Origin of the sequence: Thiomicrorhabdus sp. Milos-T2, from assembly GCF_000702325.1 — a bacterium.
Taxonomy (GTDB): Bacteria; Pseudomonadota; Gammaproteobacteria; order Thiomicrospirales; family Thiomicrospiraceae; genus Thiomicrorhabdus.
Genome location: NZ_KL370891.1, coordinates 345,329 through 402,999, shown reverse-complemented (window position 1 = coordinate 402,999; position 57,671 = coordinate 345,329). Strand labels below are relative to the sequence as shown.

Annotated in this window: 50 protein-coding genes (2 of these 50 running past the window's edge); 24 read left to right on the top strand and 26 right to left on the bottom strand. The window is 38.2% G+C overall.

Going from position 1 to position 57,671, the window contains the following annotated elements; genetic code table 11:
- A protein-coding gene (locus BS34_RS0101750; RefSeq protein ID WP_029406837.1) for a tetratricopeptide repeat protein crosses the window boundary here: on the bottom strand, positions 1–946 show its 5' portion. The gene continues 899 nt to the left of window position 1, outside the view; 946 of the gene's 1,845 nt are visible here — the first part of the coding sequence; it begins with the start codon at positions 944–946; its stop codon lies beyond the left edge, outside the window.
- Positions 947–1,326: 380 nt separating this feature from the next.
- Here BS34_RS0101750 and hemA point away from each other — a divergent pair, with 380 nt between their 5' ends.
- The 4 genes from hemA (at position 1,327) to BS34_RS0101730 (ending at position 5,755) form a co-directional block, all read left to right on the top strand.
- Positions 1,327–2,610, top strand: a complete 1,284-nt coding sequence (hemA, locus tag BS34_RS0101745; RefSeq protein ID WP_029406836.1) for a glutamyl-tRNA reductase — start codon at positions 1,327–1,329, stop codon at positions 2,608–2,610.
- Between the two features lie 78 nt (positions 2,611–2,688).
- Positions 2,689–3,777 (top strand): peptide chain release factor 1, encoded by a 1,089-nt coding sequence (gene prfA, locus BS34_RS0101740; protein ID WP_029406835.1) that lies wholly within the window; start codon positions 2,689–2,691, stop codon positions 3,775–3,777.
- 260 nt (positions 3,778–4,037) lie between these two features.
- Positions 4,038–4,892 (top strand): peptide chain release factor N(5)-glutamine methyltransferase, encoded by an 855-nt coding sequence (gene prmC / locus BS34_RS0101735; RefSeq protein ID WP_029406834.1) that lies wholly within the window; start codon positions 4,038–4,040, stop codon positions 4,890–4,892.
- Positions 4,893–5,002: 110 nt separating this feature from the next.
- The gene (locus BS34_RS0101730; protein WP_029406833.1) at positions 5,003–5,755 is read left to right on the top strand and encodes a HesA/MoeB/ThiF family protein; all 753 of its coding nucleotides are present in this window, start codon (positions 5,003–5,005) and stop codon (positions 5,753–5,755) included.
- A 75-nt stretch (positions 5,756–5,830) separates the two neighbouring features.
- Here BS34_RS0101730 and BS34_RS0101725 read toward each other — a convergent pair whose 3' ends face one another.
- The 4 genes from BS34_RS0101725 to BS34_RS0101710 all read right to left on the bottom strand — a co-directional run bounded on the left by BS34_RS0101725 (position 5,831) and on the right by BS34_RS0101710 (position 10,375).
- A complete protein-coding gene (locus tag BS34_RS0101725; protein WP_029406832.1) occupies positions 5,831–6,535 on the bottom strand; it encodes an OmpA/MotB family protein in 705 nt (234 codons plus the stop codon).
- A 57-nt stretch (positions 6,536–6,592) separates the two neighbouring features.
- Entirely contained in the window at positions 6,593–7,432 is an 840-nt protein-coding gene (locus tag BS34_RS0101720) for a motility-associated protein (RefSeq protein ID WP_029406831.1), read from the bottom strand.
- 301 nt (positions 7,433–7,733) lie between these two features.
- A complete protein-coding gene (parC, locus tag BS34_RS0101715) occupies positions 7,734–9,947 on the bottom strand; it encodes a DNA topoisomerase IV subunit A (RefSeq protein WP_106379971.1) in 2,214 nt (737 codons plus the stop codon).
- A 119-nt stretch (positions 9,948–10,066) separates the two neighbouring features.
- The gene (locus BS34_RS0101710) at positions 10,067–10,375 is read right to left on the bottom strand and encodes a heavy-metal-associated domain-containing protein (RefSeq protein ID WP_029406829.1); all 309 of its coding nucleotides are present in this window, start codon (positions 10,373–10,375) and stop codon (positions 10,067–10,069) included.
- A 234-nt stretch (positions 10,376–10,609) separates the two neighbouring features.
- Here BS34_RS0101710 and BS34_RS0101705 point away from each other — a divergent pair, with 234 nt between their 5' ends.
- From BS34_RS0101705 to BS34_RS12100, 7 genes are all read left to right on the top strand, one after another.
- Positions 10,610–12,076: a protein adenylyltransferase SelO gene (locus tag BS34_RS0101705; RefSeq protein WP_029406828.1), complete on the top strand. Its 1,467-nt coding sequence runs from the start codon at positions 10,610–10,612 to the stop codon at positions 12,074–12,076.
- A 135-nt stretch (positions 12,077–12,211) separates the two neighbouring features.
- Entirely contained in the window at positions 12,212–14,608 is a 2,397-nt protein-coding gene (locus BS34_RS0101700) for a sensor domain-containing protein (RefSeq protein WP_029406827.1), read from the top strand.
- Positions 14,609–14,764: 156 nt separating this feature from the next.
- Positions 14,765–17,128, top strand: coding sequence for a sensor domain-containing protein (locus BS34_RS0101695; protein WP_029406826.1), 2,364 nt, complete (start codon positions 14,765–14,767; stop codon positions 17,126–17,128).
- Positions 17,129–17,182: 54 nt separating this feature from the next.
- Positions 17,183–17,536, top strand: a complete 354-nt coding sequence (locus BS34_RS0101690; RefSeq protein ID WP_029406825.1) for a PilZ domain-containing protein — start codon at positions 17,183–17,185, stop codon at positions 17,534–17,536.
- Between the two features lie 73 nt (positions 17,537–17,609).
- Complete coding sequence (locus tag BS34_RS0101685) at positions 17,610–17,957, top strand: PilZ domain-containing protein (RefSeq protein WP_029406824.1); 348 nt, start codon at positions 17,610–17,612, stop codon at positions 17,955–17,957.
- A 512-nt stretch (positions 17,958–18,469) separates the two neighbouring features.
- Positions 18,470–18,712, top strand: a complete 243-nt coding sequence (locus BS34_RS13070; protein WP_051640630.1) for a PAS domain-containing protein — start codon at positions 18,470–18,472, stop codon at positions 18,710–18,712.
- Positions 18,713–18,802: 90 nt separating this feature from the next.
- Positions 18,803–21,175: a methyl-accepting chemotaxis protein gene (locus BS34_RS12100; protein WP_051640629.1), complete on the top strand. Its 2,373-nt coding sequence runs from the start codon at positions 18,803–18,805 to the stop codon at positions 21,173–21,175.
- Positions 21,176–21,238: 63 nt separating this feature from the next.
- Here BS34_RS12100 and BS34_RS0101675 read toward each other — a convergent pair whose 3' ends face one another.
- The 5 genes from BS34_RS0101675 to BS34_RS0101655 all read right to left on the bottom strand — a co-directional run bounded on the left by BS34_RS0101675 (position 21,239) and on the right by BS34_RS0101655 (position 25,368).
- The gene (locus tag BS34_RS0101675) at positions 21,239–21,835 is read right to left on the bottom strand and encodes a hypothetical protein (RefSeq protein ID WP_029406823.1); all 597 of its coding nucleotides are present in this window, start codon (positions 21,833–21,835) and stop codon (positions 21,239–21,241) included.
- A gap of 247 nt (positions 21,836–22,082) precedes the next feature.
- Complete coding sequence (locus BS34_RS0101670; RefSeq protein ID WP_029406822.1) at positions 22,083–22,430, bottom strand: diacylglycerol kinase; 348 nt, start codon at positions 22,428–22,430, stop codon at positions 22,083–22,085.
- Complete coding sequence (locus BS34_RS12095; RefSeq protein WP_029406821.1) at positions 22,431–23,240, bottom strand: phosphatase PAP2 family protein; 810 nt, start codon at positions 23,238–23,240, stop codon at positions 22,431–22,433.
- 13 nt (positions 23,241–23,253) lie between these two features.
- Positions 23,254–24,669, bottom strand: coding sequence for a sensor histidine kinase (locus BS34_RS0101660; protein ID WP_038126226.1), 1,416 nt, complete (start codon positions 24,667–24,669; stop codon positions 23,254–23,256).
- A gap of 3 nt (positions 24,670–24,672) precedes the next feature.
- On the bottom strand, positions 24,673–25,368 hold the full coding sequence (locus tag BS34_RS0101655; RefSeq protein WP_029406819.1) for a response regulator transcription factor: 696 nt from the start codon (positions 25,366–25,368) through the stop codon (positions 24,673–24,675).
- 150 nt (positions 25,369–25,518) lie between these two features.
- Here BS34_RS0101655 and BS34_RS0101650 point away from each other — a divergent pair, with 150 nt between their 5' ends.
- The 5 genes from BS34_RS0101650 (at position 25,519) to BS34_RS0101630 (ending at position 32,432) form a co-directional block, all read left to right on the top strand.
- Complete coding sequence (locus BS34_RS0101650; RefSeq protein ID WP_029406818.1) at positions 25,519–26,040, top strand: PepSY domain-containing protein; 522 nt, start codon at positions 25,519–25,521, stop codon at positions 26,038–26,040.
- Positions 26,041–26,145: 105 nt separating this feature from the next.
- Positions 26,146–27,498, top strand: coding sequence for a TolC family protein (locus BS34_RS0101645; RefSeq protein WP_029406817.1), 1,353 nt, complete (start codon positions 26,146–26,148; stop codon positions 27,496–27,498).
- Positions 27,495–28,541 (top strand): efflux RND transporter periplasmic adaptor subunit, encoded by a 1,047-nt coding sequence (locus BS34_RS0101640; protein ID WP_029406816.1) that lies wholly within the window; start codon positions 27,495–27,497, stop codon positions 28,539–28,541. The genes BS34_RS0101645 and BS34_RS0101640 overlap by 4 nt, the downstream gene beginning before the upstream one ends.
- A complete protein-coding gene (locus tag BS34_RS0101635; RefSeq protein WP_029406815.1) occupies positions 28,541–31,600 on the top strand; it encodes an efflux RND transporter permease subunit in 3,060 nt (1,019 codons plus the stop codon). Before BS34_RS0101640 ends, BS34_RS0101635 begins: the two co-directional genes overlap by 1 nt.
- Positions 31,601–31,658: 58 nt before the next feature.
- Positions 31,659–32,432, top strand: a complete 774-nt coding sequence (locus BS34_RS0101630; RefSeq protein ID WP_029406814.1) for a COG4705 family protein — start codon at positions 31,659–31,661, stop codon at positions 32,430–32,432.
- Positions 32,433–32,577: 145 nt separating this feature from the next.
- Here BS34_RS0101630 and parE read toward each other — a convergent pair whose 3' ends face one another.
- Positions 32,578–34,464, bottom strand: coding sequence for a DNA topoisomerase IV subunit B (parE, locus tag BS34_RS0101625; RefSeq protein WP_029406813.1), 1,887 nt, complete (start codon positions 34,462–34,464; stop codon positions 32,578–32,580).
- A gap of 250 nt (positions 34,465–34,714) precedes the next feature.
- Here parE and pdxH point away from each other — a divergent pair, with 250 nt between their 5' ends.
- The 4 genes from pdxH to BS34_RS0101605 all read left to right on the top strand — a co-directional run bounded on the left by pdxH (position 34,715) and on the right by BS34_RS0101605 (position 37,403).
- Positions 34,715–35,371, top strand: a complete 657-nt coding sequence (pdxH, locus tag BS34_RS0101620; RefSeq protein ID WP_029406812.1) for a pyridoxamine 5'-phosphate oxidase — start codon at positions 34,715–34,717, stop codon at positions 35,369–35,371.
- A gap of 39 nt (positions 35,372–35,410) precedes the next feature.
- Entirely contained in the window at positions 35,411–36,100 is a 690-nt protein-coding gene (ung, locus tag BS34_RS0101615; protein WP_051640627.1) for a uracil-DNA glycosylase, read from the top strand.
- A 137-nt stretch (positions 36,101–36,237) separates the two neighbouring features.
- A complete protein-coding gene (locus BS34_RS0101610) occupies positions 36,238–36,855 on the top strand; it encodes an SCO family protein (protein ID WP_038126225.1) in 618 nt (205 codons plus the stop codon).
- 101 nt (positions 36,856–36,956) lie between these two features.
- Positions 36,957–37,403: a hypothetical protein gene (locus BS34_RS0101605; RefSeq protein ID WP_029406809.1), complete on the top strand. Its 447-nt coding sequence runs from the start codon at positions 36,957–36,959 to the stop codon at positions 37,401–37,403.
- On the opposite strand, the gene BS34_RS0101600 is transcribed toward BS34_RS0101605, so the two are convergent.
- Complete coding sequence (locus tag BS34_RS0101600) at positions 37,383–38,540, bottom strand: IS4 family transposase (RefSeq protein ID WP_029406808.1); 1,158 nt, start codon at positions 38,538–38,540, stop codon at positions 37,383–37,385. The genes BS34_RS0101605 and BS34_RS0101600 overlap by 21 nt on opposite strands.
- Between BS34_RS0101600 and BS34_RS0101595 the strand changes: the two genes are divergently transcribed.
- Positions 38,529–40,193, top strand: coding sequence for a methyl-accepting chemotaxis protein (locus BS34_RS0101595; RefSeq protein WP_051640626.1), 1,665 nt, complete (start codon positions 38,529–38,531; stop codon positions 40,191–40,193). The genes BS34_RS0101600 and BS34_RS0101595 overlap by 12 nt on opposite strands.
- 686 nt (positions 40,194–40,879) lie before the next feature.
- Here the strand turns inward: BS34_RS0101595 and BS34_RS12450 are convergent.
- From BS34_RS12450 to glyQ, 7 genes are all read right to left on the bottom strand, one after another.
- Positions 40,880–41,560 carry an OmpA/MotB family protein gene (locus BS34_RS12450; protein ID WP_029406806.1) on the bottom strand — a complete coding sequence of 227 codons (681 nt, stop codon included), beginning with the start codon at positions 41,558–41,560 and terminating at the stop codon, positions 40,880–40,882.
- On the bottom strand, positions 41,557–42,366 hold the full coding sequence (locus BS34_RS0101585; protein WP_084151538.1) for an OmpA/MotB family protein: 810 nt from the start codon (positions 42,364–42,366) through the stop codon (positions 41,557–41,559). Before BS34_RS0101585 ends, BS34_RS12450 begins: the two co-directional genes overlap by 4 nt.
- A gap of 10 nt (positions 42,367–42,376) precedes the next feature.
- Positions 42,377–43,201, bottom strand: coding sequence for a motility protein A (locus tag BS34_RS0101580; RefSeq protein WP_029406804.1), 825 nt, complete (start codon positions 43,199–43,201; stop codon positions 42,377–42,379).
- On the bottom strand, positions 43,202–43,951 hold the full coding sequence (locus tag BS34_RS0101575) for a lysophospholipid acyltransferase family protein (RefSeq protein ID WP_051640625.1): 750 nt from the start codon (positions 43,949–43,951) through the stop codon (positions 43,202–43,204).
- Positions 43,948–44,481, bottom strand: a complete 534-nt coding sequence (gene gmhB / locus BS34_RS0101570; RefSeq protein ID WP_029406802.1) for a D-glycero-beta-D-manno-heptose 1,7-bisphosphate 7-phosphatase — start codon at positions 44,479–44,481, stop codon at positions 43,948–43,950. Before gmhB ends, BS34_RS0101575 begins: the two co-directional genes overlap by 4 nt.
- A gap of 121 nt (positions 44,482–44,602) precedes the next feature.
- The gene (gene glyS, locus BS34_RS0101565) at positions 44,603–46,675 is read right to left on the bottom strand and encodes a glycine--tRNA ligase subunit beta (RefSeq protein ID WP_029406801.1); all 2,073 of its coding nucleotides are present in this window, start codon (positions 46,673–46,675) and stop codon (positions 44,603–44,605) included.
- Entirely contained in the window at positions 46,675–47,601 is a 927-nt protein-coding gene (gene glyQ / locus BS34_RS0101560) for a glycine--tRNA ligase subunit alpha (RefSeq protein ID WP_029406800.1), read from the bottom strand. Before glyQ ends, glyS begins: the two co-directional genes overlap by 1 nt.
- A gap of 308 nt (positions 47,602–47,909) precedes the next feature.
- Here glyQ and BS34_RS0101555 point away from each other — a divergent pair, with 308 nt between their 5' ends.
- From BS34_RS0101555 to BS34_RS0101545, 3 genes are all read left to right on the top strand, one after another.
- The gene (locus BS34_RS0101555) at positions 47,910–48,176 is read left to right on the top strand and encodes a sulfurtransferase TusA family protein (protein WP_051640624.1); all 267 of its coding nucleotides are present in this window, start codon (positions 47,910–47,912) and stop codon (positions 48,174–48,176) included.
- 238 nt (positions 48,177–48,414) lie between these two features.
- Positions 48,415–49,665 carry a peptidoglycan DD-metalloendopeptidase family protein gene (locus BS34_RS0101550; RefSeq protein ID WP_106379957.1) on the top strand — a complete coding sequence of 417 codons (1,251 nt, stop codon included), beginning with the start codon at positions 48,415–48,417 and terminating at the stop codon, positions 49,663–49,665.
- Positions 49,666–50,802: an anhydro-N-acetylmuramic acid kinase gene (locus BS34_RS0101545; protein WP_029406797.1), complete on the top strand. Its 1,137-nt coding sequence runs from the start codon at positions 49,666–49,668 to the stop codon at positions 50,800–50,802.
- A gap of 159 nt (positions 50,803–50,961) precedes the next feature.
- Here the strand turns inward: BS34_RS0101545 and BS34_RS0101540 are convergent, their stop codons facing one another.
- From BS34_RS0101540 to BS34_RS12085, 7 genes are all read right to left on the bottom strand, one after another.
- Positions 50,962–52,140 carry a citrate synthase gene (locus BS34_RS0101540; RefSeq protein WP_029406796.1) on the bottom strand — a complete coding sequence of 393 codons (1,179 nt, stop codon included), beginning with the start codon at positions 52,138–52,140 and terminating at the stop codon, positions 50,962–50,964.
- A gap of 207 nt (positions 52,141–52,347) precedes the next feature.
- Positions 52,348–52,689, bottom strand: a complete 342-nt coding sequence (gene erpA / locus BS34_RS0101535; RefSeq protein ID WP_029406795.1) for an iron-sulfur cluster insertion protein ErpA — start codon at positions 52,687–52,689, stop codon at positions 52,348–52,350.
- A 144-nt stretch (positions 52,690–52,833) separates the two neighbouring features.
- Positions 52,834–53,877 carry an N-acetyl-gamma-glutamyl-phosphate reductase gene (gene argC / locus BS34_RS0101530; RefSeq protein ID WP_029406794.1) on the bottom strand — a complete coding sequence of 348 codons (1,044 nt, stop codon included), beginning with the start codon at positions 53,875–53,877 and terminating at the stop codon, positions 52,834–52,836.
- Positions 53,878–54,531: 654 nt separating this feature from the next.
- The gene (locus BS34_RS0101525; protein ID WP_029406793.1) at positions 54,532–55,425 is read right to left on the bottom strand and encodes a cation diffusion facilitator family transporter; all 894 of its coding nucleotides are present in this window, start codon (positions 55,423–55,425) and stop codon (positions 54,532–54,534) included.
- A 92-nt stretch (positions 55,426–55,517) separates the two neighbouring features.
- Positions 55,518–56,510 carry a GGDEF domain-containing protein gene (locus tag BS34_RS0101520; protein WP_029406792.1) on the bottom strand — a complete coding sequence of 331 codons (993 nt, stop codon included), beginning with the start codon at positions 56,508–56,510 and terminating at the stop codon, positions 55,518–55,520.
- A 235-nt stretch (positions 56,511–56,745) separates the two neighbouring features.
- Positions 56,746–57,027, bottom strand: coding sequence for a hypothetical protein (locus tag BS34_RS0101515; RefSeq protein ID WP_029406791.1), 282 nt, complete (start codon positions 57,025–57,027; stop codon positions 56,746–56,748).
- A gap of 99 nt (positions 57,028–57,126) precedes the next feature.
- On the bottom strand, positions 57,127–57,671 hold the 3' portion of the coding sequence (locus BS34_RS12085) for a glutathione S-transferase (protein ID WP_255327155.1). Its footprint extends 88 nt past the window's final position; 545 of the gene's 633 nt are visible here — the last part of the coding sequence; its start codon lies off the right edge, out of view; it ends in the stop codon at positions 57,127–57,129.

The following is a 57,671-nucleotide window of genomic DNA, read 5'->3' as shown; positions in this document are numbered from 1 at the left end:
AACGAGAGACCGCCTCGTCGTAATGTTTAGCCTGAACTTGTAACCTAGCAAAACGCTCTTGTAACAATAAATCTTGAGGATTTTTATTGACATAATCTTCTAAAGCGTTGATTCCTTTAGCAGGCTCTCCGTTGATAAGATAAAGCTTAGACATCAACATATAAATCAACGCTTCTGCATCCCTAGGTTCTGAATTATCACTAGGTTTTAAATCATCCTTAGGTTCTAGATTATCTTTATGCTCTGAACTATCTTTAAGTTGATTCGCTTTGTCTAAGGCTAACAAACCTAAATTAGGTTCTTTATAAACACTTGCTGCTAAAGCAAAAGCATAATGAGATGACCAGGCCTGGTTGTATTTTTTAGTCAGCGCTTCAAAAAAAGCCATTCCCGCTTCTTTTGGCACGGTCGCAACCACTTTATTAACTGAAACAGTCAGGTCTTCAAATAAATCGGCTTTGGACAATGCATGAAACTTTTCCCACTGATCAACCGCTAACGGAACTTGTTTATCTCTAAGAGATAAAATAAAAGAGGCTCGCCAAGCCGTGGCAGATTCAGGTGAAACTTTTCTCCAAAGCTTCGTTGCTTTTTCAATATTTTCTAAACGATAGGTTGCCATTGAAATTTGAAAAGTTCTTTCCGCCAACGCCTTATCTTGGGTTTTGACTGCTAAAGGGTAAAGCACTTTAAAAGCCGGTTCCATCTGGCGTTTTTGCACCATCATCTCTGCGGCTAAAATCTCAAACATGGTTGCAGAATCAAGTTTGGTATATTTTTTTGGAACTGCTTCAGAACTCTGCTGAGGTTCGCTTGCTAGAATGGATTGAGCGCTGTTCGCTTTAGGATTATTCTCTTTTGTCTGAGCATTCAAGGCACAACCTGACAAAAGGCTTATTGAGGTAACCGTAATTAACCCGCTAATCAGAACTGCATGTAACTTCATAAATGCTCACCATTTTAAACCGTTTTTTTACACAGTCATTTTCTTAAAAAAACCTATTAAGAGTCACATTCTAGGACATTTCACAGCTAATTTGCCAGAATATCCTCGCTTAATTATTAATAGATAAGACTCAACATTTATAACAAATAATTAAAAGTGTTGCATAATTTCTCATTCAAAACTATGTTACCCTTCACCATATTCTTTGTATTTGACTTCTTCTAAATCTCGAACAGAGACCTAAAATAAAATTATAAACCTTAATCCAAGCTGACTATTTACCCTAAAAACTTGCAATTAGCATGATTTTTTAGCAAAATTACGCCTCTTTGTCTAAAGATAAACTTTGCATAATAATTTAATGGTAAAGCCTTAACTCTATGAAACTATGTACTCTTGGCGTAAATCACGAAACGGCACCTGTCGACATCCGTGAAACAGTTTCATTTTCGGCTGAATCTGCAAGCCTAGCCATAGAAGAATTAAAGTCGCTTTCATTAATTTCTGAATGCATTATTCTTTCTACCTGTAACCGCACTGAAATTTACTGCATTCTCAGAGAAAAAGAGCTCGAAGAAAAAGTACATAATTGGTTACATGAATTTTTTAAGCTCGAACCAAACGCCTTAACACCCTATTTATATGTGCATAATGATTTAGACGCCGTAAAACATATTATGCGTGTTGCCAGCGGCTTGAACTCTTTGGTATTAGGTGAGCCGCAAATTTTTGGGCAAATCAAAGACGCTTACAATGCCGCGCACAAATCTTCCAGTATTCACCAAATACTAGAGAACCTGTTTCAACATATATTTAAAACCGTTAAACAAGTTCGCACAGACACGGCCATTGGAAATAGTCCCATTTCTGTGGCGTTTTCTGCCGTTTCTTTGTCTAAGCAATTTTTTGGTGATTTATCAAAACAAACTGCTTTACTACTTGGTGCAGGTGAAACCATTGAATTGGTGGCTCGACACCTTAAAGAAAGTAATATTGGAAACTTAATCATTGCTAACCGTACTTTTGAGCGCGGGCATAAATTAGCTGAACAAGTTGGTGGCTACGCCATTCAATTAGACGAAATTGATAAACACCTACATGAAGCGGATATTGTTATTGGCTCAACCGGAAGCCCAACAGCAATCCTAAAACAACCGACTGTTAAATCGGCTCTTAAAAAACGTAAAAACAGCCCCATGTTTATGATTGATATTGCCGTTCCGCGTGATATTGAACCTAGCATTGGAGAGCTCAATAATGTCTACCTTTATACCGTAGATGATTTACAAGAAATTATTGAAACCAGTAAACAATCACGCCAAAGTGCGGCTTTGGAAGCAGAAGAAATCATTGATTTACAAGCCCAAGCTTTTATTACTCAAATGGAAGCGACTCAGCAAATCAAACCGGTTATTCAAGCTTATCGTCAGCAATCTATGCAAATCAAAGAAGCGGCTCTCGATTATGCCTTACACCAATTAGATCAAGGCGTTAACTCTGAAGAGATAATTAAACGATTAGCCAACCAATTAACTAACCGTCTAATTCATACCCCAACCAAACAACTTAACCTAGCTGGCATACATGGCGACACCGCTATGATTGAAGCTGCTGAAACCCTATTAATCTGTGAAGACGACGATTCCAAAACGTCTCATAGTTAGCCTAATTTAACTTTTTATTGCTGCTAGTCTAGTCAAATCTAGACTGGATCAATTTAATACAATACTGAGAAATGCCCTGTGAAAGATTCGATTCGCTCAAAACTAGAACTTTTGGTTGAACGCCTAGATGAAGTTAACGCTTTAATTTCAGACCCTGATGTCATTAATGACCAAAAAAAGTTCACTGCTTTAACCAAAGAGTACGCCCAAATTACACCAATTGTGGATACCTTTAATGCTTTTATTGGCACAGAAGCAGATATTGATGAAGCAAAAGAGATGATGCAGTCTAGCGACTCTGAGCTTAAAGAAATGGCACAAGAAGAACTACCTGAGCTCGAAAAACAAATCGAAACCTACGAAACTCAACTGCAAACAATGATGTTACCTAAAGATCCGCGTGATGAGGCTAACACCTTCTTAGAGATTCGTGCTGGAACAGGTGGCGATGAAGCCGCAATTTTTGCAGGCGACTTATTTAAAATGTACAGCCGCTTTGCCGAAAAAATGAAATGGCAAGTAGAAGTTATTAACACTAACGAGGGTGAGCATGGTGGTTACAAAGAGATTGTCGCTCGCATTATTGGTAACGCGACCTATTCAAAATTAAAATTTGAATCTGGAGCACACCGAGTTCAACGTGTACCGGCAACAGAAACCCAAGGTCGAGTGCATACTTCAGCAGCAACCGTGGTCATTATGGCCGAAGCGCCTGATGTTGAGCAAATTGAACTCAATCCAGCAGATCTAAAAACAGATACCTTTAGAGCGTCTGGTGCCGGTGGACAGCACGTTAACAAAACAGATTCAGCTATTCGAATCACTCACCTGCCAACCGGTACGGTCGTTGAGTGTCAAGATGAGCGTTCACAGCACAAAAACCGTGCTCGAGCGATGTCTTTGTTAGCGGCGCGCATTATGGATGCACGTCAACAAAAACACGATGCTGAAATTGCTGAAGAACGTAAAAGTCTGGTTGGTACAGGAGACCGTTCTGACCGTATTCGTACCTACAACTATCCACAAGGTCGAGTAACAGACCATCGCATCAACCTAACGCTATACAAGCTAGATGAAGTAATGAATGGCGGCTTAGATCAAGTGGTTAATCCATTAATACAAGAACACCAGGCTGAACAGTTAGCAAGCTTAAGTAACGACGGTTAATTTATAAAGCTTGAGACCTTTGCACGAGATAGGTGCGAAAGAAAAATAGGCGTGAGTACCCCTTGGGGGTAAAAAATTTGCCTGATTCTCGACTTACCCCTTCGGGCGTCGAGTTCTTCGTTTGCGGCGGAAAACGCAGGGAATAGCTAGCTATTCACAAGTTTTTCAACAAAAATCAGGTGAATTTTAACCATTTTTACTCGTGCATACTCTTGTGCAAAGGTCTCAGCTTATATTAATATTCATTGGCAGACACGTTTATGGCAACGATTGAAGCAACTCTAAAAAGCGCTCAAGAACAGCTAAAACAAGCAGGCCTGGTTGATTCCCCACAAATTGATGCGGAACTCTTGCTTTGTTATACCCTACAAGTCAATCGTAGTTACTTCTTTACCTGGCCTGAAAAAGAATTGTCTGCTGGACAAGAGCAGATTTTTCAAACACTTCTACAAAAACGCTTACAAGGCCACCCTATTGCTCACATTATTGAACAACGTGAGTTTTGGGGGTTAGATCTTAAAGTCAGCAAAGATACATTAATCCCTCGCCCAGATACTGAAACTTTAATTGAAGCCGTTTTAGACTTAAATTGCTTTAATCGCTTAGACTCTAACTGTGCCATTCTAGATTTAGGTACAGGCAGTGGAGCGATTGCCTTAGCTTTAAAATCAGAGTTAACAGATTGCCAAATAACTGCGGTAGACCAAAGTCTTGCCGCATTAGAAATTGCAAAACAAAATGCCATCAAAAATCAATTGAACGTCACCTTTTTAGAGAGTGACTGGTTTTCAGCCGTCAAAAATCAACACTATCATTGCATTGTCTCCAACCCCCCATATATAGAAGATAATGACCCTCATTTAAAGCAGGGAGATGTTCGTTTTGAACCCATAAGTGCGCTAACATCAGGCAAAGATGGCCTAGATGATATTCGCTTAATTATTCACCAGGCCTGGTCACATCTGCATGCACAAGGTTGGTTATTGATTGAACATGGTTACAATCAAGCCGATAATATTAATAAACTGTTTGAAAAACAGGGCTATAAAAATATAAGACTCTGCAAGGACTTGGGTGGAAACCCTAGAATTACACTTGGCCAAAAACCTCAATAAATATATAGAGAGCTTTGCAAGAGTCGATGAATGGTTAATATTGATTTAACATTACCAAGCGCTCATAAAGAAGCTATTGATAATAGAAAATAATAATAGAAGATAATGACATGAATAAATCTGAATTAAATGATGCTGAACTTTCACGCTACAGCCGTCAAATTCTTATGCCAGAAATCGACTACAGTGGTCAACTCACCCTATCTCAATCTCATGCCGTTATTTTTGGCTTAGGAGGCTTAGGCTCACCAGCTTCTCTATATTTGGCGGCTGCAGGAATAGGTAAACTTACCTTAGTTGATTTTGATGAGGTCGACGATTCGAACTTACAGCGCCAAATTGTTCATCGTGAAACTAATATTGGACAAGCCAAAGTTGAATCTGCCAAACACAATCTTGCGGCATTAAACCATCATATTGAAATAGAAACGATTGCTCATAAACTAGAAGAAAGTGAAGTATTAGCGCTCGTCAAACAAGCCAATGTGGTTTTAGATTGTACCGATAACTTTACTTCACGATTTGCGCTTAACCGAACTTGCTTTAAAGCTAAGGTGCCTCTAATATCTGGAGCCGCAATTCGCTGGGAAGGCCAACTCTCTACTTATGATTTTCGGAATGAAGAGAGCCCGTGTTACCAGTGTCTCTATCCAGAGGATTCTGGACAGGAGCTGACTTGCAGTCAAAATGGCGTACTTTCACCGGTGGTAGGCATGATTGGTTCAATGCAAGCCATTGAAGCCGTAAAAGCCTTATTGAACCTTCCTACTTTAACAGGAAAACTCATGATTATTGATGCTTATACGATGATGATTAGAACATTGAATTTAAAGAAAGATAAAAACTGTAAACACTGTAGCTAATGCTTTAAAATTTAACTACTCAAAAACTCACTACTCATATGAGCTTTACTCAAAAGCGCACTAAGTTAACAAAACCTAATTGAGTTTTACAGCCGATTCTGGACGTTTATCAACCAAAATAATGACTCTACGATTTAAAGAACGACCATAAGCGGTAGAATTTGAAGCTACTTCATCATTATCAGCCTTGCCTTCAATAGTTAATACTTTTTGATTCATCCCCATATCGATAAATACACGCGCCACCATCGCGGCACGTGCTGCAGACAACTCCCAGTTAGAAGGAAACTGAAAGTTATTAATTGGAACACTGTCGGTATAACCGGTAACCGTAATCGGTTGTTCACGACCTTTTAAGGTTTCCCCTAAAGTTTCTAAATTCTCACGTGTTTTATCACTAATGGTTGCCCGCCCACTTTCAAAAAAACTATCTGAACGTAATGTAATTTTGGTAAATTCTGGAGTTTCTTCAATTTTAATATCTTTTGGATCCACATCCTTCATGGCTTCTTCAATATCGGCTTGTGAAGCCGGCGGCTTCATATCTAACTGAACGAGACTTTCTTGAGGGGGAAGTAATTTTTCATCTTGAACTTCAGCACCAATGGGCGGCTCACCAACCAAACTATTTACAAAAGATTGACGCTCAACCGGGTCAACCACAGAGATTAACCACATCACTAAAAAGAAAACCATTAGCACGGTCATTAAATCGGCAAGCGCAATCTTCCATGAACCACCATGAGCTCCGCCTTCATCATGCCCTCTTCGACGAGACATTAGAGTAAACCCTTGTAAGTTATAACCGCATTCATAAACATCAAGACCACACTGAGATTAGTCGGCTTCACGTGGAACTTCAAATTCCGGAGGAACTCGCTGTCGTCCAATCTCAACCGCTAAGTTTGGAGAAACCCCATTTGCATAAGCCTCTAAAAAAGAGGCTGTCATTTCCAATAGCGATTTATCTTGACGAATCATCACCTCAACAGCATGCACAAATGGAGCAAGCACCGCAAAGGCAAAAAACACACCGGTTAATGTTCCGACCAATGCGGCACCAATTGCCGTACCAATCTTTGCAACATCCATATCCCCACCTAATAACTCCATTGTGAGTATTACGCCTAAAACAGCAGCAACAATACCAAAGCCAGGCAACCAATCGGCAACCTTACCTACAGACTTTGGTACTTCACTCATAGAGTCGTAAATATCATAAATCTGGTTTTCTAAATGATTGGCAAAGCTTTGGCTTTTTGGCGGGTTAAGTAATAAATAACTAAAATTATCAACAATAAACTTTTTTAAATCAGAGTGTTTTAACACACTGGGATAATTTGCAAAGATAGGGCTGTTTTCAGGAGCAATAATATGTTTTTCTAACGCTAAAACACCAGAAGAACGCGACAGCCTTGCCAAATCCTCCAATAAACCTAGAGTTTCACTATAAAGTTTCTTAGTCACCCTATCCCCCATATAGTAGCGACCTAGAAATCCCATCGTTCTTTTCCAGACATAAACAGGCGTAGACGCTAAAAAAGTTCCAGTCGCAATACCCAGGATCACAACCAGTTCCGAAGGATGCCACAAAGAGGACAAGCTGCCCCCCATAAGCAAAAAACCTCCAAAGAAGCTTAACGTTATGACGAGAATGGCAAAGGGTTTTGCAAACATAGTGCCTACTTAACTTAACGAAAGTTTACGCATAATAACTTTACGTAAAAAACTTTCTTATAAAGGATGAAGAGCAAAGTTCTATGACTTTGCAACATAAATATTAAAACTCAAAATATACAACTCATAAACCTAATCAATTAAGGGGGTTAGGATTAATGAGTGCAATAAAGTTAAAAACTATTGTCAGATTTTATGACAAAACTTTAGCAAAGAATGATTAAGCAACACTTATACCAAAACAAGTATTGCCTAAATAATTGATAAAACAAGATGAAAGTTGCTGTTTTAAGAAATCTAGCTAGTCAGCAATCAAGATTTGTGTGGTTTGCTTTAGGGTTCTTGGCAAAACAATGCCTTTTTTAGCTCGGCTAGCAAAAGCTTCTTCAATTGCAGTTGGACCAAATACTTTTTCATATTTACCGGCTTTAACCGCTATTTTTTGGCCTGGCGAAAAGGCATAAATAGCTTTAACAGTTTCACCTTTAGGCAATTGAATTAGCTTATTACCTTTTCCTTTTGCTAATTCTGGCAACTCTTCAACCTTAAAAACAAGCATACGAGGCTCACTGGTGACTACCATAACCCATTGTTCGGCAGCCACCGCAACGGGAGTGAGAACTGAACTGCCTGCAGGCAAGGTAATTGAAGTTTTACCCGCTTTATTCTTTGAGTAAAGGTTTTCTAATTGCGTGATAAACCCAAAACCTGCACTCGAAGCTAAGATAATTTTATCGCTAGGCTGCCCCATTAATACTTGAGTAAATGAGCTACCCGCTGGCGGATTCAAGCGACCGGTCAAAGGCTCTCCATGAGAACGTGCGGATGGTAAACTGTGCGCAGGTAAAGCATAAGCTCGCCCAGTAGAGTCTAAAAAGACCGTCATTTGTCTGCTCTGACCAGAAGCCTGTGCACAGAAATCATCTCCCGCTTTATAGCCTAAAGCCTTGCCGTCAATATCATGACCCTTAGCGGCTCTAACCCAACCATTTTCAGACAATACAACGGTTACCGCTTCAGAAGGCAGTAAATCTTGTTCACTCATCGCTTGAGCAGAACGTCCCTCAATAAGAGGCGATTTACGGTCATCACCATATAACTCAGCATCTTGCAGCAACTCTTTTTTAACCAATGTTTTTAAGCGCGCTTCACTGCCTAATAATTTTTCTAGCTTTTGACGCTCCGCTTCTAATTCCGCTTGTTCAGTACGAATTTTCATCTCTTCAAGGCGAGCTAAATGTCTTAATTTAAGTTCTAAGACCGCTTCTGCTTGAATATCGGTTAAGCCAAAACGCTCCATTAAAGCCGGCTTAGGTTTATCCTCTTCACGAATAATGGCAATGACTTCATCAATATTCAAAAAGGCAATTAACATACCATCCAAAATATGCAAACGAGCCAAGACTTTATCTAAACGATACTGTAAACGGCGACGCACTGTTTCAACGCGATAAACCAACCACTCAACCAACATCATTTTAAGATTCTTAACTTGAGGTCGGCCATTTAAACCAATAACATTAAAATTTGCACGGTAGCTTTTTTCTAAATCTGTCGTCGCGAACAGATGTAGCATTGCGGTTTCAACATCCACTCGTTTAGAGCGTAACTCAACCACAAAACGCACTGGATTTTGGTGATCAGACTCGTCTCGCAAATCAACCACCATCGGTAATTTTTTGGCGCGCATTTGTGAAGCGATTTGCTCCATTAATTTTGAGCCTGAAACCTGATAAGGCAAGGCATCAATAACAACATTCACCCCCTCTTCAACTCGGTAACTGGCTCGTTGACGAATTGAGCCATGACCGGTTTGATATAGCTTTAATAACTCAGCTTTTGGTGTAATGACTTGTGCAGAGTTTGGGTAGTCTGGCGCAGGGATAATATCTACCAGCTCTTCAATCGAAAGCTTAGGGTTGGTCAGCAAGGCAACACAACCATTAACCACTTCTCTTAAGTTATGCGGAGGAATATCGGTTGCCATACCAACCGCAATGCCAGAGGTTCCATTCAATAATACATGCGGGACTCTGGCCGGTAAAACTAGCGGTTCGTCTATTGAACCATCAAAGTTAGGGGTCCAATCAACCGTACCTTGGCCGACTTCTTCTAAAAGTAACTGGCTAAATTTAGAAAGCTTGGCTTCGGTATAACGCATTGCCGCAAAAGACTTAGGGTCATCCATCGAACCCCAGTTACCTTGACCATCCACCAGAGGGTAACGAAAAGAGAAATCTTGCGCCATCAATACCATTGCTTCGTAACAAGCGCTATCTCCGTGAGGATGAAACTTACCTAAAACATCCCCTACTGTACGAGCAGATTTTTTATATTTTGAAGAGGCTTTTAAGCCCAGTTCAGACATGGCATAGATAATACGTCGCTGCACAGGCTTAAGACCGTCACCGATATGCGGAAGCGCTCTATCTAAAATAACGTACATGGCATAATCCAGATATGCCTTTTCAGTAAATTCAGCAACGCTTTTTTGCTCTATACCTTCATAGTTCATGGTCTGCTGGCTCACTCATCCTCTCCTGACTTTTAAGTCTTTTAAACATTCTAGAGGCCTTTTCACAAGCAATACTCTTGTAAAGGTCCCTCTCAGCCTATCAGCTGGTAAATTCTACTTCATTTGTTTGAGTCTGATGAAGAATCAGACATTTTTCCAACCGCACAAGAAACAAAGGATTTTGCTTTGGCTCCTGCCGCTTTAAGCCCTTCTAGACTTCCTACTTCTGGGTATCCCATAGAAGCTAATTGTGCTTTTACTTTACTTAATAGACTCTCTTCATCATGAGCATCGTCAAATTCAACTTCTACCAGGCCTGCTTCAATCTCAACACTAACTTGTTTAACACCTTCAATTTTAATGAGCTTTTGCTTAATGCCATTGGCGCAACCACCACATTTAATATTTTCAACCGCAACTGAAACCATAATAAAACCCACCTTTTTCACAATGATGATAATTTACCATAAGTTGCCTAACTTTTAATTAACACTTTACTCATTATCTCAATGACTAAATTAAAGCAAAAATCACTAGACTTACCAGGCCTGGTAAGATTAATATAAATAACCTAGTAAAATAGTAAGTTATTATAACCCTTATAAATTATCCCCTTAAATTAACGTAAAAATTAACCCAAGAAATTAAATACAAAAATAACTATGCCTAATTCTGAAAAAAAGATGTTTCAACAAAGCTTTACTGAGCTTCCCAATCACTTTTATAGTCTGGTAACGCCCGAAGCGATGCAAAATGCAAACTTACTGCATTTTAATCAAAATTTATGCGATGAATTAGGTATTAAACTAACAGAATCCAACTTATTCGAAATGACTTCAGGGCAAGCTTTTCCAGATGGATTCACCCCTCTTGCTCAAAAATATACGGGCCATCAATTTGGTTACTACAATCCCGACTTAGGTGATGGGCGCGGTGCTTTACTTGGACAGATTAAAGATAAAAATCATCAATACTGGGATCTGCACCTTAAAGGTTGTGGCCGAACGCCATACTCTCGTCGTGGAGATGGTCGTTCAGTACTGCGTTCAGCCGTTAGAGAATATTTAATCGGTGAAGCCTTAGATGCACTTGGCATACCAACCACCCGTTGTTTAAGTATTTGCTCCAGTACAGAAGGAGTGCAGAGAGAAACTATTGAACCTAGAGCGACTTATATTAGGATTGCTAAAACACATATTCGTTTTGGGCATTTTGAATGGTTGGCACAACAAGGTGATATTGAACAACAAAAACAACTCGCAGACTACGTCATTAAAACGGTTTACCCTGAGTTAAGCGATATTCATGATGAAAAATTACGTTATGCCGAGCTCTTAAAAACCATTATGCAAAACACCGCAAAAATGATTGCGGGCTGGCAAAGTGTCGGTTTTTGCCACGGAGTAATGAATACAGATAACATGTCTGTGGCGGGTGAAACTTTTGACTTTGGCCCCTACGCCTTTTTAGATGACTGCAAAATTCATCATATCTGCAATCACTCCGATACCGAAGGTCGTTATGCCTATAGCCAGCAACCCAATATAGGTTTATGGAACTGCCAAGTGTTAGGGCAAGCATTTTCAAACTTAATTGATAGCTCAAAGATTGAAAATGCGGTAAATCATTACATAGAAACTTTTAACCAAGAATATCTCACTAAGATGGGACATAAATTTGGTTTGACTCTTCCAGTTTCGGAAGATAAACATTTTATTGCGGACACGCTAATTTTACTGGATGAATCGCAGCTTGATTTTCATTACTTTTTTACCCTATTGACCCACTTTGGCAATGAAAAACATCACCTCTTTACTGACTATATTTTAGACTCTAATGCGTGGAATAGTTGGCAAGAAAAATACCGAGAACGAATCGCCAATCAAAGCGAACCACAACGCCAACAATGCTTAAAAGACAATGTGCCTCTATTGACCTTACGAAATTATATTGCCCAAGAAATTATTGAAGCCACCACACAAGGAAATGTTAAGCCATTAGAAAACTGGATGAACTGGCTAAGGCAACCTTACACATCTAATAAAATTTTTATAGAGCCAAATTATCGCCATTATTTAATGCCACCAGAACATAAAAATAAAGGTCTGGCGTTAAGCTGCTCTTCATAAAGCCTTTGCACGTTAGGAGCACTAACAAATGTATTAATATAAGTATAAATAATTATTTTTGATTCTTTATCAATTTAAGGATAGAATCAAAGTATTAAAATTAACTAAATTTAGACATTCTCTAGATATTTTCATATGCCGAATAAACAATCACCTAAACTTAAGTTTAGCCCAATATTTTTTACTCTAATAATTGCCATCACGATCGTGGTTGCTGCGACTTTATGGCCTATTCTTGATCAGCAAAAAACCAATAATATCTTACAGTTACAAAACCTTGCAAACGACCAATCAAACGAATTAAAAGCACTGCTTAAACCTGTTGTTAAAACCAAAAACGTAACCAGACAAACGGCTGAGTTTAATAAAGCCTTAAAAGCCATTACCCCCCTTTGGGAAAAAGAGATTCAACTGGGCAGTAATAAGCGACTATTCCTTATCAAAAAAGACTTAAAAACAAATCTACCTAAAATCGTCTTGGATAAGGGTGTAAACAACATCGATATTGATGAAAAGCAGTTACAGTCACTACTCTCTAAAGCATTAAATGAGTCCAAAATCATGGACATTCCTCAGCAATATTTCATCAGCATAAGCCCCATTATTGATGATCAATTTGGGTTATTAGTCCTTCAAAAACAGCCTACTTTTATTCAACAACTCCGAAAAATTGCACCTTATACAGGTTTTGCCAGCCTAATTGCTATTCTATTTGCTTGGCTAGCGATTAAGTTCTGGAAAAGCAATACACTCAATAAAGTCATTAACTCTCAAGCTCGCTATAAGCAACTAGTAGAAAGCACTACCGATTGGATTTGGGAAACCGATCAATACGGTAATCTGACCTACTCTAGTCACCAATCACTCGAAATGCTGGGTTACCAACCTCAGGAGATTATTGGTAAACCTATATTCAAATTCTTACTTCCCGAAAATGCAGAAAAAAATGAAAAAATCCTGCATGACAAGATGGGGCAAAGATCTGATTTACAAAACCTTGAAATGCACTTCAAAACCAAATCAAAGAACCCTGTTATGGTCTTAGTAAATGGTAAGGCTTTTAAAGATGATTCCGGTAAATTAAAAGGCTATAGAGGGATTAATCGTAATATTACCGAACAGAAAAAACGCCAGGACAACATTATAAACATGGCATTTTTTGATAGCTTAACCCAGCTGCCAAATCGTGCAAATCTAATTGACCAACTTAATCATCATTTAGCAGAAGTCATACAGCGTAAAGAGCTGCTATTGTCGGCGCTGTTGTTTATAGACTTAGATGGTTTTAAAGAGGTAAATGATTATCAAGGGCATGATATTGGCGACCAACTACTAAAAGAAATTTCTAACCGTATGCAAAATTTTACCCGACAACACGATACGGTATTTCGACTAGGAGGCGATGAATTTGTTGTATTAATTCGCTGCACCCATAAAATTTTAATGCCTGAATTTAAGGCTTTATTAAACCAGTACACTAAAAAACTGTTAGAAGTCATAAATCAGCCACTGGTCATTGACAGTCATAATATTATGGTAAGTGGCAGTATAGGAGTCGCCCTGATTCCTCAAGATGGGAGAACTCCCTCAGAAATTTTAAGCCACGCCGATAGTGCAATGTATTTGGCTAAACACGATGGTAAAAACTGCTCTCGCTATTTTGATGCTAGCATGCAAGAACTAGAAGACCAACGTAAGCAAATTGCCAATGATATTAAACGCGCTCTTGAAAACAACGAATTTGAACTTCACTACCAACTTCAAATCGACTCAAAAACCCAAAAAATCTATGGCATGGAAGCCTTAATCCGTTGGCGACACCCTACACAAAACAGACTCATTTCACCCATTGAATTTTTAGACATCGCCATGGAAGCCAATCATATACAAGCTATTGATGAATGGGTCATTAAGCAGGCAGCCACTGATTTGCATAGGCTGCAAAAAGTGACTCACCGATCTATTCCAGTATCCATCAATTTATCTGCAAAAATACTTGATAAACCAGATTTAACTAAAACTATTTTAAATACCTTAGAAGACAACTACCTTGCCCCTAGCGATTTTAGAATTGAGATAACAGAGACAAGTCTTCTACAAAATATGAATAGCACGGTAAAAATGCTTGAAGATTTACGAGATAAAGGCGTTAAAACTTCTATTGATGATTTTGGTACCGGTTATTCAAGTCTCTCATACTTACAAGCATTACCGATAGACACTTTAAAAATTGATAAATCATTTATCGATAAAATAACAACCAGTAATCAAGACTTTCAAATATGTCGTTCCATCATTCAGCTGGCTCAAACTTTAGATAAAACAATCATTGCAGAAGGCGTATCAATTGAAGAACAAGAGTCGCTACTAGCGGATGAAGGTTGTTTTATTATTCAAGGTTATTTGCATGCAAAACCGCAATCCATCTCCACAATAATTCAACAACTCAGCACGCCGATAAATTCTAATGGTGAGTCTGATTCACCAACTCAAACAGAGCCCTCTTTAAAACTAATCAATAATATAAATTGAGACTTTTGCAGCAGATAGTTACAAAATCTCAAATTATAAGTAAACAAATAGTGCTTTGAATTTAATAAACAATTTATCAAAAACATTATTTAAAAAACCTTACAAAATATTACAGAATGTAATATTAATTAATACGTTATCGTTAGGACTCGTGATATGAAAAGATTAAAAACATATCAAATCAGTATAAATCTCATCTTGTTTTTGATGATTTTTGCGATTACGTTTGCCAGCATTTTCACTTATATCCCCGTCTACAACTATGTCGTTGAGCAAAAAAAAATAAAAATACAAGATGAGGCTGAATTGCAAGCGATTGTTTTAAAAAAGCTTCTTACCCCCTCAACTGAAACCGATTCAAAATGGCGCCAACAACAAAATGCTGAAGCGGCCATCAACCAAATCAAATCTTTATGGGCTCAATTTAATCAAAACCAACCTGAACACGAATATTTTTTAATACATAAAAATCCAATTACTGATAAAACAGAAGCTTTATTCTCCTCCAAAACAGAAAAACCAGACCAGCAAACCCTTGAGTCAATTGGCCACCCTTTGTATATGGTTATGTCAGGTAAAGCCGGAATACAAAACAACAGTCAATCTTTAGAAGACGTTAAATTAATTGCCTATACTCCCGTTATTCCAAAAGAGTGGGGTTTAGTGATTAAATACAACAGCCAAAGCCTCAAACCGGTTTTGATAGAAACCGTAAGCTATACGGCTTTTGCTGCACTGCTGATAACACTAATCAGTTGGTTAATATTTAGCCTTACAATTAGAAAACTAAACTCAAAAAGCTTGTCCTCGCTAGAGCGCTATCAGCAGTTACTAGCAAACTCTCAAGACTGGGTTTGGGAAATAGATAAAAAAGGATTTATTCACTATTCCAGTAATCAAGTCTTACCCATTTTAGGATATAAACCAGACGATGTTTTAGGCAAATCTCTTAGTACGTTTTTTGAACCCCGCAATGCAGAAACAACAGGATTAGTTTTTCAGCAAAAATTAATGCTGGGTAAAACCTTTACTAACCTAGAAGTTGAATTCATCAATAACTCAGGCCAAGAAGTTTATATGTTATTGAGTGGTCACCCTATTCTCAATAAAAAAAATCAAATCACTGGCTACCAAGGTACCGCAAGAGATGTGTCTGACCTAAAAAAACGTGAAAGCAAAATGCTTGATTTAGCCAATCACGACTCTTTAACACAGTTAGCCAATCGTTCTTATTTTTTAGAACAACTTCGCAAACACCTTAAGCTACAAACGCCAGCAAATAGTCTTAAACTCTCCGCTCTACTTTTTATTGACCTTGATGGTATTAAAGAAATTAACAGTTTAGCCGGACATGAGGTTGGCGACCAAGTTTTAACCATTATTGCTAAACGCATGCAAAACAATGCTCGTAAAGGAGATTTAGTTGCCCGCTTTGGTGGAGATGAGTTTGTGATATTAGTCGAGCAGAAGAACAAGCTACTACCCAAAGAACTATATATTAAAATGGATAGTTATCTAAAACGCTTATTGGATGCCATTCATGAACCTATTCATGTTCAAGACCATCAAATACAGATATCAGCAAACATAGGAATTGCGTTTATTCCTCGCGATGGTAAAACCACCTCTGAAATACTCAACCATTCTGATAAAGCCATGTACCAAGCCAAAGCGTTAGGCAAAAACAACTACTACTTTTACAACCAAGATTCACAGGCCGCTATTGATGAAAAGCTGAAAAGTTCAGCAGAATTAAAACAAGCCATAGAAAATAATGAGTTTGAACTTTACTATCAATTTCAATATGAAATGTACGGTGAAAAAATCGTAGGAATGGAAGCATTATTGCGCTGGCACCACCCGGTTAGTCATAAAATTTTACCGGCAACCGACTTTATAAAATCCGCTCAAAACACCAAAAATATTATGGCTATTGATCATTGGGTCATTAATACGGTTGCCGAACATATTGCCAAGTTAAATAAGTTAGGCATAAAAGCCCCCCCTATCTCCGTTAATTTGTCCACCGAAAAACTAGAAGAAAACACCTTGGCACAAATGGTAGAACAAACGATAAAACGTAACTTTATTTCATCTGGAGCGATACAAATTGAAATAACCGAAAGTAGCCTGATTCATGACTTAGAAAAATCGAGTAACACCCTAAAACAATTACGCAATCTAGGAATTAAAGTCTGTATAGATGACTTTGGTACAGGTTATTCAAACTTATCTTACCTGCAAGCTTTACCGATACAAACCATCAAGATTGACAAGTCATTAATTAATAAAATTGCCACTAGCCATAGTGATTTGCAAGTATGCAAAACCATTATTCAATTAGCCAAATCATTACAACTTGAAGTCATTGCAGAAGGTGTTCAATCCGAAGTACAAAAAGACATTTTACTTAAAGCAGGTTGCCTTATTGCCCAAGGATACCTTTATTCTCATCCAGAGCCTTTAGATAAAATAACGACATTGTTAACTGACAACCCATTAGCGATAAAAACCAACTAACCAGCGAGCTAACCTCCTAACTAACATATCATGGCGTAACGAGATAAAAATAAGATGATTAAATTCTCTAATAAAAACGAGCAACGTTGTTCAGAACGTATCTCAATAAATCGCAAAGTAAACTTAGATATCCAAGCAGAAACCTACCCGGTGAAAATGGTTGATATATCACATTGCGGTATTGGAATTGTTAGCCCAAAAGTCTTGCAGGATAACACTCTATTAGAAATAGAATTTGATTTACCGGGTTACGAGCAAAACTCAAACATAAAAACTCAAGCACAAGTCATCCATTCCACCCCAATAAACCACAACTACTTAATAGGCCTAGCATTTATCAATTTAAATTTACACAGTCAGCTTGTGATTAAAGAATTTTCTAACTTTCATAACCGCTTTAATGCATAATTAGAGAGCTTTGTACCAGAGATGCCCGTGCAAAGCTCTCTAAAAAAAATTAAACTTTACTTAGCCACCTTAAATGAAAACCCCTATTTACAAAACAGAACGCAAAGCTTTACTGATTGGTAAAAATGCGACCGCAGAAGCGACGCTAGTCGATTTATCTATACATGAAGCCGGGGTCATTACCCCAAGGGGAGCAAAAGAAGGAACTGAACTTAAGTTACAATTTGAAATTCCCACCCAAGAAGAATTTACCACCTTAACGCTCAACACCATTGTGACTGACCGCCATAATGCAGAAGATAAAATTTATCTTAAACTAGAATTTGAACCCCTTAACTCAGCTGATAAAAACGCTTTAAAACAGTTCTTTGACTACAAGCAACGATTAATTAACATGGGTAAACGTCAATCAATAGATTAACGCTTAGATAGTTTTGCACCTGCACACAATTGCATAAGCATAGGCATAAGCAACAAATCAAAACTCTTCACTTTTAACGAGCGCCTTACTTCATCATTTTATTTAAATACCATTTGTTTAAATAGCATTTGTTTAATTAGTAGTGAATAAATAAAAAACCAATACTCTTTTTTCTTAGTATTGGCATACAACTCGCTTAGAATTTTACAATCAATTTTATAGCGACCTTTGCGGGTATTTAAAGCAAGGGAAAAGCCGGTAAATATTGTCTGTATAAGGCAAACATTGCATTTAAGCAGTTGCAATTAAGCAGTTAATATCTAGTTATTAGCAATTTGTTGCCAAACGAAAGTGCCCTTTGGGTAAAACGACAATCAGATGATGACTCGATTTAGCTAAACTTACTAAACTTTTTACTTGAAAACACGAAATAACAACCGGAAACACTAGTTTATAAAGATTCAACCTTCTGATATATGTGAATCATTAATTCACAAAAAAAGGAACTTACTATGCGCGACAACGGACACATTACTCAAAAAGAGTACGCTTTACCTCAAGATACGACCATTGTGTCTCGTACTGATTTACACGGCAATATTATCAGTGCTAATGAAGCGTTTATAAAGGCGAGTGGTTTTGAGTGGAGCGAATTAGTAGGTCAACCGCATAATGTTTTAAGACACCCAGATGTTCCTCCTGCGGTTTTTGAAGATTTTTGGAAAACACTAAAAGAAGGTAAACCTTGGTCTTAAACGGTAAAAAACCGTCGTAAAAATGGTGACCATTACTGGGTCATTGCCAATGCGACCCCCATTTTTGAGCATGGCGAAATCACCGGTTATATGTCGGTTAGAACGCCCGCAACACCCAACCAAATAACCGAAGCAGAGCAAGCTTATCGCTTAATTTCTGATGGCAAAATAAAACTCAAAAATGGTGTTCCTGAGTCTGTTGCAGACAAATTAAATCCTATTCTGCAAATAAACCAATTAAGCATTAATCTATTCCTATCCTCTCTACTACTTTTAAGCATTATCACTCTACAAGAATTTCCATCAATAACAGACTTAATTCCTAACGTTTTATTTTTATTAGTCAATATCGTATTTATAGCCCTCATTATCTTAAATAGCTGGTTAAACGAAAAACGATTAAACCTTATCTATAGAAGAATAACCGATATATCTGAAGGAAATTTTTGTGGTGAGGTGGATACTAGAGGAAAAAACCGAATCTCAAGAATATTTGCCCGAATAAAATCCATGCAAATAAAACTAGGTGCAGATTTAGATGATGTAAAAGCTTCGCTAGCTAACTCTCAACGTATAGAAAGCGCCTTAAAAGCAGCCTCATCAAACATTATGGTAGCCGACCGTTTCCGAAGCATTATTTTTATGAATGATTCGGTTACTGATATGCTAAAAAGCATTGAACCTGAACTCAAGAAAAACTTACCTAATTTTGATAGTGACAACCTTATACGTCAAAGCATTGATGTATTTAATATCTATCCAGAGCAGCAAGCAACAAGATTAGATGAGCTAACAGAGACATTCAACACCCGCATCGAATATGGAAACGCCACTGTCGATTTAATTATTGACCCTATTTTTGACGAAAATAACAATCGCATCGGTACGGTGGCCGAATGGAAAAACATGACTGAACAATTAGCGATTGAGGCCAATATTGAAGACATTATAACCAATGCATCAACGGGAGAATTATCAGGTCGTATTGATGATAGCCTCTTAACAGGGTTTGAAAAGAATATTTCAGTCTCAATTAACAACTTGCTTGACAGCATTACAAATATTTTTACACAAATTAATAACGTACTTTCAACCATGGCTGCTGGAGACTTAACGAAACGACTTGAGGGAAGCTATCGAGCAGAAGTTTTAGCGATGCAAACGGCAACCAATAACGCGGTTGGCAATTTGAGTTTAACGCTGAGTCAGGTAAATAACGGTGCGCAAGCAATTGATGGTATGGCTAGAGAAGTTGCCGTGGCAAGTGAAGATTTATCTCAAAGAACGCAAGAGCAAGCCGCATCACTAGAACAAACCGCCGCAAGTATGGAAGAACTCACCGCGACGCTTCAGCACTCAACTGATAATTCGGGTACAGCCTATAAAATCGCTAATTCAACGGCATCAGAAGCGGAAAGCGGTATTGTGGTTATGACCAAAACCTTAGATGCTATGAATGGTATCTCTGAACTAAGTAAAAAAATCGGAGAAATTACCTCTGTAATAGATAGCATTGCCTTTCAAACCAATCTATTAGCGCTTAATGCCGCTGTTGAAGCGGCAAGAGCGGGTGAACATGGAAGAGGCTTTGCGGTTGTTGCCGGTGAAGTCCGAAATCTAGCCGGTAAATCGGCTGAAGCAGCTAAAGATATTTCAGACTTAATCAGTTCAACAATTAACCAAATTAACAACGGAACGGAACTGGTTGAGCAAACTAACAGTGTTTTTGAACACATGGTCACCAGCATTAAAGAGGTAGAAACGCTGGTATCCCAAGTATCAACAACCGCACATGAACAGTCAGAGGGGATTAAACAGGTAAATATTGCCGTAGGTCAATTAGACGAACTGACCCAACAGAATGCCGCCTTGGTTGAAGAACTCTCTGCAACCTCAGGCAATATGAGTGAGGAGTCCGCAAACCAAGCAGAGTTTATTAGCCACTTTAAATTCAATGAAAATACAAGCGGCCTCTCATTAAACGTGGATTTTACAGATGCAAAACTTAAACACAACGCTTGGAATGCAATACTAGAACAATTTTTATCAGGTCAAGCAACCGACCTTAATAGTCAAACGGCAAGAAAGCCAGACGCTTGTGGATTAGGTATTTGGATTTATGGAGAAGGTCAAAAATTCATGAACTTAAACGGCATGCAAAAGCTGGAACAATTACACTCAGAGTTCCATAACACCATAGGTCGTGTCATAGATGCCAAAGACGTGGGAGATATGAACTTAGCCAAGCAAGAAAAAGACAAAGTTCAAACTTTATCTCAACAAATCATGAGTCAAATTGATGTCGTAAATGAAGAATTGGCTAGCCAAAAAAACCAAAAAAAAGCAGCACATACCGCTAAACCAGCGGCTATGACTCATAAAAAAGCACCAACATTGGCGGCGCCTCAAAAACCAGTAACCACTCAAAGCAACTCAACTAGCGATGAATGGGCTGAATTTTAACAACCTACCCAACCTACCAGGCCTGGTTGTTTAAACTTAAACAACCAAAAGCTTTGCGCTAAATCAAAAACAGATATTTTGATTTGGTACAAGCAAATTACCTAAACCTTTCAATGAAAAATTGACCTTTTTAGTTGCTAGGTTTCTATGCTCTAACTGAACGGTGACGGCCTTACCTTGCTGTAACTGCTTTAACAAAACTCTGTAACTGTTTTGTAAATCTTTAAAAGAACTTCCCTTTTGAGTCACAAGCTCTAAACGAATTTTATTTGAAAACTCATCGGCATTATCAACAACCTTAATAATCCCTTGTAACTTCTGTTTAAGTATTACACCGTCAATAGCAAGAGTAACAGTTAATAATTTAGGCGTTTCACTCATAATTTCATCGTCAAATAAAATGACCTGTATTAAAGGCATTGGCGATTGCATTGAACAGGTAATACCAAAAAACTCACGCTTGTCTGGCGCTTTAGTAAATAGCTCTAATGCATCGACCGAACCTTGAACATCCTTATATAAACTTAGATGATAATCTTGATTCACTTTACTTTCTGCAGAAGCTACCAGGCCTGGTAAGAATAAAAGCACACTGAATACAAATACATAAAATCGACTAATTAATCGGTTTGAACAAATTGAAACAGGGGAATGAAACATTAAGAAAGACCTTTGCACCCAAGGGCATAAAAACAAGTTTGGCACGAGTTTGGGATGTAAGAAAAAAGTGAAAAAATTGTTTAGATTTAGCTTAAAAATAGAGAATTATAGCCTTTTTTAACCCTTCATCGACTCTTGCTGACAATATCACCATATAAATATAAAATTATCACATAAACCATAATTTTACTTTTACTTTTATTAAAGCGAGATATTCTCTATTTGTCCACTTGCAAAGAATTCCTAATCAAGAATTTACGGTAGCCAAAACAGCAAACAATAATCCTAATAAACTTAAAATAAAGACGGCGCCAGCGGAAATATCCTTGACTCGTTTGATTTCAGGATGCAACCCTGGGTGTAGGTGATCTATCAGTATTTCTATCGCCGTGTTGAAAAGTTCTGCGGCCAGAACCAATGCAATAATAATGATTAGCAGAACCCACCAAATGACAGTCACATCAAGCCAACTGAAATAAGCGATTGCAAGTATTCCCAAAAGGATTTGAGTTCTGAAGCTAGATTCACTTTTGAATGCTTCTTTAATCCCATTCAGTGCAAACCCAAATCTTTTAATCAAATTTTGATTTTTCATCTAACTTCTCATATGTTTTAGTTGATCTTGATACAGGCTGTATTCGCCAAAAGCCTCATATCCAAGCCATGCTAAGCAAAACAAGATGCCCAAAATAATGATCTTCCAACCCTGTTGCTGAGTAACCATTGCGGTATTTTTATCTCGCATTTTTTGCCATAAATAAACGCCAAATCCAAGGGTGACAGAAAGTCCTCCCACAAGAAGACCACCGATAACATCACTCAAATAATGAACGCCTAAATACATCCTACTCAACAGAATTAAGCTAACGATGACAATCGTTGCAACAAAAAATATTACCCGATTGAATTTCTTTTTAGATTCCAATATAAACATCAATCCGACAAAACCATAAAGTGAAACGGCAATCGTTGAGTGCCCAGATGGAAAGCTGAACGAGTGCATCGGGAATAGAGATTCTTCAGGTCTAGGTCTGGCAATGAAATCTTTACCCACATAAACAAGAAGTAGACTGGTCGCTACCGACACAATCAAAGGTGATACCCATATCGTAAACCTGGTCCAAAACAAACCTATAACAGTCAAAATAAAGCCCCAGGCGACCATTAAGGCCTGCCCTAGAAAAGTAAACACTAAGAAAAATTCGACTAAGGTATGGGTTCTTCTTATTTCAAAATAATTAGCAATACGGTAATCTAAATTTACAATCCAATCGGTTGTTACAACATCTTCAGTTAATCCTGCAAGATTTAATGAAATATAACCACAAATCAATAACAAAATGGAAAGCGGTAAACCACTAAATTGATCTTTTCTGACGCGGTTTTTTAGCCATGCGGAAAACATATTTCTCTTTAGATTAATCATGACTGTCAAAAATCGCTTCTGCCATAAACTTATTATTGGTCACGGTTAGCTGCAACTCGGAACCGTGCACATTAAATATCGCTTTTACCAATGAAAGCCCTAGACCATTTCCTTCACTGGAACGCGCATTATCTAAGCGAACAAAAGGTTTGGTAATTTCTTTAAGTTGTTCTTTTGTCAATGCAATGCCAGTATTCTCAATTGCTAGAGAAGTCCGTCCTCTATTTTTCATAACCGAGAAATAAATACTCTCACCTGAATGAGTGTATTGGAGAGCATTTTCAAATAAGTTAATCATCGCTTGTGCAAGTAGCTGCCTATCTCCATCCAAAAAAATGCCATCTTGAATTTGGCTTTGCCATTGAATGTTTTTATCACCTGCCATTTCTGAATAAACAAAGCTTAAATCATTACTTAAGGCAGATAAATCGACCTTAGAGAAGTTCTTTTTTGGATTGGATGCTTCTAAACGTCCCAGCTGAAGGAGTGCATTAAATGTTTTGTTAAGATTTTCTAGCTCTTTTAAAGAAGATTCCAAATCTTCAGAAGAGATTGTTTCCTGAGCCTGAAGCCCTTCAAGCTGAGCTTGAACACGAGTCAAAGGTTTTCTTAAATCATGAGCTATATTTTGGCTGACTTGCTTATTATCATTCATAAGGCGTTCAATCGTCTCTAGCATCCTGTTCAAATGGATACCAAGTTCATCAAACTCATCTGTGTTAGCGTGTGTATCCAACTCAACTCTTTGGTGAAGTTCTCCACTCTCAACACTTCTCGCAGTATTATTGATACGCTCAATTTTCTTTAGAATCGTTCGACCTTGCATCCAACCAAGAAATAATGAAATTAATGTGACAGCTGTCACCAAAAAAATCATCATAAACATGGTGAAATCATTTAATTGCTCTGTAGAATCAATACTTTGCGTTATCAGGAGTTTTGAACCATCAGAATATTCAGTCGCAATTGTAGGCCACAGACCTTCGTCCATATCAATCCAGTCTTCTGGCAAGTCTTTTTCTTCAAATAAAATATTGCTCACCTTGTCATTAGTTTTAGCTTCATCTGGCCAATGACGCAAGGTGCCTGCTAGAATGTTGTTGTCTTTTGACTGGTAGAGATAGTATCGATGACTGTGCCCTCTGGATTCATTCTCGATAGCCAAACGATCAAGAGTCTGAATTAACCCTTTTTCCCCTTGCTGGCTTTCAACACGGTTCAGCTGTTGTAAGCTGTACTTCAAATCTGAACTAATTTGCACTAATACAAAGTGACTGACCAACCAATACAAAACCAGCATCGCAACCATTGTTAACAGGCTCAACAAAATCGATTGACGAATAGCCAAGCGCATTGCCAGCGTTCTCATTGAGTCCGGCAAGTATTTAGAAATAAAGTTTATCAACACAATTTACTCTATTGATGATAAGTCTTCAGCAAAGACATAGCCTTTACCTCTTATCGTATGAATTAAAGCCTTAGAAAAGGGTTTGTCTAGCTTGGTTCTTAATCTGGAGATTTGCGTGTCAATTAAGTTTGAGTCGGTTTCAAAATGAAAATCCCATACTTTTTCAAGTAACATCTTACGGGTCATCACTTGGTTTGGATGCCTTAAAAAGTATTCAAGCAGTTTTCTTTCTTGCGGTTGGAGCTGCACTCTAACATCATCTCTGAAAACTTTACCATTAATAGTGTTTAACTTCACTCCGAACGCAACCATCCATTCTTTATCACTTTTTTGAACACTATGGTTACGTTTGTAAAGAGCATTTAAGCGGGCTATCAGTTCGCTTAAAGCATAAGGCTTGACCAAATAATCATCACCACCCGCTTCAAGTCCTTCAACGCGTTCATCGACTTCGCCTAGCGCACTCAAAATCAAAACGGGAGTCGCAATCCCTTGATTGCGGATTTTTCCGAGCGCTTCAATGCCATCCATTTTCGGCATCATTCTATCCATGATAATAACTTCAAAATTATTTTCTGAAATTGCCGCAAGTGCCTTTTCGCCATCGCGGGCAATTTGAGTTGTCATGCCATGCGCCTGTAAGGATTTTGATAGTGTTGTCGCTGCTGTCGGGTCATCTTCGACAATGAGTATTTTCATTTTTATGCTCCAGATTTAACTCTCTCTAAAAGTAGAGGATTTTTCATAAATATCAAGCAAATCCAGATAATTCTTTCCAAATGGTAATAAACCACCTTAATCTTTCTAAATGGTAATTATGTCAAATTTGCATCTTTTATAGAATATCAAGTGTCAAAACAACAACCCGGAATTATGGGTTACAAGTTACAAAGCATTCATAAAAAAGAGGTAATCATTATGAAACGTTCAAATAAAAAATATTCTTTATTATTAGGTTTAGTTTTATCTAGTGGATTGGCATTTAGCAATATGAGTTATGCAGACGACAATCAAGTGTTTAATGGTATCCCAATTCAAGGCGCATTAAGCAGTTTACAAATGACGCAATTGACGGCTCAAAGTGATGAAGAAAACGATGATGAGTTGCAAGGCCAAATCAAACTCAGTTGGTTACAATCTTTTCAAGATAATACGCAATTAGCACAGATTACGCTCGAACAAGCGGTTACGCTGGGGAATAAAACAGGGTTAGGAAAAGTCATTGAAGCCAAACTTGACGAAGATGAAGATTTCTTAGTCTGGGAGATGAAGCTAATCGGCAATCATGGAAATTTAATGGAATTGACATTAGATGCCGGCAATGGCAATGCATTAAAGCTTGACGTTGAAGACCAAGACGACGAAGATTAATTTTTAACACTACCTTAACAGCTAGTTTTGCACAAGTTGTGTTTTGACAAGTAAACCTTGTTAACATTAGATTTATCTTGTGCAAACACTTCTATGAGTATTGCCATGAAAATAAATAGACCATTTGCCAAAAAACACGGATTGCCAATCGTATTTTTGGTTTCATTGCTAAGTGGGTGTACAACCTATCAGGCAAAGCCCCTTAATGATGATATTACTTTACCCCAAGTCGTTACACTGCTAAAGGGAAGTGATGATAAAAATGTCTCTTCATCCTTAAACTTGGATGCATATCAAGTGGCTACAATCGTTCTGTTAAACAATAGAGATTTAAAACTCAAGCGGACTCAACTTTATGTTAGTGAAGCTCAGCTTATTAACGCTAAATTATTTGCTGATCCTCAACTGTCTGCAAATTTCGATCAACCCACCTCTAGTGGATCAGGCCTGGTCAACGCATGGGGTGTCGGGCTAAGCTATGATGTCATGTCTTTGCTAACTCATAATACTCAAGTGAAAAGTGCAAAATACCAAGTTAAGCAAGCCAAACTAGAGTTGGAGTGGCAAGAATGGCAGGCAGTCCAACAATCCAGAATATTATTTCTGAAGAGTTTTTCAGAGCTACAAAAGCTAAATTTACTTGCCGATAGTTTGAAGCTTTATCAACAACGTTATCAGCGTTCAGAAAAAGCGATGAACCAAGGCAATGCAACATTAGAAACGGTAAGCACCGATTTAACCAGTTTAGTTGATTTAACCAGTCAAATTAACCAGATCTCACAAATTCACACTCAGACTCAACAAGCATTGTCTGAATTGATGGGCTTAGATTCGCGCATCATCGTTAACTTAACACCACCAAACTCATCAAAACCTATAGATTTGCAGGCTCTTGAGGTTGCATTGAAAAAATTACCATCAAAAAGACCTGATTTGTTGGCCCTTAAAGCGGGTTATCAGTCTCAAGAAATGAAAGTCTCGCAAGCTGTTTTAAATCAATTTCCTTCCATCAATATCGGTTTTAATCATGCCAGTGATACAGGCAGTGTCCTGACTAATGGGTTGAGCATGAGTATTAATTTGCCCATATTTAATGGAAATAAGGGTGTGATTGCGCAACAACGGGCAACACGAGAACAATTAAGAATGGCTTATGACAATCGTCTTAAACAGTCTGCCAATCAAGTACATAATCTGATGAAAAAACGAGGTCTATTAAATAAGCGTTTAACCAGCTTGAACTTATATTTGCCAAAATTACAAACTTTAGTCAATCAGGCAAAACCTGCATACAATGACGGGAATTTGGATGCTCTTGTTTACATCAACTTAGAAAATAGTTGGATACAAAAGCAACTGGAAAGACTGAATATTCAAGAGCAAATTTCACTCAATGAGATTGCATTAGACACTTTGCTAGCAATTCCTTTTAAAAACACATCGGGAGAAAACAAATGAATAAATGGTTAGGTTCTCAACTGGTTATATTAATGGCACTAACGAACACATGTTTTGCCGATGCAGCAGTACCTGAAATACAGGTAGTTGCAACAGTTAAAACCACACCGGTCGTGCAAAAGGTGATTCAACAAAATGTTATAGCTTATGGCACTATTCTCCCAGATGCTGATCAGATAAACACCTTGTCTATGCCGCATGCAGGTATGGTTGAGAAGGTTTGGGTTAGACCTGGTCAAAAAGTAAAAAAAGGTGACCTGCTATTTTCTTTAAATGTATCGCCTGGTGAAAAAATGACCTATCTCCAAGCCCAAGCTTCGGTTGAGTTTGCCAAAAAAGACTTAAAAAGACAGGAAAAGTTATTGCTGCAACATTTGGCAACCAAGTCTCAGGTTAATTCTGCCAAGAAAACTTTACAAGATGCTCAAATACATTTAGACAGCCTGAAAAAACAAGGTTTGGGAAAAAATTTACAGCATTTTATTTCACCTCAGGATGGCATAGTCACTCAAGTAAATGTGCAAGCAGGTCAAAGAGTTCAAGCGGATACCAGTGCCCTTCAAATTGCAAGTGATCAACAATTTGTTGTACGACTTGGCGTGGAATCGGAAGACCTTCGACGATTAGCCGTTGGCCAAACAGTAAAAATCCAATCAGTTTTTGATTTGGATAAGCCCTTCTTCTCTAAAATCTCGCAAATTCATGCCATGCTAAACCCAACCACTCATCTAGTCGATATTATCGTACCGATTCCACCAGAGCAGACTGCTCATTATGTACTTGGAAGTCGATTGAAAGGTGAAATATTATTGGAGTCTCATTCTTCATTAATCGTTCCCAGAAGTACAATTCTCACTGATAGCAAAGGCAGCTATGTTTTTAGTGTTAAAAATGGCGAGGCACAAAAAATTAGCGTTAACATAGGTCAAAGTACTCATCAATGGATTGAGGTGACACAAGGCTTAAAACCTGGCGATAAAGTCGCCTTCCAAGGTAACTATGAACTGGAAACAGGCATGAAAGTTCAAGAGGAGGCAAAATAATGAATTTTGCACATTGGGTTTCTGCTCATAGACGCTCTATTTTGTTTCTGTTTGCTATTTTGGTAATCGCTGGGGCGTTTAGCCTATTTAAAATGCCACAAGGTATGTTCCCAAATATAAATTTCCCTAGAATCAGTGTAGCCATTGAAACAGGTGATCAACCTGCAGATCAAATGGTGATTGATGTCACTAGAAAGCTTGAACAAGCTCTAAGACCTATCCCTGGTGTGCAATCCATCCGCTCGACTACCAGCAGAGGGAGTGCCGAAACTTCTATCAATTTTAAGTGGGGGCAAAACATGCAACAGGTCTTGTTGCAGGTCGAATCAGCTGTTAATCAGGTTTTACCAAACCTTCCACCTGGTACCACCTTTACTGTCCGAAGGATGGATCCAACGGTCTTTCCAGTAATCGCCTATAGTTTAACTTCAAAAAAACTTAGTCAAATCGAAACTAGAGATATTGCACAACAGGAACTGATTCCGCTTTTATCGTCAATTGACGGGGTTACAAAAATCAAAATAATGGGCGGCGATACTGAAGAGTATCGCGTTGATGTTAATCCCTCCAAATTGAATGCTTTTGGAATGGCATTTAGTGATGTTGTAAAAGCATTATCAGCGGCAAATGTGCTTCAAGCTGTTGGGCGCTTAGAAGATCACTACAAGCTTTACTTAACACTATCAGACACGCGTTTGCAAAACTTAGAGTCGCTTGAAAATACCGTTATCAAGTCTGGCAACAATGGATTTGTGCGTTTGGCAGATATAGCGAATATACATAAAGACATCAAACCGAGTTGGTTAAAAACCTCTGCCAATGGCGAGCCAGCAACGTTTTTATTGGTTTACCAACAACCAAAAAGCAATGCCGTTAACATTTCTCATGAAATAGAAAAACGTCTTTCAGGCTATCAGAATAAGTTACCTCCCTCTTTACATATCTCTAAATGGTATGATCAAAGTGAACTGGTCGTTTCGTCTTCAAAATCTGTGACAGATGCCATACTTATTGGTGTCGTGTTAGCAGCGTTTATTTTGATGGTGTTTTTGAGAAACATCAAAGTGGCTATGATTGCGCTTCTAATGGTACCTGCGTCATTAGCGATCACATCATTGCTTCTTTATTTATTAGGAGCGAGTTTCAATATCATGACACTAGGAGGTATGGCTGCTGCGGTTGGACTAATTGTGGATGATGGTATTGTCATGATTGAACACCTAGTGAAAAGAATTCGACAAAAAAATGAGGCTAACGAACCATTGGCTTTTCGTTTAAGAGAGGCTGCGGTTGAGTTTACAAAGCCCTTGGCAGGATCCTCAGCAGCAACCATCATTATTTTTATTCCGCTAGCATTTTTAGCGGGCGTAACAGGAGCTTTTTTTCAAGCTCTTTCTATCACTATGGCGACAGCATTGCTCTCCTCGTTTCTTATGGCATGGCTTGCGGTCCCCTTGCTAGCTGAACATTTATTGCGCGAAAAAGATGCCAATATTGAAGATTCAGGTCGTATATTTACCTTTGTACAAAATCAATATCATACCATTATGCATAAACTGTTTGCTAAGCCTGCTTGGCTGCTTGCGGGTTTAATTCCGCTTATTTTGCTTGGCGGCTATTCCTATAAACAGGTTGGGAGTGGTTTTATGCCACATATGGATGAAGGCGGATTTATATTGGATTATGTACAACAGCCCGGCACCTCTCTTACCGAAGGCGATCGTGTGGTAAATCAAATTGAAAAAATCATTGTCAATAACCCCGCGGTAGACACCTACTCATCAAGATTAGGGGGGCAGTTGGGAGGCGGAATTACTGAATCTAACCAAGGCGATATGTTCATCAAACTAAAACCTTTTCCAAGACCTCCAATTGACCAAGTGATGTCTGAGATTAGAAATCAAATTGCTGCTAAGGTACCTGGGGTTGAAGTTGAAACGGCGCTATTAATGGAAGATGTAATTGGTGATTTAACGGCTGTTCCTCAACCCATTGAAATCAAATTATATGGGGATAATTTTAAAAGCTTAATCCAAACTGCTGACAAAGTTGCAAAAGCTATTGCTTCGGTCAAAGGCGTGGTGGAGATTAAAAATGGGGTTGTTCAAGCAGGTGATGCCATTACCGTCAAGGTAGATCGAGACAAAGCTGCAATAGAAGGAATGAGCCCAGAAAATATCACTACTCAAATAAATCAATGGTTAACGGGTATTGTGACGACGAAAATTCAAAAAGGTATCAAAATGATTGGCGTGAGAGTCTGGACGCCAAAATCATCACGACAAACTATTGAGGACATTGCAAAACTCACCATCAGAGCACCAGATGGTCATTTGTTCCCGTTGAGTCGAGTTGCCAGTATAAAAGCAGAAACAGGCCAGCCGCAAATCACTAGAGAAAATCTTAAAAAAATGATTGCGGTGACCGCAAGAATCGAAGGACGCGACATGGGGTCTACCATTTCAGATATCAAACAGGTGCTTAAACAACCCAACTTGCTACCTCACAATATTTACTATGAATTAGGTGGACTTTATAAACAACAACAGATCGCTTTTAAAGGATTAATAGCGGTTTTTATCGCGGCAATCGCCTTGATCTTTTTGCTGCTTTTATTCTTGTATGAAGATTTTGCAGCGGCGATAGCAATTCTTTGTGCTCCACTGTTGGCAACCGGGATGGTTTTTACTGGGTTATGGGTAACCTCAATGGAATTGAATATAACTGCCATGATGGGCATGACGATGATTATCGGTATCGTGACCGAAGTATCTATCTTCTACTTCTCAGAATATCAAGCACTCTTGAAGCAAAACTTCTCCATTCAGCAGGCTATTGTTCAAGCGGGAATGAATAGAATGAGACCGATTGTGATGACGACTTTTGCCGCAATCCTAGCATTACTTCCGCTTGCTATTGCGCTTGGACAAGGCTCTGAAATGCAGCAACCTTTAGCGATTGCAATTATTTCTGGCTTGATGATACAAATTCCCTTAGTCCTCATTATGATGCCGATTATCTACAAAGTTCTCCATAGAAAAAACCTTACCAAATCGTAATAATGTCTATGCTATGTTTTTCCTAAACTAGGTATGATTTTTTTTTAGGAGGAAAAACATGGATCAACAACTAAAACAATTTTTACTGCGTGTACCGGAAGTAACACTTCTGTTTTGGGTTGTCAAAACCCTATCAACGACGGTTGGCGAAACTGGTGCAGATTATATGGCGTTTGACTTAGGTCTAGGGATGCCTTTGGTGGCTATTATTATGACCGGCGTAATGGCTTTATTTTTGTATGTTCAATTTTCTAAGTTCAAAACTTATGTGCCCGCTGTGTATTGGACAATTGTGGTGTTGATGAGTATCAATGGTACCCTGATTACGGATATATTGGTCGATAATTATGGCGTCAGCTTAGAAACACTTTCAATTGTGTTTACCCTGGCGATGTTGGCTGGTTTTGGTTTGTGGTACAAAAATGAAAAAACACTTAGCATTCACTCCATAGATACAGGCAAACGAGAAGCTTACTACTGGGTAGTGATACTTTTAGCCTTTGCTCTTGGAACTGGTGTGGGTGATTTGCTTTCTGAATCTTTAGCGCTTGGTTATGCAACCGCTTTGGCTATTTTTGGCGGCGCTATCGCCATTATTGCAATTGGGTATTTTTTCTTTGGATTAAATACCGTATTAGCTTTTTGGCTAGCTTATGTGTTAACTCGCCCACTGGGAGCATCATTGGGTGATTTTATGATTCAGCCGATTTCTGATGGTGGTTTAGGTATTGGGGGAATGAGTGTTAACTTGGTATTTTTAGCATCTATTGTGTTAATTGTTTTGCTCATGAGCATTAGAGTAAAAAATGAAGTCGTGACTCGTACAGAATAGTTCAAACTTATTTTTCAGTGAATTGCCACTATTCGATTGGAATCTTTGTATCATTAGTACTTAGATGATGAATTGTATCAATCACCTATACTTAAATAATTATAATTTTATAGTGATATGATCTCTTGCAAAGGTCTCATGTTATTTAAACTTCAGCTAAATCGCCTTTGTCTTCTAACCAAATTTTGCGGTCTGCGGCACGTTTTTTAGCGAGTAGCTTATCCATAACTTCGGTGACATCATCGGTATTATTTAACTGTAACTGAACCAATCGCCTAGTTTCGGGCAGCATGGTGGTTTCTCTAAGCTGTAAAGGGTTCATCTCACCCAAACCTTTGAATCGAGTCACGGAAACTTTACCCGTCATTTTTTCAGCCTGAATGCGATCTAAAATGCCTTGGCGTTCGGGTTCATCTAAAGCATAAAAGACTTTTTTACCCACATCTACTCGGTATAAAGGTGGCATAGCAACATAAATATGCCCTTCAGACACCAAGCTTGCAAAGTGACGAACAAACAAGGCACAAATCAAGGTGGCTATGTGTAGACCATCCGAATCGGCATCAGCCAAAATACAGATTTTACCGTAACGTAAACCACTCAAATCTTCAGAACCTGGGTCAACGCCAATCGCTACACTAATATCATGAATTTCTTGTGATGCTAAAACCTGCCCTGATTCGACTTCCCAAGTATTTAGAATTTTTCCGCGTAACGGCATAATGGCTTGAAAGTTTTTATCACGAGCCTGTTTTGCAGAACCACCAGCCGAATCACCCTCAACCAAAAAGAGTTCGGTTCGCGTTAAATCATTTTCTGTACAGTCCGCTAATTTACCTGGCAGGGCGGGACCAGAGGTAATTTTTTTACGTGTGACTTTTTTTGCTTTTTTACTACGATTAGAGGCATTATTAATGACCATTTCGGCAATTTTTTCAGCCACCTCGGTATGTTGGTTTAACCACAGACTTAGGGCATCTTTAACCACACCAGAAATGAACGGCACGCACTCTCGAGAGGATAAACGTTCTTTAGTTTGTCCGGCAAACTGAGGTTCTCTTAATTTAGCTGAGAGGACAAATGCAACATTTAACCACGCATCTTCAGGTGTGATTTTGACACCGCGAGGAATTAAATTACGAAACTCACAAAACTCTCTAATGGCATCTGTTGCCCCCGCTCGTAGTCCATTTACATGGGTACCACCTTGAGGGGTAGGAATTAGGTTTACATAACTTTCCATCAGGTTTTCATTGGGTTCAACTAACCAGGTAATCGCCCATTCTACGGCTTCGTTTTCTGTGGCACTGCTACCAATAAACCCTTCAATCGGTACTCTATCTTGACCATCTAAGGCGTCATTTAGGTAATCTTTTAAACCATTTTCATAAAACCATTCTTGAGTTTCATTTGTCACTTCATCGGTAAAGGTAATTTTTAAACCGGGGCTTAATACCGCTTTAGCACGCAATAAATGGGTTAATCGCCCTAAAGCGTATTTAGGTGAATCAAAAAATGTGGCATCTGGCCAAAAACGTACAAAAGTCCCGGTGTTTTTCTTGCCAACTTTACCAGTGACATTTAATGGTTCAAGTAAGTCTCCATTGGCAAAACTAATGGTATGTAATTTGGCATCACGTTTAATTTCAATTTCTACTTTTTTAGACAGAGCATTAACAACTGAAATCCCTACCCCATGTAAACCACCTGAAAACTGATAGGCTTTATTTGAAAACTTTCCCCCCGCATGTAATCGAGTCATAATAACTTCAACACCCGGAACGCCTTCTTCTGGGTGAATATCGACCGGCATTCCACGACCATTATCTTGAATACTCATAGAGCCATCTTTGTAATGGGTTACGTTTATTTCATTTGCAAAACCAGCAATGGCTTCATCCACACTGTTATCAATAACTTCTTGGGCTAAGTGATTAGGGCGTGTGGTATCGGTGTACATTCCTGGGCGTTTACGAACAGGATCTAACCCGGTTAAGACTTCAATTTCAGATGCGTTGTAGTTTTCGCTCACAGAAAATTTCCTAGTGATAAAATGGAGAACAAGTAACTATTTAATTCAAAGAGACCTTTGCAAGAGAGTATGCGCGAGTAAAAATGGTTCTAGGTGCCCCTTGAGGGTAAAAATTCACCCGATTTTTGTTGGAAAACTTGCGAATAGCTAGCTATTCCCTGCGTTTTCCGCCGCAATCAGGCAAATTTTACCTCATTTTTCTTTCGCACCTATCTCGTGCAAAGGTCTCTCAAAATGATATCACATTATTATGCCAAATCGAGACTACCAACAAGAACGTCGTGAATACGTCTACACCGAGCTTTTAAGAAATGACTTGTTAAGTGACCCTTTTACGCAATTTACTCAATGGATGGATCAAGCATTAACTAATCAAATCATTGACCCAACCGCCATGTCAGTCAGTACAGTCGATAACAATGGACAACCGCATAGCCGGGTTGTTTTATTAAAAGAGACTAACGAGCAAGGCTTTGTATTTTATACCCATTATGACAGCCATAAAGGTCAACAAATTGCACAAAATGCCAAAGCGGCACTGTTGTTTTTTTGGCCGCAAATGGATCGTCAAATTCGTATAGAAGGCAACCTTGAGAAGATTTCAGAACAACAGTCTGATGACTATTTTCATTCTCGCCCGCGCGATAGTCAATTAGCCGCGGCAAGTTCACAACAAAGTTCGGTCGTAACGGGGCGTAAAATGCTTGAACAAAACTATGCCATTGAAGCCGAACGATATGAACATATTGAAGTAAAACGACCTGATCATTGGGGTGGTTATCGATTAATACCTAATCATTTTGAGTTCTGGCAAGGCCGCCCTAACCGTATGCATGATCGTTTTATCTTTGAAAAAGACACCAACAAAAGTCATCAGGCCTGGTCAATTAGTCGTTTAGCCCCTTAAATAGAAGAGACCTTTGCGCGAGATTATGCACGAGTAAAAATGCTAAAAGAAAATACCGCAATTAAGATTGACCATAGTTGGTTACCTTACCTTGAGCCAGAGTTTAATAAACCTTATATGCAACAACTTAAGGCTTTTTTAGTATCTGAAAAGCAATTAGGTAAACAGATTTTACCTAAAGAAAATGATTGGTTTAGTGGTTTAAATAGTACGCCGTTGGATAAGGTTAAGGTGGTTATTTTAGGACAAGATCCTTATCCAACGCCTGGACATGCTCATGGTTTATGCTTTTCTGTGCAGCCCAATGTAAAGCCTTTGCCTAAATCTTTACTTAATATAAACAAAGAACTTGAAACAGATTTAGGGGTGAATAATCAACATACCGGCTATTTACAACCCTGGGCTGAACAAGGCGTTTTACTGATTAATGCGGTATTAACCGTTGAAGCGGGTCAAGCAAACTCTCATCAAAATAAAGGTTGGGAAAAATTTATCGATACCATTATTGCCACCCTTAATGAACACACTGCAAATACTGTGTTTATTTTATGGGGAGCCTACGCACAGAAAAAAGGAAAAATGATTAATCGCCAAAAACATTTAGTGATTGAAAGCCCTCATCCGTCGCCTCTATCCGCCTATCGTGGTTTCTTTGGAAGCAAACCTTTTTCTAAAACCAATCAATATCTACAACAGCATCATAAATCTCCTATCAATTGGCAGTTATAGGCATACTCATTGCTTTAATGCAAAACACAAATAAAAAACGCTTAATTGAAGACTGAAAAGTCATATATTGCCATAAGAGCTAACCTACAATAGCTTCAGTGTCTTCTTTTTTAGCAAAAGGGTTCTTTGGAATTTTAATGAAACGTAAACCGCTGTTTTTAGGTCTATTGGGCTTAACTCTATTAGTTATGCTCTTAATGCCTATGGTTTTTTATTGGGTAGAAACAGGGCCATATTATGGCCGTGAAGAGAATAACCCGGCTCCTGGATTTACCTTATTAGATACACAGAACCAGCCCCACCGCTTAGCGGAGCATAGAGGTAAGTTTACGTTTTTATATTTTGGCTATTTGAACTGCGACAAAGTTTGTCATAACCAAGTTGGTGTCATGTTTAATATTAACCACCAAACGGACAACACCGATTTAGATTTTATTTTTGTCACGATGGATCCAAAACGAGATACCAATGAAATGCTAAATGATTATTTTAATCAATTTGGTAAAAACTTTTTTGCACTAACCGCAACTAGCATGCAAGAAATACAAAAAGTAGCCAGCTCCTACAAAGCCTACTTTTTTGCTGATGGCAGTACCGAAAAAGGCAAAGATTATGAGATTTCTCATCCAGGAAATATCTTTTTAATTGACCCGGATGGACAGATTAGAATGGTTTATCAAAATACTTATTTACGTTATGACAAAGTCATTGAAGATTTAAATCTACTTAGAGCGCAGTATGCAGAAAAATCGTAAACCGCACGTTTACAACATTAACTTAAACTTAACTTAACCTAAACTTAAACTTAAAAAAAGCCATTTAAAAGGCGTTTTAAAAATTAACTTTGGAGATTTCCATGAGTCAAGCTAAAGACCCTGCTCTACTCTCAGCAGATAAAAAGATGCTGTTTATACTTCTTGCTCACATCCCTTTTGTGGCTCTATTAGCACCTATCAATTATGACACTTTTAGCTTTGCTATACCTATGACCGTTGTCATTGCTGCTTTAACGTTGCTAAGTTACTTTACCCTAAGAGGCACTAGAGGTTTTGGTATTCTTAGCGGTGTTTTTATAATGCTCTATTCTGCAACCCTTATTCAAACCGAAATGGGACGCATAGAGATGCACTTTCATATCTTTGTTGGGCTAGCCTTCTTGCTGCTTTATAAAGACTGGTTAGTCGTTGTCGTTGCTGCGGCTGTTGGCGCTGTACACCATTTATTGCTTACTTATTTACAACTTAACCAAGTTGAAATAGGGGGTATGCCACTGCTGTCCCACTTAATTTCTCACCAAGCCTAAACTCATTTGGGGCCTCACGTTTTCTACATTAGGTGGTGGCTTCAAAAGTTCTATTAACGGCCTTCTAATAAATAGATTCATTTGTAGTAATCTTAAAATCTGCTGAAAACTCTTTTTCGATCCTGATTGAAACTTAAGAAAAGCGATAATCAAATAAACACATAATGCGGCCATGATTTGAGTCATTACCGCATTTTTAGAGTTACCTAAAAAAGCTTTGATTTTTAGATTTTGTTTGATCCATTTAAAGAAGAGTTCTACCTGCCAACGCTCTTTATATATATCTGCAATTGTCTGAGCTGACCAGTTCATTTGATTGGTAATAAACTGATAATCTTTTTGCGTGACGGGGTCGTAATAATTCACTAAGCGAATAGCGGGTAAGTTTTCTCTAAGGGATTTCTGTCCAGTGTATTCAATGATCTGATCAGAAATAATGTTTAAGTTTTTTGTCGTCGGTAACGTTTTTACAACTTTATACTTTGCATTGCCTCGGATTCTTGTTACCCATACCAACCCTTTTGAACTCAAGGCTTTGTGCCAGCTGAAGTTGTTATAACCTTTGTCAAAAACGAGTACACTTCCCTTTGGAAACTTCCATAAATCAACTTGTTTCATTTCAGACTCTTTGGCTCCTGTTAAGGATGCAAAAGCTGGGATAAGGCCATCATGATCAAGTCCAATATGCAGTTTCATGGCTGATTTTTTCTTATTGTAATCCGCCCATGGAAAAAGCTTCATGGAAAGATCAATAAGAGAACCATCCAACGAGAATAGCTTTGATTTGAATCTGAAATTATGTTTTGGTGAGTGCTGAGAGCATTGTTTGTAAAGCTTAGAAAACAAGTCAGAATAGAACTGATAATCTAGCTTTTCATTGGCTCGACTGAATGTCGTGCGTTTTATTTTTTGGCTGCCTAAATGATATTGCTGTTGGGGTTGTGACTCTATTGTGGCTTCAATATCTCGAAGGCTATGGCGTGCACCTATCTGGCCAATCGCCAAGGCTGCAAATTGAGACCAGCGACTTAAAGCGTCACTTCGTCTTTTCCCATCATGAATGCTTGAAAGCTTTTCAAATTCAAGTCTCGGAAACATTTTTAAGACTTGTGATAATACTGTATTATGAAAGCTCATAGTCTGAATCCTCTGTTATTACATATGTTTGGTGGTACTTACATTGTAACAATCTGTATGGATTCAGGCTTTTTCATTTTAGCTAAGTGGGACAGCTGTGGGGGTATGCCCATTATGCTTTTCAACTATGACTGTAATTGGGGAATCACTTTCTTACACGCTCTTTTTGTTGTCATTGAAGCCACAGTGCTTGTTTACTATTCAATAATAATGAAACGAGAAGCAGATGTTTCAAATACGGTAATGAAGACCATTAACCAAGTATCAGAAGATTCAGACTTTTCTGCTCGTATTTCAGACCATGAATCTCACCCTTCCGTATTAGCAACCAATAAGTTATTGAGCTCAATTCAAGCGGCTTTTTCTCAAATTAACGATGTTATGAGTGCCATTGCTGCGGGTCAGTTTGATCAACGTATCAAACAAGAATTTGCAGGGGATATTAATATCTTAAAAGAGTCCGTAAACCACAGTGCAGAAAGTGTTACCCATACTATGAACAGTCTTGAAGAAATTATGGATGGACTCAGTAATGGTGATTTTTCAGTACGCATGAACCCACAAGTTAAAGGTCAGCTTCGTGATAAAGTAGACCACGCTATGCAGGGGACGGAAGCTATTATTTCTCGTTTAACCGGAGTTATGACTGCGCTATCAAATGGTGACTTTAGTCAACGTATTGAGATTGAGGCTCATGGACAATTGGCGATGCTTAAAAATGATGTAAACAGCGCCTTAGACAATGTTCAAAATGCCTTTACGGAAATAAACCAAGCTTCTGAACGTTTAAGTACAGGCCGCTTGAGCCAATTGATTCAAGGGGAATACAAAGGTGAACTTAACATTATTAAACAAGGAATCAACTCAGCATTTGGCAGCTTAAACGGTCTTATTCACAATGTGACTCAAATGAATGGAATGTTACAGCAAGCCTCTCAAAGCATTTCAGGAGACAGCGTAACCTTATCAAACAGTCTTTCTAGTCAAGCCTCACAACTTCAGCATACGGCAGATACCATGGAAAGCATTACTCATGAAGTTAAGCAGTCGGCGGATAGTGCAAACCAAGCCAATAAACTTTCTAACAGCGCACGTACTCAAGCACAGGAAGGTGTTTCTGTTATGAATAACACCATTGAGTCAATGCGCAGCATTCAAAACTCTAGTCAAAAAATTGCTGAAATTGTCGGCTTAATTGATAGCATTGCTTTCCAAACCAACTTACTTGCATTAAACGCCGCAGTTGAAGCCGCAAGAGCTGGAGAACAAGGTAGAGGGTTTGCCGTTGTTGCCGGAGAGGTTCGTACCCTTGCCCAAAAATCAGCCGATGCCGCTAAAGAAATTAGAGGTTTAATTGATACAACGGTAAATGCGATTGAGTCTGGAACGGAGATGGTTGAAAAATCGGGTAATGCCTTAAGCGAAATCAATACTGAGATTAATAGTGTCAGTGAAATGATTTCAGAAATGGCTTCAATGAGTTTAGAACAAGCCAATAGCATTTCAAATCTAAACCAACAAATTTCAGACATGGATAAGACAACTCAACAAAATGTTCAAATCGCGAATCAAGCATTGAACTCTGCCAATACAGTGGTTGAAGAAGTAGATTCATTATCTGAAAGCGTTCGTCAATTTGAAACAACATCTTAACTCAGTTAACAAATAATGCTAACTAAGCTATAACGGTAAAGCTTATAGTTACCCATGAGTCTTAATTAGCCCTCACTTAAAGCCTGTTTACACAGGCTTTTTTATTGTCTCTAGAAAATAGAGTCCCAAGTTTCACCACTCTCCTAACCAACAAGCGTCAACCTAGTGATGATTGAGCTAGTTTAGTTCAGTTTTGTTTAGAGTAATCACTCAGATAAAGAACAACCCCATGATTACCAGGCCTGGTAAGTAAGCTAATATAAAGTGTAAAAATTTGAACTAAATCTGACCGAACAATCGTCAATTATTATTCTAATTTAATAATCAATAATAATGAGATTAGAATTATTTTTCATTTTTATGGTGCTTAATATTGAAGCTTGGACAAACGCCATAAGTCCCCTTGTAATAAATGGTGCAAGGTTCTTAGCGTAGTGAACGGTAAAAAAACGCTGCTGTTTGAGCGAAGCGAGTTCAGCGTTTTCAGTTCACAAGCTTAGAACTTGCCCATTTATGGAGCGGGGTTTGTTTTTTGGTTACTTTTTGCCAAATTGCAAAAAGTAACGGGAAGCCTGAGTGACAATATTTAAGGCAAAGGCTTAATATTTAAAAAGGCTTCTCAATCGCGGTCTGATTAAATCTAAGCTTTTACATATAAAGTCTCTTATAGAAAAATACCCTGAATATTAAAGAGTGTCCTTTTGAAAACTTGCTGTCATTAAGATTTCTACTCTGCGATTTTTGCGCTTACCCTCTTCGCTACGATTATCTGCAATGGGTTGCCATTCTCCATAACCAGAGACTGAAAATTGTTGCGCTGGAAGGCCACTATTAAGATATAAAACCTGCATAACCGATTCAGCTCTTAAGGTACTTAAAAAGTAGTTATTTCGTAATCTTGAAAAAGGGTTTATAGGATCATTATCGGTATGCCCTTCTATTCTTATCTCTGAATACCATTGCATACCTTCTTGTTTGGCTTGTTCAATGACCTTTTTATTTTCTGCTGACTGATTGATATTTAAGAGTGGAATATTTGTAATGACCTTAGCTAAAGATAATAGCTCGGCGTTGAGTTGTTCTGAAGGTTGATAAGAGCCACTTTTAAACGCATTATCACTTTGTATGGTTAACAGAACCCCTCTCGCAGTTCTATCGACTTTAATGACTTGTAAATTTTGTTTTTCAACCTCCAAACTGAGCTTTTGATAACTTTGTGTAACTTGTTTATCTACCCATTTTTGAATTTTACTAATTTCGCCTTTGTTTAAAGCAATTGTCATAATAAAAAAAGTAATTAATAAGGTAATCACATCTCCAAATGCAAGCAACCAAGCGGACTTAGCTCTTTCCATAACCACATTCATGGCAACACCTCAGAAGTAGGCTTTTTAGTCGCATTTAGTGACGGCAATTCTTTAATATAAGGAATTAGATAGATTTCAATTCTACGGTTTTCCGCATCTTGCAGGTTAGCGGTTAATGGATGAAAACTGCCATAACCGGAAATAGCAAAAAACCTTCTAGGTAACCCTGTGTGAATACGTAACCACTCCATCATCGCATAAGCACGATAAGTACTCAGCTCAACATTATTTTTAAACAGAGCATTGGCCGCCATAGGGTTGGAATCTGTATGTCCTTCTATTCTAATCATAAAACTGACTTTGGCTGAACCCGCTTCAATACCCTGAATAAGTTTGGCATGGCGCTTTGTAAAATCCTTTACATTTAATTCAGAGATTAAAGTCGCAATACTCTGTAAATAGGGCAAATAACGGGGATTTATTTGCGCACGAGCAGAAGCAAATAGAGAAGTGTTTGAAACTAAATTGGGCGTAAGCGTTAAACGAACCCCTTTGGTTAAGGTGTTTTCAACTTGCAGCCATGAAATTGCCTGTTTATCTTTTAAAAAAAGCACTTCTTTATGTAATTGATTAACCAGTTTTTGATAGTTACGTTTGGGAGTTGAGCCTTCTAATTCAACCAAGCTGATAATTAAAATAAAAAAGGCTAATAAAGAGGTAAACAATGAAATATAAGTTAATAGCCACAAACGATTACGCTTAATCTGTTGAAGTTCATGAGCGCTATTGTCAGCGGGTGAATCTACCAGGCCTGGTAGTTTTTTTTGTTTGTTTTTAAGCAAATGAGAAATTAGCATTAGAGACATAAATTGCCCCTTACCTTAAAGATTCAAACTTTTGTTTAGTCTTCTCATTCACGTAGGCTAACAGTTTTTCTTTTACTAACAAGGTGGCTTCAGAATTTTTTAACGCAATGACTCCTTGAATAATCATTTCATTGCGTAAAACCTCGGCATCGGTTAACACTTTAAGCTTGCCTGCAATGGGCATAAACACTAGGTTAGAAAACATAACACCATAAAAAGTGGTTACTAATGCCAATCCCATACCACTTAATAGCCCGCCCAACATATCTTGGCCATTAGACCCTCCATAGGGATTACCGGTATCCGCCACCTGAGTGGTCATCATAATAATCAACCCCATGACAGTACCCATCATGCCAAAAGCGGGGGCATAAGAAGCCATATTACCAAAAACTTCTTGGCAAGATAAATGACGTAAACGCATATTAAAGAGACGGTTTTCTAGACTTTCACGAAGAATGGTCACATCTTGGTAAACCAACATTTCAGTTAGGGCAAATTGAAAATAGCGGTCTTCAATAAGGTCAATTTGGTTTTCTATGCCCAATAGACCTTTTTGTTTTGAGATATGACTGAGATTGACCATCTCTTCGATAATATCATTATAACCCACAGGTTCAGAGCTTAGAACCTTGGCAAAACCTTTAAAGACACAGCCCACTTGACCAAGCGGGTAGTTAATGAGAATGGCTGCAAATGTACCACCTAAAACTAAGACTAATCCCTGCCAATTAAGAAAAGCATAGATGAACTGGCCTTGTTGGTAATCAATCATGCTCAATATTAAAATAATTGAGCCAATCAAGATTCCTAATATTGTGGCAAATTTACTCATTTATTCCGTTTTAGCCGTCTCCTCTTTTGCAACCATGTTTTCGGTTACTAAATGTTGACTCAGCCAATTCTCTATCTGTTGATTAACATCAGAAGCAGACATCTCTGCCACATTTAAAGGCCCACTGATGTACACATCAATGGTGCCGGGTTGTTTAATAAAACTGTTCTTTGGCCAGTAGGTACCGGCATTATGTGCCACTAAATACACCGGAGCTTTCGCCTTAGTGGCTAACATTGCCCCACCAATATTGATTTTACCAAGCTCTCCAGCCGGCATCCGTGTCCCCTCAGGGAAAATGACTACCCAATCACCATTCTGTAGTCGTTCAGTTCCCTCTTTAATCAATTGGTTTAACGCTTTTCTACCTGCCCCACGGTCAATAGCAATAGGGTTAAGCAACGCCATACCCCAACCAAAAAATGGGATTTTAAGAAGTTCACGCTTTAGCACATAAGCTTGTCTTGGGAAAATCGCCTGAAAAGCAAACGTCTCCCATGCTGACTCATGTCTAGCAAGGATTAAGCCAGCTTCTTTTGGGTTAATTTTTTCAGCTCCATGCACACGATACTTAACCCCACAAGTCCAACGAACCCACACTAAACAAAACTTAGCCCAATAGTGCATAAATTGGTAACGTGTTTTAAACGAAAATGGACGAGTTAACTGCCCAACTAATGAAAAAACCACTAACGTTGAAATTTGTCCTATTGCGAACAAAATTGAGCGAATAAACCAAATTACTTTCATGCTAATAACGCCTCCACAACGGCATTTAAATTGTCATAAACAGGAATCGATTGTAAACGTAAATCACCCTTTGCCAAAGTCCGTTCTCCTTTACCTGTTTTAACCAAATAAGGCTGCATTGATTTAGCAAGAGCGACTTCCATATCCGCCTTGGTATCGCCCACCATAGGTGCATTTTTCAAATTGCAATTAAAACGCTTTTCAATGGCTTGTAACATTCCGACTCCAGGCTTTCTCGCGGGTGAATTATCTTCTGATAAATAAGGTGCATAACTAATCCAATCGACTAACTCGCCATCAAGCAGGTCAATAAATTTTTGATGCATCATACTTAGTGTTTGACGAGAATAGTAGCCGCGTTTAATCCCTGATTGATTTGTCGCTATTGCAACAATCCAACCGGCTTGTTTCAAACGTTTAATCGCCTCAATACTTCCCTCAATGGGCAGCCACTCATCTGGGGATTTAATAAACGCATCTGAATCATGATTAATCACACCATCGCGATCTAAAACAATAATTTTAGTCATTGCTATCCTTAATCTTTGACTTTTATAAAACTAAATAGATGTGCATTCAATATAAAAACTCCCGCAATTGCGGGAGTTTAATTTCATAGCCGTAATAATCAAAATCTAATTATCGCTCTGTCTACAAACGTGAAATGTCTGCGACTTGTAAGAATAGCTGATAAATCTGATTTAACAATGCTAAACGATTTTGTTTAACGGCTTCGTCATCAGCCATAACCATTACATCATCAAAGAAGTTATCTACCGCATCACGAATGGTAGACAATTCTGAAATAGCGGTAATGTAATTGCGTGCTGCAATATGATTGCTAACCGTCTCACGCAAAGCATCTAAAGCATTCCATAAATTGGTTTCAGCCGGTTCCGTAAATAACGCAGGGTTAACCGTTTCTGTAATTGAACCATCAACTTTCTTTAAGATATTACTAATACGTTTATTAGCGGCACTTAAACTCTCTGCGCCTTCCATCTGACTAAATTCCTTAACCGCTTCTATACGTTGAGCAAAATCAATTGGATGCGCTGGACGACAAACTCTTACCGCTTCAAATTGTTCAGATGATATTCCTTGGTCAGCATAATAAGCACGTAAACGACTGATAATGAAATCATAAATATCATCAACTAATTGATCATTTGTTTGCACTTGTTCATGCGAATCTAAACTGAATTGAATCAATAGACGCAAATCTAAATCGAGATTTTTCTCAATCATGATTCTTAATAAACCAAGCGCTGCACGGCGCAAAGCAAATGGGTCTTTATCACCAGTTGGTAATTGGCCAATGCCATAAATACCGGTAATAGTGTCCAGCTTATCCGCAATGGCTAAAGCTTGCGCTACCGCAGAATTCGGTAAATCATCCCCTGCAAAACGAGGTTGATATTGTGCATCAATCGCTTCTGCAACGTCTGCTTGCTCATTTTGAGCCGTAGCGTAATAACGCCCCATAACACCTTGTAAATCTGGAAATTCACCCACCATTTCTGACATTAAGTCACATTTAGATAGGCGTGCTGCTCTTTCGCACAAAGCGCCATCAACCCCTAACGGTTTACCAATTTTTACAGCAAGATTTTCAAGTCTTTCAACTTTATCAAACAAGGTCCCTAACTGCTGTTGGAAAACAACGGTTTTTAAACGTGGTAAAAAGTCATCTAATGGATTTTTACGATCTTGATCCCAGAAAAATTTCGCATCGGCTAAACGCGGACGAATCACACGTTCGTTACCATATTTGACAGAAGCTGGATTTGAACTTTCAATGTTACTAATGGTAATAAAGTTTGGCATAAGTTTGCCATCAGAATCTAACATATGAAAATATTTCTGATGACCTGCCATCGCTGAAACTAAAGCTTCTGAAGGCACGCTTAAGAAAGATTCATCAAATTCTCCGACGACCGCTGTTGGCCACTCATTCAATGCGGTGACTTCTTCTAAAAGATCAGCATCAATGACTGCTGTACCACCCGCTTGTTGTGCAACTTGATTTACCTGTTGTTCAATTTTTGCTGAACGTGCAGCAAAATCGGCTAAAACATAACCTTCTTCAGCTAATTTAGCAGCATATTCGCTTGGTTTAGAAATAGTTAGCAGGCCTGGTGCATGAAAACGGTGACCTTTAGTGGTGTTAGACGTTGTGTGACCTAAAATCGTTGCCGGAACGACGTCACTGCCTAGTAACATCATTGCCCAATGGACAGGACGCACAAACTCAACATCTGAATCTCCCCAACGCATACGCTTAGGAATGGGAAGTTTAGCTAATGATTGGTTAACAATATCCGCTAACAATGCCGTGGTTGGCTGACCTTTTTGTTCAAGGTTGTAAGCCATCCAAATACCTTTGTCAGTCTCAATTTCTACCAAGTCTTCAACTGCGGCACCACAACCACGAGCAAAACCTTGTAAGGCTTTGGTTGGATTTCCGTCGGCATCAAAACCTGCTTTTTTTGCAGGACCTTTACGTTCAACCACTTTATCCGCTTGCTTTAATTGCATAGCATCAATCATTACCGCTAAACGACGAGGCGCTGCGTAAATCGTGACGTTACCGTAACTCAACTCAGCATCTTTTAGACCGTTTTCAATACCACTTGCAAACGCGTTGGCTAATTTATTAAGCGCTTTTGGAGGAAGTTCTTCTGTTCCAATTTCGACTAAAAATGTTTCTGTATTAACGCTCATTATTTAGCCTCCTGAGATTGATCTTTAACTAGCGGGAACCCTAATGCTTCACGCCCTTCATAATAAGATTCTGCAATTTGTCTGGCCATAGTTCGTACTCGACCAATAAAACGGGCTCGTTCTGTCACACTGATTGCATGGCGTGCATCTAACATATTAAAAGCATGCGAAGCTTTTAATACTTGTTCATAGGCCGGAAGGGGAAGTTTATCTTCAACTAACTTGGCAAATATTTGCTCACACTCATCAAAGGTTCTAAACAAAATATCGGTATCGGCTTTTTCAAAGTTATAGGTAGACATTTCGACTTCATTTTGATGAAAAACATCACCATAAGTGACCTTTCCAGCAGGGCCATCAACCCAAACTAAATCGTAAACCGAATCAACGCCTTGTAAATACATAGCAATACGCTCAAGTCCATAAGTGATTTCACCGGTAACAGGTCGGCATTCTAAACCACCTACTTGTTGAAAATAGGTAAACTGCGTGACTTCCATGCCGTTCATCCACACTTCCCAACCTAATCCCCAAGCACCCAGCGTAGGGGATTCCCAGTTATCTTCTACAAAACGAATATCGTGTTCAAGCGGATCAACACCCATTACTTTTAATGAATTTAAATACAATTCTTGAATGTTATCTGGAGAAGGTTTTAACATTACCTGAAACTGGTAATAGTGCTGTAAGCGATTTGGGTTTTCACCGTAACGCCCATCTGTTGGACGACGACATGGCTGGACATAAGCTGCGCGCCATGGTTCTGGGCCAATAGACCTTAAAAATGTAGATGGATGAAAAGTACCCGCCCCCATTTCATTATCGTAAGGCTGCATGACCACACAGCCTTGTTCTGCCCAATAGGCTTGTAGGGTTTGAATTAACCCTTGAAATGTACGAATATCTGTTGCTGCTTGTGCCGACACAGTCAAAACCTCTTTAAAGAATATCTTGTGAGACCTTTGCAAAAGTAAATTCACTCCTACAAAGTTCTCATGGTCTTTCAAACCCTATTTATTGAGTTTCAATTCGTTGTAAAATCAAAACACTCAAAAACACGATTTTTGGTTAAAAAATTTGCGTAATTATAACGTATTTTGTATTGTCAAAAATAACCAAAAACAGGTAACGCCTACTTTTTTAACGAAAAAACCTGTCTCAAAAAATTTAACGGTTTTTAGAAGCCCTTTTCACCCAAGGGCAAAACTCTTTTATTGATTAAAAAGGCTTAATAATGACAACTCAAAACAATCAAACTGCTGAATTTAAAATAGACCATCAGGTTGATGCTAAAGGATTAAAGTGTCCAATGCCGGTGATTAAATTACAGCAACAAGTGAGAAGTACCAGGCCTGGTAAAACCATTGAAATTATTTGCACCGATCCTGGTGCAGAAAAAGACATTGCTAGTTGGTGTAAAGTCAATAAACATCAACTTTTGACGACAAACCAACATGAAGATAATTTTTCAATTATTATTGAAGTTAAAGGACGTTCATAAATATCTGCATACAATAGACTTAAATAGCCTTAAAAAAGCTTAAAACATCATTAAAAGATTTCGATTCTAGTATTAGCTCATATTAGTTCATATTAGCTAGTGTTACCTAGGCTTCATTTCGTTATAATGTGCGTGATTAATTTAAACTTCAAATAAAATAAGAACTCACATGAAAAACAGGCTTATGTCCTCTAACTCCACTAAAATCACCTACACTTTCGCCTTAATGATTCTTAGCATGAGCTTAGCCCCTCTCTCTGCTCTAGCAAACGCGCCTCTAAAAACAATCACGCTTCCACTACCTGAAATTAATAAGGGTTTCGACAAGAAAACAACAGATGAGGCAACCGCGGAGGCAAAAGATCAATCAAAAGAAATTAACTGGCAAGAACATACCGTAAAGATTGGTAAAAATGATTCATTAAGCACCGCTTTATACAGAGTAAACATCAATGCTTCTACGACCTACCACCTAGGGCACTTAAAAAACAGTAACTTAATTACCAACTTACGAGTCGGTGACAAGTTAAAAATTTGGGTGGATAAACACGACAAATTACAAAGAATTCTCTATCCAAAAAGCAAAACTCTGGCCTATGAAGTTATAAAAACCGACAACGGCTATCAAATTCATGAGAAGAAAGCTAAGGTTGAAATTAGAACAGAGACCGCTTTTGCAACGATTAACGGCCCTTTTTATCTAGCCGCTAAACGAGCTGGGTTAAGTGCAAAAAGCATTATGCAAATCGCTGACATGTTTGCCTGGGATATTGATTTTATTCGTCAGCTTCGCAAGGGCGACACACTGAAAGTAATCTACGAAACCCGTTACCTTAATGGTGAGTACCTAGGTGATGGAGATATTCTGGCCGCGCAAATCACCACAAATAAAGGTCAAAATGTTCACAATGCGTTTATCTTACGTAAAAATAAAGAAGTCATCGGCTTTTACGATGACAAAGGCCACAACCTTAAAAAAGCTTTTTTAAGAGCGCCGGTGGATTATGTTCGTATTACCTCTAAATTTACACCAAGACGTTTTCATCCTATCTTAAAAAAATGGCGATCTCATCGCGGCGTTGATTATGGTGGACCCTTAAATACCCCTATTCATGTAACAGGTAACGGTAAAATTGTTGCTCGTGGTAAAGCCCGCGGTTATGGAAATTACATCAAAGTACAACATGCAGGGAAATACCTAACCGTCTATGGTCACCTTAATAAGTTTGGTAAATATAGAAGAGGTCAATTTGTTAAACAAGGTGATGTCATTGGTTATATGGGGCAAACAGGTTTAGCAACCGGAGTGCATTTACACTATGAATTCCGTATTAACGGTAAACATGTTGACCCATTAAAAGTGAAATTTCCCGCTGCCGGTCCAGTTCCTAAAAAATATAGAAATGAATTTAAGAAAAAAAGTCATTTCTTTCTTACCCAGCTTAACCGCCTAGACGCACCTACTCAAATTGTTAGGAATTTTGAATAGATGTCGCAAAACCACTACTTCATTGGCTTAATGTCCGGCACCAGTGCCGACGGAGTAGATGCGGCGTTAATAACTACTGCACAACAAAAAATTCAACTAATCGATTTTATCTCCATCCCCTTATCCCCTGACCTTAAGATGGCGTTAATTGAGCTTAACCTAAAGCCTAATATTGCATTAAAACAACTATGTGAACTCGAAAAGCAGGTAGCAGATGTTTTTTGCAAGGCAACTAAAAAACTTCTTTTAAAAAACGATATTAATCCAATCGATGTTACCGCAATTGGAAGTCATGGACAAACCATCTATCATGCGCCCGAAGTGCCCATGTCATTACAAATAGGACACCCTGCTTTTATTGCCAAATCTACCGGCATTACTACTGCAGCCGACTTTAGAGTGGATGACATGGCTTTAGGAGGTCAAGGCGCTCCATTTGCCCCCGCCTTTCACCAGGCTGTGTTTGAAGAAGCCCAACCATGTTTTGTGGTTAATATTGGTGGCATTGCTAACATTAGCTATCTACCTGGAAAAATCCGTCATGAAAAGGTTGTTGGATGGGATACCGGGCCAGGTAACGCTTTGATGGATGAAACTTGTCAGAGAGAACTAAATATACCGTATGATCCTTGTGGAGAAAATGCTCGTAAAGGCACTGTAAATACTAATCTATTAAAACATCTATTAGACCACGCTTATTTTTCTAAAACGCATCCAAAAAGCACAGGTAGAGAGACCTTTCACTACCAATGGATTGAAGAGATTCTTAATGAAAATAAGCTCAAATTATCCAGTGTGGATATGCTGGCAACCTTATGTGAATTAACGGCTCAAAGCATTGCAGAACAAATTCACTCTATTCCGCGGTCAAAAGAACTAGAGTCGCAATCAATCGTGCCTAATATTTGGATTGTTGGGGGTGGAGCTTATAATCTTTTTTTACTAGAAAGGTTACAACACCATTTACCCGATTATAAAGTGCTTAGTTCTAAACAAGCTAAAATTAACCCAAATGCTGTTGAAGCGATGATGTGTGGCTGGTTAGCTAAACAAAGAATTGAAAATAGAACGGTTGCGCTATCTGCTGTAACCGGTGCGACAAGAGATGCGGTTTTAGGTGGTATTTGGCACCCTTAAATACCCTATAGACTTTTGCAAGAGTCGATGAAGAGAGTTAATGAATAAAAGTTAATGAACAAAACCACCAAAAACGAAAAAAGCCCAGGAAATTAACTGAGCTTTTTCATTTCTAGTTATTTTTAGTAGATATTAGCAAATATTAGAAAACAAGGTACTTTATAATAATTCGTTGTCACCTTGACCCCGCTTTTCAAGCGGAATATAACACGACTTGCCTGAACCTTTATAAACCTGAGTAGGTCTAAATATTTTGTTGTTCTGCAACTGCTCACGCCAATGCGCCATCCAGCCTGCAGAACGAGCTACCGCAAATATCGGGGTAAATAGACCTGGATCAAAACCAATTTCTTTGTAAAGAATCCCTGAGTAAAAATCAACATTTGGATACACGCCTTTATGACCTAAAAGCTCTTCACAAACTTTTTCTACTTCCATTGCGGTATCAAACGATTTACTCAATTCTCCAGCATTAGACTTTTTAAGCAATAACTCTGTTGAAAGCTTTTGCAAAATATTCGCACGTGGATCTTTTGTTTTATACTCTCGATGCCCCATTCCCCAAATAACCTTTTTATTCGCTAAACGCTCTTCAACATAAGCTCTGGCATTTTCAGGAGAACCAATTTCATCTAACATTTCTATCACTTTTTGGTTAGCGCCTCCATGCAAAGGGCCAGACAATGAAGCTATTGCCGATGAAATAACCGAACAAGGATTAGCTAAAGTTGACCCGGTAACCATCGTAGTAAAAGTCGAAGCATTAATAGTATGTTCAGCATGTAAAATTAAAATGGCATCTAAGATACGAGCCCAATCTTTATCTGGCTCTTCACCGGTTAACATGTATAAAAAGTTTTCTGCGTAATTAAGATCTTTACGAGGTTCAATGGGATCGTAACCATTACGAATATGCTCCCAATTGGCTACCAAAGTACCCATATGAGCAATAATTTTTACCGTTACACTGTTTATATAGTCTTGGTTTTCAAAGCCACCTTTCATATATTCAGTACTTGGATAAAAGCTTGCCAAACTTGCTACAACCACTTGCAACATGTGCATTGGATGGGTTGTTGAAGGCAAGTTTTTCATAATCTCACGAATATTATATTTAATACGACGGTTATCTCTAAGCAACTTATCAAAACGTTCAAGTTCATCCGCTGTAGGTAAATCACCAAACAGAAGCAATAACGTAGTCTCTTCAAAAGAAGAAAATTCTGCTAATTCTTGAATATCATATCCACGATAGGTCAATAAACCCTTTTGGCCGTCGATATAAGAGATTTTAGATTCTGTGGCTGGAACACCTGCCAGACCGGGAATATACTGCATAGATTGCCCTAAAAATAATATGCTCTAAAATAATACACTCTAAAAGCATTTTAGAGCATTAAGAGAAATACAAGAAACCTTTGCACAAGTCGATAAATGGTTAAAAAAAGCCGTAATTCTCTATCTTAAATTTTAAGAATTCTTTCACTTTTTTCTTACATTCCCAACTCGTGCAAAAGTCTCTAAAAGTTTATAACAGTGCTAACTTTAAACACTAAACGATGAACCACACCCGCATGTTGTCGTTGCATTTGGGTTTTCTATTACAAAGCGCGCACCTTGAAGATCTTCTAAATAATCAATTTTAGCGCCTACCAAATATTGAAAGCTCATTGAGTCTACTAATAAAGTAACATTACCTTTCGTCACAACGGTGTCGTCATCAGCTTGAGTTTCGTCAAAGGTAAACCCATAAGAAAAACCAGAGCAACCTCCGCCTGTAATATAAACTCTTAACTTTAAGTTTGGATTTTGTTCATCTTCTATTAACCCGCTTACCTTATCAGCTGCTGCTTCGGTAAAATCTAGTGGTTTTGGAATATCAGACATTTCTGTTTCCTTTTATATTTTTATAGTTTTGAGCTTCACAAGCATTGTTAAGCGACCTTAATCATTAGGGTTGCTCCTTACTAACTCAAAAAATGTAGCCAAAAAATTATTATAACAAAAAAAGTATAGAGACTATTTGTAGGTTTATGGCAATAAGGCGACTTGGTTTAAGCCAGCATCTTCATCTAAATTAAACATAATATTCATATTTTGAATCGCTTGCCCGGCTGCACCTTTAACCAAGTTATCAATAACAGACGTTACCACAACCACATCACCCCCTGTTGGACGGTAAACCGCCATACGACACATATTTGAGCCTTTCACCAAACGTGTATCCGGCTGACTATTCGCTGGCATGACATCTACAAAAGGTTCTTCGCCGTATGTATTTTCAAATAGGTTTTGTAGTTCTTGCTGAGAAATATTTTTGTTTAATTTTCCGTATAACGTTGCTTCAATGCCACGAATGGTTGGTAAAAGGTGCGGTACAAAGGTCAAATTGACTTTAGCATCCGCCATAAGGTTTAACCCTTGTGCAATTTCAGGAAGATGACGGTGACCATTAATACCATACGCTTTAAAACCTTCACAGGTTTCAGCCGCTAAAGTGCCTACATTTGCACCACGACCCGCTCCACTAACCCCAGACTTAGCATCCGCAATTAAGTGGTCAATATCGATTAGGCCCGCTTTTAATAAAGGCTGAAAGCCAAGTTGAACCGCTGTTGGATAGCACCCTGGATTTGCCACCACACGGGCAGTCTTAATTTTTTCACGGAAAAGCTCAGGCAAACCATAGACCACTTCATCCATAATCGATGGGCACGCATGAGGCATTCCATACCAGTCCTCCCAAACATTCAAATCATTAATTCTAAAATCTGCTGCCAAATCAATAACCTTAACACCTGCCTCAACAAGCTCGGGCGTCATACTCATTGCCACACCATGAGGTGTTGCAAAAAATACAATATCGCAAGATTTTAGTACTTCAAGACTTGGTTCTGAAAAAGCTAAATCGTAAAAACCACGTAAATTAGGAAACATCTCAGCAACCGGCATACCAGCTTCGCTACGCGAAGTAATCGCTACAACCTCTGTATTTGGGTGGTTTGCCAACAAACGAAGCAACTCTACACCGGTATAACCTGTTCCACCTACAATTCCTACTTTTACTTCTGACATTTGATTTCCTAATTACGCTTTAGCTAGATATGGCTATTTTACAAGCATCCAGCAATTGAATAAAACTTTTGACAACTATAATCACATTAATTTGAATTTTTTTAGGATGAAATCATTCTTATAATGATAAGGAGCTTTTACGAGTAAAGCGGGTACCAAAGATGTGACCAAATTAAGGAAAAATATTTTATTGCAGAAGTTTACCAGCCTCTGTGCTATCTGATTAAACAAACCTTTTAACCACGAAGACACGAAAGCACGAAGGTTTCTAATAGAGACCTTTGCACGAGAGTATGCACGAGTAAAAATGGTTAAAATCCACCTGATTTTTGTTGAAAACCTTGTGAATAGCTAGCTATTCCCTGCGTTTTGCGCCGCAATCAGGCAAATTTTCCCTCATTTTTCTTTCGCACCTATCTCGTGCAAAGGTCTCTAATACTAATACCAACTTAAATTTAACGAATAACCAAACTAAACGTAATAAATTAATCGCTGTTAAACTTTACAAATACAGAGCTTATAGAAATAACTTAAGATCGTTAGGCTATGATTTTCTAATCACTTTTATTTGTTTTTTTAACCTTCGTGCCTCTGTGTCTTCGTGGTTAATTTTTAAAATACTGGATAATCAATCACAAAATACGGATACCCAAATTATTTTTGTACGATTTCTTTATTATCACACCGGTTGTACTCACATTGAAATGTAGTGTGAGTAATATCAAATGCTTCCGCTAAAGTTAGCTCTAACCGTTCAATAACTTCGGTTGCTTCTTGAAGTGTAATATTTTCATTAAAATCTAAGTGCGCTTCTAAATGTATTCGATGGTCATCGAGTTTCCATACATGAATATGATGTACATTATCAATTTTTGATTCTTGAACAACGGTATTAACGATTGAATCTAACTCAATCTCTTTTGGAGTAAACTGCATCAGTATCGCTGAACTTTCTTTTACTAACCCAAAAGAAGCCCAAATTAAATATACGGCTATGATGACTGAAACCAGTGGATCAACCCAAAATATTTCAAAATAGTACATAAGTAAGCCACCAACAACAACGGCAATACTTGTCATGACATCCGTTAATAGATGTAAATAAGCGGCTTTGATATTCATATTGTCATGAGCATCGCTTTTTACAAGCAGAACACTTGCCGCATTAAGCAAAATACTTAGCAAACCAAGAGCAATGACCCATACAGAATTAATAGGCTCTGGATGATAAAACTTATGAAAAGCTTCAATAATTAAAAAGATACCAATGCCGATAAGTACCGATGCATTAAAAAGTGCCGCAATAATCTCCGCACGCTTGTAGCCAAAGGTTTTCTCTTTTGTATTATCTTTGGCAGCAAGCCTATTTGCCACATAGGCAATACCGAGTGCTAGTACATCACTAAAATTGTGCAAAGCATCACTTAACAGGGCAAGAGACCCTGAAATAATTCCCCCGATAATTTGCGATAGAGTAATAATGATATTTAAAATAATCGTGATAAAAAGATTTTTACCACTCACATTATGGTGATGATGTTCAGACATTTGTACTCCTGGTTGATTTACATAACTTTAAAAGAGTATTTAACTCAATATTAAAGAAGGTTAAGTGATGGGTTATCTAGGACAGCCCCTATTTATATTTTAAACGCTTTCTTCTGCTCATACATTTTAAAATCTGCTCGTTTTAAGATCTCATCCACACTTTGAATATGATTATCTAATACAACCGAACCAATACTCGGTATACATTTTAATGATTGATTAATACCAGCCAAATCATAATTAGCATTAAGTTTAACTTCAAAACGCTTCAATGCATCTTCTATTGCACCCTGAATCTCTTCAGGAGAACTCCCTAGATTTTTTAATAAAACCACAAACTCATCACCACCTAACCTTGCTACCACATCGTGATGCCTGGTAAGCTGCTTTAGCCTTTTTGCAAATTCTATTAATAAGGCATCGCCAACATCATGGCCGTAACTATCGTTAACCTCTTTAAAACCGTTTAAATCCATATAGAGTATCACACTAAAGCACTTAAAATCATGCGCTTCTTGAATCGCAAAAGAAAGCTCTTGATTTAATTTTCGTCGGTTAACTAAACCTGTTAAAGCATCATGAAGAGATTGATGAGATAGTTTGGATAATAACGTACCTCGCCTATTTTCATAATGTAACCCTAACCAAGTCACTGCTGCCCAGAACACAAATAAAACCAAAAAGATAATCGCCATATCAAGCTGACGCTCATGTTTAAAGTTATTCATCACTTTTGCATTTTCAATGACGACGACCTTCCATTTTGTGTAGTCTACAAATGAGGTTGCACCTATTCGGCTAATCTCACCAGCGTTTAATTTTATAGGCCGTTTTAACTCTTCTCTTACCGCACTTGATGTTACCTCAATTAAATCAGGAATATCTTTACGCACTAAGAAAACAGGGTGTTCAGAAATAATGTGTTCTTTAAGTATTTGACTGAGAATAGGAGCCTTAAAACTCATGAATAAGACTAATTTTTGTCCTTGCATAAAAGCAGGAATCATCATGTCGAAATGGTAAGCACCATTTTTAGCATGAATATAGGGTTCGTAATCAAAATAGGGCACGTCTGGTTTAAACATCTTTGCAAGTTTAGAAATATCCGACTGACAGATATTAGAGATAAATAGATCAATATCTCCCCCTATTTGCTCACCGTTTTCATCTGCAATTGAAATGCGAGTTAATGAAAAAAACAGGGGTCTGTTTTCAGGTCTAAGTCATTTAAAATAAAGGGATTTTAGGTAAATATTTAAAATGAGTTTTAAAAGTTTGTAAGAAAATGCATACATACTAGGAAAATACAGCTTAAGACGATTATGCATTGCTTCTTGAATAGACTCTATCTGTTGAAATGATGACAAACTTCTTAACCAAGTTACATCTAAGCTTACTGCCGTCATTTGGTTTCGATAGAGATTGATCTGTTTTTTTATAATCTTTAGCCGATTGGTAGGCTTGCTGCTCTATTAGAGTCTGCTGCAACTCGGAAAATTGCTCTACTTCCGCTGTGTATCGCTGCCACAGCAAAAATGTTAGGAGAATTAAAACGCCCAACATAATAAAAATAAACAATGATTTAGAACGGATATACTCCACCTAATCCTCCTAATTAGATCAAGTGATTACTCGTTTATTTACCTTGCCATATATATTGTTATTAAGCCAATATAAAAACAGGGGGTTATTTTCGGAATTTTAGCTTTGTTCTGCCTTAGCAACAAATTGATTTTTAAATAAAATTTCGGGTTCATCAACCAATAATGGTTGATGCTTAGCGTTCCAAACAGGACGATTTTTCATAATGGCTTGAAAGTAGCTCAAAGCTAAATTCTGTTCTAGCCAACGCCTAACAAAAATAAACTCTGATTGCGTAAACCAAGCTTTATCCACATTAGCAAACTGGCGAACAAATGGAAATAAGGCGATATCTGCCATGGATAGCTTATTATTAATTAACGCAAATCCAGAATTCTCAGAAACTAATTCTTGGTTTACCTTAAGCTGTTGTTCTATGGTATTTAAAAACTCACAACCCTGTTCTCGATACTCATCTTGTGAAAACTCAGGAAAACGGTCTGCATATTTATAATGATCTAAATGCGTTTTAAATTTGTTATCACAAGCATCAATCCATGCATTTAATTCAGCTTGTTTTTCTGCATTATCATCAAACAACCAGGCCTGGTTAGCTTGTTTATTTTGCTTTAACGCCCAAAGCATAATATCTCGACTTTCATCAA

Bases quoted from the DNA above. Each gene is read 5' to 3' on its own strand.
- BS34_RS0101645 (WP_029406817.1), top strand. From the start codon at position 26,146: ATGAAAATAAATAGACCATTTGCCAAAAAACACGGATTGCCAATCGTA.
- BS34_RS0101600 (WP_029406808.1), bottom strand. From the start codon at position 38,540: ATGAGCTTTCATAATACAGTATTATCACAAGTCTTAAAAATGTTTCCG.
- BS34_RS0101730 (WP_029406833.1), top strand. From the start codon at position 5,003: ATGAATAAATCTGAATTAAATGATGCTGAACTTTCACGCTACAGCCGT.
- BS34_RS0101700 (WP_029406827.1), top strand. From the start codon at position 12,212: ATGCCGAATAAACAATCACCTAAACTTAAGTTTAGCCCAATATTTTTT.
- BS34_RS0101720 (WP_029406831.1), bottom strand. From the start codon at position 7,432: ATGTTTGCAAAACCCTTTGCCATTCTCGTCATAACGTTAAGCTTCTTT.
- BS34_RS0101675 (WP_029406823.1), bottom strand. From the start codon at position 21,835: ATGTTTCATTCCCCTGTTTCAATTTGTTCAAACCGATTAATTAGTCGA.
- argC (WP_029406794.1), bottom strand. From the start codon at position 53,877: ATGTCAGAAGTAAAAGTAGGAATTGTAGGTGGAACAGGTTATACCGGT.
- BS34_RS12100 (WP_051640629.1), top strand. From the start codon at position 18,803: ATGTCGGTTAGAACGCCCGCAACACCCAACCAAATAACCGAAGCAGAG.
- BS34_RS0101595 (WP_051640626.1), top strand. From the start codon at position 38,529: ATGAAAGCTCATAGTCTGAATCCTCTGTTATTACATATGTTTGGTGGT.
- BS34_RS0101540 (WP_029406796.1), bottom strand. From the start codon at position 52,140: ATGCAGTATATTCCCGGTCTGGCAGGTGTTCCAGCCACAGAATCTAAA.
- BS34_RS0101725 (WP_029406832.1), bottom strand. From the start codon at position 6,535: ATGTCTCGTCGAAGAGGGCATGATGAAGGCGGAGCTCATGGTGGTTCA.
- ung (WP_051640627.1), top strand. From the start codon at position 35,411: ATGCTAAAAGAAAATACCGCAATTAAGATTGACCATAGTTGGTTACCT.
- hemA (WP_029406836.1), top strand. From the start codon at position 1,327: ATGAAACTATGTACTCTTGGCGTAAATCACGAAACGGCACCTGTCGAC.
- BS34_RS12450 (WP_029406806.1), bottom strand. From the start codon at position 41,560: ATGAATGTGGTTATGGAAAGAGCTAAGTCCGCTTGGTTGCTTGCATTT.
- BS34_RS0101670 (WP_029406822.1), bottom strand. From the start codon at position 22,430: ATGAAAAATCAAAATTTGATTAAAAGATTTGGGTTTGCACTGAATGGG.
- gmhB (WP_029406802.1), bottom strand. From the start codon at position 44,481: ATGACTAAAATTATTGTTTTAGATCGCGATGGTGTGATTAATCATGAT.
- BS34_RS0101545 (WP_029406797.1), top strand. From the start codon at position 49,666: ATGTCGCAAAACCACTACTTCATTGGCTTAATGTCCGGCACCAGTGCC.
- BS34_RS0101690 (WP_029406825.1), top strand. From the start codon at position 17,183: ATGATTAAATTCTCTAATAAAAACGAGCAACGTTGTTCAGAACGTATC.
- BS34_RS0101580 (WP_029406804.1), bottom strand. From the start codon at position 43,201: ATGAGTAAATTTGCCACAATATTAGGAATCTTGATTGGCTCAATTATT.
- BS34_RS0101685 (WP_029406824.1), top strand. From the start codon at position 17,610: ATGAAAACCCCTATTTACAAAACAGAACGCAAAGCTTTACTGATTGGT.
- BS34_RS12095 (WP_029406821.1), bottom strand. From the start codon at position 23,240: ATGTTTTCCGCATGGCTAAAAAACCGCGTCAGAAAAGATCAATTTAGT.
- BS34_RS0101710 (WP_029406829.1), bottom strand. From the start codon at position 10,375: ATGGTTTCAGTTGCGGTTGAAAATATTAAATGTGGTGGTTGCGCCAAT.
- erpA (WP_029406795.1), bottom strand. From the start codon at position 52,689: ATGTCTGATATTCCAAAACCACTAGATTTTACCGAAGCAGCAGCTGAT.
- BS34_RS0101575 (WP_051640625.1), bottom strand. From the start codon at position 43,951: ATGAAAGTAATTTGGTTTATTCGCTCAATTTTGTTCGCAATAGGACAA.
- BS34_RS0101605 (WP_029406809.1), top strand. From the start codon at position 36,957: ATGAGTCAAGCTAAAGACCCTGCTCTACTCTCAGCAGATAAAAAGATG.
- BS34_RS0101550 (WP_106379957.1), top strand. From the start codon at position 48,415: ATGAGCTTAGCCCCTCTCTCTGCTCTAGCAAACGCGCCTCTAAAAACA.
- BS34_RS0101585 (WP_084151538.1), bottom strand. From the start codon at position 42,366: ATGTCTCTAATGCTAATTTCTCATTTGCTTAAAAACAAACAAAAAAAA.
- glyS (WP_029406801.1), bottom strand. From the start codon at position 46,675: ATGAGCGTTAATACAGAAACATTTTTAGTCGAAATTGGAACAGAAGAA.
- BS34_RS0101655 (WP_029406819.1), bottom strand. From the start codon at position 25,368: ATGAAAATACTCATTGTCGAAGATGACCCGACAGCAGCGACAACACTA.
- BS34_RS0101695 (WP_029406826.1), top strand. From the start codon at position 14,765: ATGAAAAGATTAAAAACATATCAAATCAGTATAAATCTCATCTTGTTT.
- BS34_RS0101630 (WP_029406814.1), top strand. From the start codon at position 31,659: ATGGATCAACAACTAAAACAATTTTTACTGCGTGTACCGGAAGTAACA.
- BS34_RS13070 (WP_051640630.1), top strand. From the start codon at position 18,470: ATGCGCGACAACGGACACATTACTCAAAAAGAGTACGCTTTACCTCAA.
- pdxH (WP_029406812.1), top strand. From the start codon at position 34,715: ATGCCAAATCGAGACTACCAACAAGAACGTCGTGAATACGTCTACACC.
- BS34_RS0101525 (WP_029406793.1), bottom strand. From the start codon at position 55,425: ATGTCTGAACATCATCACCATAATGTGAGTGGTAAAAATCTTTTTATC.
- BS34_RS0101635 (WP_029406815.1), top strand. From the start codon at position 28,541: ATGAATTTTGCACATTGGGTTTCTGCTCATAGACGCTCTATTTTGTTT.
- BS34_RS0101705 (WP_029406828.1), top strand. From the start codon at position 10,610: ATGCCTAATTCTGAAAAAAAGATGTTTCAACAAAGCTTTACTGAGCTT.
- prmC (WP_029406834.1), top strand. From the start codon at position 4,038: ATGGCAACGATTGAAGCAACTCTAAAAAGCGCTCAAGAACAGCTAAAA.
- parC (WP_106379971.1), bottom strand. From the start codon at position 9,947: ATGAACTATGAAGGTATAGAGCAAAAAAGCGTTGCTGAATTTACTGAA.
- BS34_RS0101610 (WP_038126225.1), top strand. From the start codon at position 36,238: ATGAAACGTAAACCGCTGTTTTTAGGTCTATTGGGCTTAACTCTATTA.
- BS34_RS0101640 (WP_029406816.1), top strand. From the start codon at position 27,495: ATGAATAAATGGTTAGGTTCTCAACTGGTTATATTAATGGCACTAACG.
- BS34_RS0101520 (WP_029406792.1), bottom strand. From the start codon at position 56,510: ATGTTTAAACCAGACGTGCCCTATTTTGATTACGAACCCTATATTCAT.
- BS34_RS0101555 (WP_051640624.1), top strand. From the start codon at position 47,910: ATGACAACTCAAAACAATCAAACTGCTGAATTTAAAATAGACCATCAG.